Here is a 57671-nt window from a genome sequence, read left to right as displayed (position 1 = left end):
TTTTAGTGTTTTTTGGAATCGAAACATTTGTTCCGGTAGAAATTACCTTTCCATTATGTATTAACAAGGTGCCTTTGTTAATAATTTTTCCGCTAGAAACATGGATTTTTGCATTCGTGAATGCTGTGTAGTTGGTGTTTGTAGTTTTAACACCATCATTTTTTGGAAAATAATCTTGGCTAAATAAGCAACTGCAGCAAAAGAAGCTCAAGATTCCAATACATTTTTTAATCATAGATACAATCTGTTAGTTTTAGCTAAAAATACGGATATCTATCTAGAATCAAAGTTCCTTTACATATAAAGTTGTAATCTTTAAGAATTTCTCATTTTTCTTCAAAATAATTTACCAATAGAGCAACAACGTAACTATAACTTTCCATGCCTTTAGTTTGTTTGTTAGCTTTTAAAAAACCACTATAAAAACTTTTAAATAAAGGCTCAGTTGGGTTTTGGTGAGCCTCCCAAAACACACGAACTTCCTCGTAATTCTTTAAAATACCGATATTTAGGTTTTTAACAACTTCCTCGTAAAGTGCTTCGTCTCTTCGGTAAATTTCATTTAAACAATAGCGTAAACCAAAAGTATAACCGCAATATCTAAAATAAATATTCTCATGATTTATAGCTGCCAAGCAACCAATAAAATTTGCTTCATTTTCTGCTGCAAAGCCTAATTGATGTGCTATTTCGTGCGTTGTTGTGGTCGCAAATTTAAACTTCGGAATCAATCCATCAACCTGCGCTTCATTGGTTAACGGATTCAAATAACCACTAAAACCCATATAAGTTAGCGGATAACTAAACAACGATTTTTTTACACTCTGTGGCGAATATTCCAAATTAGGAAACACCTGCTTCAGCCCTAAATAACCGTCTGGCGCAAGCTTTAAAATTTCATTTTTAGATAACGGAATCTCTACTTTTAATGAATCATTTTTCGCGATTTCCAAATGCAATGCATTCGCTTGTAAAATAAGCTGTTCTGTCACCTTTACAAGTTGCTCTGTAGAATATTCAGGATTCAAATTCAAACTTTTATACAGCGGTAATCGGTAATAGTTAAAACCCCAAAATAAATGAAATGCAAAATAAAGCACCGAAACGGCAGAAAACACATCAGCAAACCACTGCTTTGTATCCGTTTTTAAACGTTTCCAATTTTTAAAAAACCATCTAATTATATAAATTAATCCAACAGCATAGACCAAATCTCCAAATGAAAATGGCAACCACCCTAAACAAAACCGAAACATTTTCGATACATATATATAGAGCCCATTACTGTAATACGCATCTACAAATTCTGGATAATTCCCTAAAAACTTCACGAAAAAATACTGCGGAATCAACAGCAGCGCAATAATCGTTTTTTTATCTTTCAACATAAATCAAAAATAGTAAAAATTTGTACCCAAAGGTCGGGTATATTTATAAAGGTTTCTTCCTGCTTTCCGTTATATCTTTTTTTTGATATACTTGTTTCAGTATAAAGTAAAGTTAAACTTAATTATAATCGTTTAGACTTTTTGCAAACTATTTAACAACAAAAAAAGGATGCCACATCAATCAGGAGTAGCTGCCAATATCTGTGTATTTTTACTAACTTTGCATTAAAATATAAAAAGACATGAGTCAAGAAATAAGAAACCTAGAGCCTAAAGAACTTTGGAATAAATTTGCCGATTTAAACGCCGTACCACGTCCATCTAAAAAGGAGGAACGTGTTATCGCATTTATGAAAGACTTTGGTAAGAACCTTGGTTTTGAAACTATCGAAGATGAGGTTGGTAATGTTATTATCAAAAAACCAGCAACAGCAGGTATGGGAAATAGAACGACTATCGTGATGCAGTCGCATTTAGATATGGTTCATCAAAAAAATAATGATACAGAATTCGATTTCGATACACAAGGTATAGAAATGTATGTAGATGGGGATTGGGTTCGTGCAAGAGGCACTACGTTAGGAGCCGATAATGGGTTAGGAGTTGCCACTATTATGGCTATTCTAGAAAGCACAGATATACCGCATCCAGCGATTGAAGCTTTGTTTACTATAGATGAAGAAACAGGGATGACAGGAGCGGAAGGATTAAAAGGCGGCTTACTTACTGGCGGAATTCTTTTAAACTTAGATACTGAAGAAGATGATGAAATTGGCGTTGGTTGTGCCGGTGGTATCGATGTAACAGCAACGAGAACTTATGAGGAAGAGGAAACTCCAGAATTCAAAATAGGTTATAAAATTACAGTAAAAGGATTACAAGGTGGTCATTCAGGAATGCAAATTCATGAAGGATTAGGTAATGCGAATAAAATAATGAACCGTGTGCTTTTTGATGGTTTTGAGAATTTTGGTTTGCGCATTTCGGAAATCGACGGAGGAAGTTTACGTAACGCTATTCCTCGAGAAAGTAATGCTATTGTTGCAATCGATGCTATTCATGAAGAAGCTTTTCTTTTAGAGATAAAACAGCAAGAAGAAGTTTTAAAGACGGAATTAAAAACGATGGAGCCTAATTTAGAAGTTGTAGTTTCTAAAGTTGAAACTCCAGAAAAAATAATGGATTTAGGAGTTCAAGAAGGATTAACACGAGCTATTTATGCCGCATGGAATGGTGTGTATCGTATGAGTGCAGATATTCCTGAATTAGTAGAAACATCAAATAATATTGCTAGAGTTATTATTAAAGATGGCCATGTAAAAATTGGTTGTTTAACACGTTCTTCTGTAGAGAGTTCTAAATGGGATTTAGCAAACACTTTACGTTCTGTTTTCGAATTAACGGGTTGCGAAGTAGAGTGTACAGGCGATTATCCAGGGTGGACACCAAATATGGATTCTGCTATTTTAAAAATAATGGAGAAACTTTACGAAGAATTAAATAACGAAAAACCACACGTAGCAGCATGTCATGCTGGTTTAGAATGCGGGATTCTTGGAACAAATTATCCAGAAATGGACATGATTAGTTTTGGTCCAACTATAAAAGGAGCGCACTCTCCAGATGAACGTGCTCAAATTTCATCTGCTCAAAAATATTGGAACTTTGTATTAGAAATTTTAAAGCAGATTCCTGAGAAGGCTTAGGTTCTAGTCATAGTAAAGATTGTTGTTTTTAAGCTAGAAAAAATTACAATTAAGAGATAAAAAAAGCCATTAAAAATCATAATTATGATTTTTAATGGCTTTTACTTTTCTTATAATCCGTTATAAATTACCCGCGATACTTTAAAGGTAAGTGTACTATTTTTTTGGTTTCGTAGAAATCTTCATCAAAATAGTCAGATAAATCAAAAATAGTAGTGGTTTTGTAATCTTTTAGCTCTTCGGTTAGATCGCCACCTTTTAAATATAGAATACCATTTTTTAGTTCGTGGTTTTGCTCTTTTGCAATTTTTCCTTTTACCCAATGTACAAAAGTAGGCATAGCAGCAACGGCACGGCTTACAATAAAATCGTAATTCCCATTGGTCTCTTCAACGCGGCTATGTGTTGTTTTTACATTGGTTAAACCTAAGCCTTCAACAACTTCGTTAACTACTTTTAGTTTTTTAGCAATACTATCTACTAAATGAAATGAACATTCGGGAAACATTATAGCTAAAGGGATTCCTGGGAATCCACCACCTGTTCCAACATCTAGAATATGGCTACCATCTTTAAATTGGATTATTTTAGCTATTCCTAAAGAATGTAATACATGTCTTAAATAAAGCTCATCGATATCTTTTCGAGAAACTACATTTATTTTTAAATTCCAATCTTGATATAAGGTTTCTAATTGGGTGAATTTTTCAATTTGGTCTTCCGTTAAGTCGGGGAAATATTTTAAAAGCAGTTTCATTTCTGTTAAATTTTCAACAAAAATATACTTTTTAGGCGCATAATTTTACAAAAAATTGGGATAACTTAAATAGCTTTATTCATATCTTTGCAGTTAGGTATGATCAAAAAAATATTTTAGAAATCATATTAAAATTTATTGCATGACTAAACAAACCGTCTCATTTTCGAGAAAAGACCCTGCTAAGTTCTTTAAAACGTTGAATAAACGTGTTAATGATTACTTTAAGGAGAACGATATTAAACGCACAGGAAACTGGAAATTATATAATAAAGCCATCATAATGTTTGCTTTACTAATTGTTCCAGCAGTATTAATTTTAACAGTACCCATGTCTGGATGGCTACAAGCTTTATGCATGGTAGTTGTTGGTATTGGTATGGCAGGAGTAGGCATGAATGTGATGCACGATGCTAACCATGGTTCATTCTCCAGTAAAAAATGGGTGAACAAATTAATGGGAAGTAGTATTTACATTTTAGCTGGAAATGACTACAATTGGAAAGTACAACATAATGTATTGCACCATACATATACCAATATTCAAGGACATGATGAAGATATTGATGCGGGTAGAATTATCCGTTTTTCAAAACATTCAAAATGGTTTAAAATTCATCAATACCAAAAGTATTATGCATTCTTTTTATACGGACTGTTAACTGCAAACTGGGCTATTACAACAGATTTTATACAAACCTATAAATACCTAAAACGTAAATTAGCTTATGGTAAGTTACCAAGTCCTGCAACACAATGGACTAAACTTATTATTGGTAAAATTGTGTATTATTCTCTTTGGGTGGCCTTACCATTAATTTTAGGTTTTGCTTGGTGGCAAGTATTAATAGGGTTCTTAATTATGCATTACACAGCTGGAATAATCTTAAGTGTTGTTTTTCAATTGGCACACGTGGTTCCTAGCACTGTTATGCCTTTGCCTGATGAGGATGGTAATATGAAAAACACTTGGGCTATTCACCAATTATTTACAACTTGTAATTTTTCACCTAAAAGCTGGTTAGCTGAATTTTATACTGGAGGTTTAAACCGACAAGTAGAGCACCATTTATTTGCTAATATTAGCCACGTGCATTATAGTAAAATAGCAAAAATAGTTAAAGAAACAGCAAACGAGTTCAGTTTACCATATAATGAATACAACACATTTTGGAAAGCAGTTTCAGAACATTATAATCAATTAAAAGTGCTTGGGAAAAATCCTGATTTAGCATAAACTAACTATATATTTACTTATAAACACATTTCATGCAATTACTATCTGATAGAATTTTAAACATGGCTACATCGGCAACGTTAGCTATGGCTGCCAAAGCGCGCGAATTAAGAGGCGAAGGCAAAGACATTATTGGTTTAAGTCTTGGGGAACCAGATTTTAACACACCAGATTTTATTAAAGATGCAGCCATTCAAGCTGTAAATGATAATTACAATTCGTACTCTCCAGTAGATGGTTATGTAGATTTAAAAGAGGCAGTTATTGCGAAATTTAAACGCGATAATAACTTAACGTATACTTTACCTCAAGTTGTTGTTTCTACGGGAGCTAAACAATCTTTGGCAAATATTGCTAGCGTTATGTTGAATAAAGGAGATGAGGTTATTTTACCTTGTCCTTATTGGGTAAGTTATTCTGATATTGTAAAATTAAACGATGGTGTGCCAGTAGAGGTTGCAACATCTATTGATACAGATTTTAAAATGACTCCTGCACAATTGGAAGCGGCTATTACGCCAAAAACCAAAATGATGTGGTTTAGTTCACCTTGTAACCCAAGTGGATCTGTTTACAGTAGAGAAGAATTAAGAGCTTTAGCCGATGTATTGGTTAAATATCCTAATATCTATGTGGTTTCAGATGAAATTTATGAGCATATTAATTACGGTTCTGGTCATTCAAGTATTGCAGAATTTGATGATATGTACAATAATACAATTACGGTAAACGGTGTATCGAAAGCTTTCGCTATGACGGGATGGCGTATTGGTTTTATTGGTGCTCCAGAAAAAATTGCTCGTGCATGTAATAAAATGCAAGGTCAAATTACTAGTGGTGCTAACTGTATTGCACAACGTGCAGTAATTACAGCGTTACAAGCAGAGCCGAGTGCTGTTAAATATATGATCGACGAGTTTAAAGTGCGTCGTGATTTAGTTTTAGATTTATTGAGCGATGTTAAAGGTTTTAACTCAAACACGCCAGAAGGTGCTTTTTACGTATTTCCAGATGTATCTTATTACTTCGGAAAAACATTAAGAGGTACAAAAATAAATAATGCTACCGATTTTTCTTTATATTTATTAGAAGAAGCTTTAGTTGCAACCGTTACAGGTGCTGCTTTTGGTAATCCTAATTGTATTCGTATTTCTTATGCAGCTTCGCAAGAACAAATTATTGAAGCTATTAAGCGTATTAAAGAAGTAGTGAGCTAGATAGATTTACGTTTAAACAGTAAACTTTATATAATATTAGATCCTTCAGGTTTTTTAAATCTGAAGGATCTTTTTTTTTAGAATAAATATTGGATGGCAACAAATAAGCCAATGCATGTTACTATAAATAAGCCGATATTTATTAATAGCGTTTTTCTGTTTTCTCTTATTGTTTTCTCCTTTATTTCTTTTAGTTGTTCTGGTGTGGCTTTAGGAAATTTTTTTAATTTAATTTTTGAGTAGCTACCAGATAAAGCGCTGTTTTCTCTTCGTTTTGACGCTATACTTCTGTTGTTTTTTAACGACAGGTTAGCAGCCATCATTGAACCTTCTCCTCCCATAATTTCTGAATGTTTTTAGTGAAACTCTGTTGAAATAGTCAACAAGAGTGTGAAAGATTACTTGATCTAAATCTTTGTAAATGAAAAGCAGCTACTTTATATATAGGTGTCGTTTTTTGTTGAAATGTTACATTTTGATGGTTTTATATTTAGTTGATAGAATATATTCTGAATTTTAAAGATTAAGTAGTGCTATTTAAGAGTTAATGTAAACATTATCAGTTTTTTATTAACTTTGTTTGGAGCCTTAAGAAAAGGTTGTCGTCTCTGTTATATTGATATTTTTATAAAAAATGAAACTAATGAAATACACGGTTTTAGTTATTGTATCGCTTTTTTATATAACCTGTACATCTCAAACAAAAAAAAGATTTAATTTAGATTTTGAAACTTATGATTCATTACTATTATTTCCGGAGAAATGGTTTGAATGGGGAGATTATAGCTTAAATGTAGATAGTGTTAATGTGTATTCAGGCAAATATGCATCCAAAATAACTTCTAAAGAAAATGCTGCCAATTCTTTTGGTTGTATTGCTTACCGTATTCCTGCTAATTATAAAGGAGAGTCTATTAAACTTGAAGGCTACATGAAAACCAAAAATATTGAAAAAGGGTATGCAGGTCTTATGCTGAGAATAGATGGTGGTAAAAAAATATTAGCGGGCGATAATATGGAAAAACAAAATATCCATGGTACAAAAGATTGGCAAAAATACTCTGTAACGTTAACATATCCCGAAAATGCTGAAAATATTATTGTGGCGGGGATAATGAGTGGCACAGGTGAGGCATGGTTTGACGAATTTGTTTTAACTATAGATGGCCAGGATGTTCAAACTTTAAAAGAAATAGAACAACCCGTTTATAAAGCAACTTTAGATAATGAATTTGACTTGAATTCTAAGATTGAATTCCCTGAGCTTAATGAAGAACTTGTTAGTAATTTAGAATTATTAGGTAAAGTTTGGGGGTTTTTGAAATACAATCATCCGGAGGTAGGTAAAGGAAATTATAATTGGGATTTTGAGCTTTTTAGAATGTTACCAAAATTTTTAAAAGTTAAAGGTAACTTAGAAAGAGATAAGGTGATTCTCGAATGGATTAAAAAATACGGAGAAATTGATGCGTGTGCAAAATGTATAGATACTAAAGCTGTTAGTTTTGTAAAGCCTGATATGTTATGGTTGGAAGGGTTTAGTTTGAGTTCAGAATTAAAAAATAAAATAAATTATATTTATAAAAATAGATTTCAAGGAAAGCATTATTATATTGATAAAGGTCCTACTAGGAATCCGAATTTTGTAAATGAAAAATATTACTATTCCATGTTGTATAATGATGATGGGTTTAAATTATTAGCTCTTTATCGATATTGGAATATCATTCATTATTTTTTTCCTTATAAACATTTAACAGATAAAGACTGGAGTAAAGTTTTAAAAGAATATATTCCAAAGTTTATAAAATCAGAGGGTAAATTAGAATACGAAAAAAAATGTATTTTATTAATAAGTGACATTAATGATACTCATGCAACAACTTCAGTTGGTTTTAATAATGTAACTAAAAAACAAGGTGAGTTTTACCCGCCTTTTAAAGTTGAATTTGTCGAAGATAAATTAGTAGTTACAGATTATTATAATCCTGAGTTAAAAGAAGCTTCGAAGGTTGAAGTTGGGGACGTGATTACACATATTAATAATAAATCTGTTGAGTTTATTGTGGATAGTATTAGTCCTTATTATCCAGCATCAAATGGCGCTGCGAAAATGAGAGATATTTCTAAAGATCTTTTACGTTTCAATAAAAAAAATATTGATATTGATTTTATTTCTAATGAAATCAAAAAGCACGAGTTTATATCGCTTTATCCTTTGGAGCAATTGAATACGAAGTGGTATAATTGGACGGGTGAAAAAAGTTATAAATTATTAGAAAATAATATTGGCTATGTAACTTTAAAATCGATAAAAACTGAGGACATACCGATATTAAAAGAAACTTTTGAAAACACAAAAGGTATTATTATTGATATAAGAAACTATCCTTCGGCTTTTGTGCCTTATAAATTAGGTTCTTATTTTGTTTCGTCAAGAACTCCTTTTGTTAAAATAGCTCAATTTAATAAAGATAACCCTGGGGAATTTAATTTTTCGGGACCTTTGAATCTCGAAAACGATACTATAACATATAAAGGCAAGTTGGTTGTTTTGGTTAATGAATATTCGCAAAGTCAATCGGAATTTACTGCTATGGCATTTAGAGCAGGAGAGAACACTACTATTGTTGGAAGTACTACAGCTGGAGCAGATGGTAGTGTTTCTGATATATATTTACCAGGAGGATTATTAACTAGAATTTCTGGAAATGGTATTTATTATCCAGATGGTGCAGAAACTCAAAGAATTGGTATTGTTCCCGATGTGGTGATTAGGCCAACTGTTGAAGGAATTAAAAAGGGGAGAGATGAAGTATTGGAAAAAGCAATTGAAATAATAAATTATTAATATAATTAAACCACTGTGGAAACCTGCGTTAGGGATTGATGCGGCATCCTTTTTTGTGCTAAGCTTTTGTTTTGTTGAAAGGAATATAATTGGGGTTTTAACGCTTGTTTATTAAAAGCTGTAATTAATATAGCACAAATAAAGATATAGCGGAAAGCCCGACCCTTTTGGGTAACGCCAAAATAAGATAAATTCAGAAATTAATTGATAGCAAAAGTAGCACTCAACTTAAATGTAGGGATGGTTACTTGGAATTTTTTTGTAGTTGTAAAATTGACCATGTTGTAGTGCCCTTGCATAGCGCCAAAAGGCGATTTAAGCAAACAGCCAGATGTGTACGTGTGTGATTCTCCTGGTTTTAAAACAGGTTTTTTACCTATTACACCTTCGCCAATTACGGTTTCTACATTATTTAAGGCATCTAGAATCTCCCAGTGGCGGGCAAAAAGTTGTACGGAATCTTTACTTTGGTTTTCTATGGTTACGGTATAGGCAAAGGCATATTGCATTTTATAGTTTTTATAAAATGAGCCTTCGAAGTTTGTAACTACCGAAATTTTTATGCCGCATGTAACTTGTTGTACCATATGTAATTAAGCAATTTACGTTGCTAAAATAATAAATATTAAAGAGTTAGTGAGCGATTTTAACAGGTTTGATTGATAAATTAGTTGAAATGCATTTCTTACCCTATATTTTGCTGAATTTCTAAAATTAGCGTATTAATTTGTGATGTTCACTGAGCTGGCTTCTCCTAAACCAATGATTTTATCGTATCGAGCACCTAAATCGCGATAATACACTAGAACTTTGTAATTGTTTTCAGTTTGCCAGAAATTACCGCTTACGGCACCTTCATTTATTGTACCGTCATCGTTGACAACAATATATTTGTAGTTATAAAACCCTTGCTTTAGTAGCATGGTGTTTGTAAAACGGTTATTTGCTTCATCGAAAATCATACGGGTGCTATCGTTTATCGCGTAATTATTAAAGTTTCCATATATATGTACGTTCTTATTGGTTAAAAAGTCGTCGCCTAACAGTGAAAAATGCATCCAAACGTAATCTGACTCAATGCTAGCGTCATCTGCATCAACATTGGTTATTAAGTAATTTCCGTTAATATCTGGGTTATATGTGTATGGTTTACTGGCGCGTTCCATGTTGGTGTAAAGGTAATTATGGTAAATATCTTTAAGGTCTATAAACTGAATACCGGTGTTGGCTGCGCGAACATCTTTATTTTCGAAAAAGAGAAATTCATTGCCGGCCCAAAAACTAGTTTCGTTATCGTATTTATATATAAGCTTGCTGCCAATGGTGTATTGTGGTTTAATATTCGCGATTACGTTGTTTAAATTATTATTTTGAATAATGACGGCTTTTACAGTTTGTGTTGGGTTATTTAGCTGGATGTTGTTTGAGGTAATTAGGAGTTCTATTCGTTGTTTTTCTTCAATGAATTCAATGTTTCTTGATCGTTTTACGCTTACACCAACGGCGGTTTTGTCTTCATAAATCATGAATTTTCTAGAGAATACTAATTCGTCGTCGTCATTAAAAATAGAAATCATATAATTCCCAGAAACTTTTAGTCCTTTTGTAAATTGGTTTGGGATGGTGAGTTTGTAATGTGAAAATATTTGATAGGTGTTAAGTGAATTTTCGTAATCACGAATACGCTGATTATCGAAACCATTTAAGAATTCAGATTTTATAAGGTTGGAAGGTGTCCAGTCGAAATTGTAATGTTCAATTTTATAGTAGTAGTCTGCCTCTTCGCCATTTAAGGCGTCGAATTCTAAAACAACATATTCGCCTAGTTTTAAAATAGGTAATTGGGTTTCGGGTGTGTTACTTTTAAAATTGATGGTTTTAATGAAATCAGGAGGACTTACTTCTTCAACTTGAGAAAAAATAAGACAAGGGAGGAGTGCTATAAGAAATGTTTTTATTACCTTAGATTTCATATTTGCTATAATTTTATGTGTAAATATAAACAAAATCTATGCCTAATTAAATCTGTTTATTTAGAATCGATATAAATAAATGATATGCTTTTTTTTGATGAAGATTTTAGGTATTTATTTGTATTTTTGCACCGATTTTTAGACAACTAATTTCAATAAAAATAAATATGTCAAACGACATTCGTATTAAAAAAGGTCTGGACATTAAACTTATAGGTGAAGCTGATAAAACCGTTGAACAAGCGATTATTAGTAACTACTACACTATAAGGCCAGAGGATTTTCACGGCGTAATTCCAAAACTTGTTGCAAAAGAAGGTACTTCAGTAAAAGCTGGGGATACTTTGTTTTTCGATAAATCCCAAGACTCGGTAATGTTTTTATCGCCAGTTTCAGGGAAAGTGATTGAAGTACAGCGTGGACCAAAACGACGCCTAGATGCTATTAAAATTGAAGCTGATAAATCGCAAGTTTTTGCAGATTTAGGAAAATTTGATTTAAGTAGTGCCACAGCGGAATCTGTAAAAGCACATTTGTTAGCATCAGGATGCTGGCCGTTTGTAAAACAACGCCCTTATGATGTTATTGCAAATCCAAATAAATCGTCAAAAGCGATATTTATTTCGGGTTATGCTAGCGCACCATTGGCTGCCGATTTAGACTTTACTTTAAAAGGTAAAGAAGCTGAATTGCAAGCTGCGGTAACTGCTTTAGGTAAACTAACGGAAGGTGCTGTGCATATTTCAGTTGGTACCTCTAGTTCACCTCTTGCTGGTTTAACAGGTGTTACTACTCATAAAGTTTCTGGACCACACCCATCTGGGAATGTTGGTACACTAATTAATAAAGTGGATCCTGTAAATAAAGGCGAAGTAGTTTGGACGGTAAATGCTCAAGACTTGGTTATTATTGGGGAACTTTTATTAACTGGTAAGTTTAATGCAGAACGTATTGTAGCTTTAGCTGGCTCTTCGGTTGAAAAACCAAGATATTTTAAAACTATTATTGGTAGTGAAATTTCTACCATTATTTACGATAAAGGTGTTTCTAAAGAAGGTAACGATCGTGTTATTTCTGGAAATGTGTTATCAGGAAAACAAATTCAACCAGACGGAAATTTAGACTATTACAGTAATGTAATATCTGTTATTCCTGAAGGTGATGATTATGAGTTTTTTGGATGGACTAAACCTGTCTTCAATAAAATTTCTACGTCTAGAGCCTTAACATTTTCTTGGTTAAGTAAAACAAAAAAATACGATTTAAACACCAACACTAATGGTGAGCATCGTGCTTTTGTTACTACAGGTGTTTACGAAGAGGTTTTTCCTTTAGATATTTATCCAATGCAAATTTTAAAAGCTTGTATGTATAAAGATTTAGATGAAATGGAAGTTTTAGGAATGTACGAAGTTGCACCTGAAGATTTCGCCTTAACCGAGTTTGTATGTGTATCTAAACAACCGCATCAAAAAATTATTAGAGAAGGTTTAGACTTAATGCTTAAAGAAATAGGATAATGGGTTTAAAAAATAATTTACATAAATTAAAGCAAAAGTATAAAGGGACAAAAATGGCACCTGCATTTAATGCAATCCATACCTTTTTATACTTACCAAATGAGACCACACATAATGGAACTCATATAAAAGCAGCCGACGATTTAAAGCGTACTATGAATACAGTAATTATGGCTATGGTGCCATGTTTATTGTTTGGTATGTTTAACGCTGGTTATCAACATAACTTACAGGTTGGAGAAGTTCAAGCTGTAACGGCAGGTTTCTTTAGTCCAGAATTTTGGGCTTTTGATAACTTTATTATTGGTTTTTGGAAAATCATTCCTTTAGTAATTGTTTCTTACGGTGTTGGTTTAGGAATTGAATTCTTATTCGCGGTAATAAAAAATCACGAAGTTGAAGAAGGTTATTTAGTAACAGGTATGTTAGTGCCATTAATTGTGCCAATTGATATTCCTTTATGGATGTTGGCCGTTGCTGTTATCTTTGGTGTTGTTATCGGAAAAGAAGTTTTTGGTGGTACTGGGATGAATATCTTAAATCCAGCATTAACAATTAGAGCCTTTTTATTCTTTGCATATCCTACTTGGATGTCTGGAGATAAAGTTTGGGTTGAAGGTGCAGTTGAAAGAACAAAAGAAATTGCTGCTGGAGCTAATTTAGATGCCATTTCTGGAGAAACTATTTTGGGGACTTTAGCACAAGGGAAAGCGGTTACACATTCTGTTGCCGATATGTTCTTTGGTTTTATCCCTGGTTCAGTTGGAGAAACTTCAACACTACTTATTATTTTAGGTGGTTTGTTTTTAGTGTTTTCTAAAATTGGAAGCTGGAAAATTATGTTATCATCATGTGTTGGCGCATTAGTTATGGGCTTAATTTTTAATGGTGTTGTAAGTTCTGGTTGGATTACTGAAACAAGTAAGTTTTATGGATTAATGAGTACTGAATTTTGGCATCACTTACTTATTGGTGGTTTTGCTTTTGGTACCGTGTTTATGGCTACCGACCCAGTTACGGCGTCGCAAACCAATAAAGGAAAATGGATTTATGGTTTCTTAATAGGGTTTCTTTCTATTATGATTCGTGTATTCAATCCAGCATATCCAGAAGGTGTGATGTTAGCTATTCTATTAATGAATGTGTTTGCTCCAACTATAGACCATTATGTGGTTCAAGGAAATGTGAAGAAAAGAATGAAACGTTTAAAAGCTAAAGTTGCATAACGATGGAAAATAGAACAGATAAAAATTCATATACTATAATTTTCGCCGTTGTTATGGTGTTGGTTGTAGGTTCATTATTAGCATTTACAGCATCATCTTTAAAACCTAATATTGATGAAAACAAACGTCTAGAAAAGCAACAAAATATTTTGTATGCTATGGGCGTAAATGAGAATGATGAAACTAGTGCTAATTTTGTGTCAACAGATAAAGCGCCAGACTTGTTTAAAAAATACATTAAAAAACAATTGGTTATTCAAGATGGTAAAGTTACCGAGGATGATGAAGCTTATTTAATTGATGTTAAAAAAGAACAAACCAATGCGAAAGCTGGTATTGCTAGACGGTTACCTTTATTAGAAGGTGTAAAGGATGGTAAAACATTTTACATTGCGCCAATTCGTGGTAAAGGTCTTTGGGATGCTATTTGGGCTTACGTTGCTATGGACGAAAACATGGTAATACAAGGTGCTTATTTTGATCACAAAGGAGAAACGCCTGGTTTAGGAGCTAATATTAAGCAACGTTTTTTTATGGACGATTTTATTGGTGAGCATTTGTTAGATAACTCAGATCGTTTTAAAGGTATTGATGTTTCTAAAAGTAATGCCGATCCAAAAAACGATGATAAAACAGATAACGAAGTCGATGCTATTGCAGGAGCTACTATTACAGGTAATGGGGTTTCAGCAATGATAAAAAGCGATTTAAAGCTATACGTACCGTTCTTCAAAAACTTAAAAAACAATTAATTTATGGGACTTTTATCAAAAAAAGACGCCAAGTTAATCACAGATCCATTAGCGGATAATAACCCAATTACTATTCAAGTTCTTGGTATTTGTTCTGCTTTAGCAATTACTGCTGAGTTAAAAGCATCTATTGTAATGGCTGTTTCAGTAATGGCCGTGTTAGCTATTGGGAACGTTGTTATTTCTTTAATGAGAAATATTATTCCTTCAAAAATTAGAATTATTGTACAATTGGTTGTTGTTGCAGCTTTGGTAATTATAGTAGATCAAGTATTAAAGGCATTTGCTTACGAGTTAAGTAAAACGCTTTCGGTATTTGTTGGATTAATTATTACAAACTGTATTATTATGGGACGTTTTGAGGCTTTTGCTCTGGCAAATAAACCTTGGAGATCTTTCCTTGATGGTATTGGTAATGCAGCTGGTTACGGTTTAATTCTTATTCTAGTAGGATTCTTTAGAGAACTTTTAGGTTCTGGAACACTATTAGGATTTAAAGTTTTAGGAGATCCAATCGAAAAAACAGGATTATATGCTTTAGGTTACGAGAATAACGGTTTTATGTTATTATCTCCAATGGCTTTAATTGTAGTTGGTATTATTATTTGGATTCAACGTAGTAGAAATACAGCATTAGTAGAAGATCATTAAAATTTGGTTACTAGTAGTTGTGACGGGTTTTTTTATAACAAGTAACAATTATTAAATAATCAATAACTAAAGAAATATGGAACATATAGAGTTATTTTTTAAATCAATATTTATCGATAACATGGTATTTGCCACGTTCTTAGGAATGTGTTCTTACCTTGCGGTATCTAAAAAAGTGAGTACAGCTGTAGGTTTAGGAGCAGCCGTAATTTTTGTATTGGCTATTACCGTGCCTTTAAACTGGTTATTAGATCAGTATTTATTGCAACCAGGTGCTTTATCTTGGTTAGGTGAGGAATATGCAAGTTACGATTTAAGTTTCCTATCGTTTATCATGTTTATTGCAACTATTGCAACCATGGTACAATTAGTAGAAATAGTGGTCGAGAAATTCTCTCCATCATTGTACAATTCATTAGGTATATTTTTACCATTAATTGCTGTAAACTGTGCCATTTTAGGAGGTTCATTATTTATGCAATCTCGTGAAATACCAACTTTAGGATTAGCAACTGTTTACGGTGTAGGTTCTGGAATTGGATGGTTTTTAGCGATTTTAGCGATAGCCGCTATTCGTGAAAAAATTAGATATTCTAACGTGCCACCAGCATTAAGAGGTTTAGGAATTACATTCATCATTACTGGTTTAATGGCGATTGGATTCATGAGTTTTGGAGGAATGTTAACTGGAGGTGATGAAGAAGCACCAAAAGAAGAAAAAACTGCAAAAGTAGATTCTACAAAGGATAACAAAGAAGTGTTAGCTAACAACATAAAAGTAAACGAGTAATATGATATTAGCCGCAAGTACAACAGGAACAATAGTAGTAACAGTAATTGCTTTTTTAATTATTACGCTTTTACTAGTTGGTTTATTATTAGTTGTAAAACAAAAACTATCACCATCAGGACCAGTAAAAATAACGATTAATGGTGAAAAGGAAATAGAAGTAGCTTCTGGAGCTAGTTTACTTACCACGTTAGGGAATGCTAAAATATTTTTACCATCTGCCTGTGGTGGTGGTGGAACTTGTATTCAATGTGAATGTCACGTAAATTCTGGTGGAGGTGAAGCTTTACCAACCGAAGTGCCTCACTTTACAAGAAAGGAATTACAACATGGTGTTCGTTTAGCTTGTCAAGTTAAAGTGAAACAAGACATGGATATCACTATTCCAGAAGAAGTATTTGGAATTAAGAAATGGGAAGCTGTTGTAGTGCGTAACTATAACGTGGCATCTTTCATTAAAGAATTTGTAGTTGAGATCCCGGAAGATATGGGTTACAAAGCAGGTGGATATATTCAAATTGAAATTCCTCCATGTGAAGTAAAGTATTCTGATATGGATATTACAGCGCATCCTGAAGAACATGAAACGCCAGATAAGTTTCAAGCAGAATGGGAAAAATTTAAATTATGGCCATTGGTCATGAAGAATACGGAAACAATTGAAAGAGCCTATTCTATGGCTTCTTACCCTGCTGAAGGACGTGAGATTATGTTAAACGTACGTGTGGCTTGCCCGCCGTTTGATCGCGCCAAAGGTGGTTGGATGGATGTAAATCCAGGTATAGCTTCGTCTTACATATTCAACCAAAAACCAGGAGATAAAGTAACAATTTCAGGACCTTACGGTGAATTCTTTATTAATGAATCTGATAGCGAAATGCTATACGTAGGTGGTGGTGCAGGTATGGCTCCAATGCGTTCTCATTTATATCATTTATTCAGAACTTTAAAGACTGGAAGAAAAGTGACTTATTGGTATGGTGGACGTTCTAAACGTGAGTTATTCTATTTAGAGCATTTCCGTGAGTTAGAGAAAGATTTTCCTAATTTTAAATTTTACTTAGCATTATCTGAACCAATGGAAGAAGATAACTGGAAAGTAAAAGAAAATATTGATGCCCCAGGTGATGGTTTTGTAGGTTTCATTCACAACTGTGTTATCGATAATTATTTGTCATTACATGAGTCTCCAGAAGATATAGAATTATACTTCTGTGGACCTCCATTAATGAATAAAGCTGTTCAAAAAATGGGTGAAGATTTTGGTATCCCAGATGAACACATTCGATTTGATGATTTTGGAGGATAGTCTCTAAATTTGAAATATATAAAAAACCCAATACGAAAGTGTTGGGCTTTTTTAGCTTCTAATTTTTATTAAATATTAAAATATAAAGTTTTTATTTTAATATTTTTTTGTTGAATTAGAAATACACAATGTATTATGTCGTAAAAATGTGTTATTATATCGATAAAATAATTAAATTGCAACAATAAGCGTAGATAAAAACTTTCATTATTATAATATAATCGCTCTATAATGGTTGATAAAGAAAAGAATCTAAAAGTTTTATTCATTGATGATGATAAAGCAACTAATTTTTTAAATAAACATATCGCTAAAAATAATGATAATATTAGTTCTATAGTGTTATTAGATAGTGGTTTTGAAGGAATCTCTTATATTAAGAATTGTTTAAAAAACGAAGAAGAAAAACCCAATATAGTCTTTTTAGATATTAATATGCCAGCCATGAATGGTTGGGAGTTTTTAGAAAATTTTTATGCATTGGGTAAGGATTTAGTCGATGATATTAACGTTATTATTCTTTCGTCATCTAATGATCCAAAAGATTTAACAAAATTCAATAATTATGATACACTTTTAGATTTTATAAGGAAGCCTCTAGATAAACAGGTGTTTAATTCTGCATTAATGAAAGTTAAGAATAATACTTCATCATATTAATTATGAAAAAAATACTTTTAGTTGATGATGATGAAGCGACCAATTTTTATAATCATTATATTTTTAAAAAAAGTGCTATCAATTGTGAAATAGTAATGCTGGAGAATGGCTTAAAAGCACTTAATTATTTGAAAAATATTGATGTTCCAGATATTATTTTTTTAGATATAAATATGCCTGTTATGGATGGTATTCAATTTTTAGAAGAAGTCCAAAAATGTTCTAATGATAAATTTGATAAAGTCGTGGTATATGCTATGATAAGTGTAGATTTATCAGAAGAAAAATTTGAAAGGTTAACTGCCGTTCGTAAAGTTGAGATTAAAAAAGGAAAAATGCTAACAGTAGAATATATTAATAATTATGTAAATATCTAGTAAGTATTAGTTAACGATAAGAGCTTAATTTTTTGCTTTAGGTTAATTGTATAATAATCCATTCATTCCCTCTAAATTTAATAATAAACTAAAGATATATAATATCTTTTATGTCTAAACAGATAAATAAACCATTAGAACACTGTTCTTAGGGTTATATGCTGTTTAATAGAGTTGTTTAAAAATGGGAAATATATCATATAGGGATCTAAGTAAATCTGTGCTTAAGAAAATTATACTGACTTATAATTCAAAGTGTTTAAATTTAAAAACCTTAATATTATTAGTTGTATTTTCCTTGTACTCTAATCTGTCTTTTAGCCAGAATTCAGAGAAAAACAGAGAATCTTCTATACTGGAGCAACGCGCAATAATGGTTTTTAATTTGTGTGAACAAGTTAAGTGGCCCAAAATAAAACAAATGACTACCTTGAAAATAGGAGTTATGGGGCCAGATACTATTAAAAAGAGTCTTTTTGATATTTCAAATAATAGACGCATATATGATAAACTTATTGAAGTTAAAAGAATAAACAGTGTTGATGATATTCAATATTGCAATGTGGTTTATGTAAATAGCACCTATGAATATTTAATAAAAGCAATTTTAAATAGTACAAAGGGGAAGGAGATTCTGATAATAACAGAAGGGTATCCAACGCACAGCTCAATGATTAATATGGTGCAGGTTGGTGATACTTATGAATATGATATCAATAGGCAGTTTATTAGAGAAGCTAATCTTAAAATTACTCCAGTATTAGCTAGTTATGCTGTAACTTCAAAAGAAATAAAAGATAAATTATATAAAAAAGTAGAGCAAAACTTATATATAGCCAATAGGGAAAAAGCTGAGCAGAAAAAAATTATAGAAACTCATATAAAAACAATTGGAAGTCAAATAGATGATATTAATAAAAAAGATAAAGTTATTATAGATAAAGAACATTCTATAACTAATTTGTCTCGTGAAAGTGAATTGAAAAACAAGAGGCTAGAAGAAAGTCTTGTATTCGAGCTAGAATTAGAAGAAAAGCTTGAAAAACAGTTATATAAAATAAATGCGCAACAATTAGAAATAGATTCTGTTAATCTTGAAATTCAAAATCAACAAAAGGTTTTAACGGTCCAAAACATTCATATAAAAGAAAAGGAAGATATTCTTGCAGAAAAAAATATAATAATAAGTACACAAAGACAATACAATATATTATTATCCATTTTGTCTTGTTTATTATTCATAGTGAGTATATCATTGCTAGTGGCTTATATTAAGAATAAAAAATTAAATTTTCGCTTAAAGGCACAGCATGTTGAAATTAACCACCAGTCTAAACAATTGGTTTCAAAAAATAAAGAATTAGAACAATTTGTTTATATCGCAAGCCATGATTTACAAGAACCTCTTAATACCATATCTAGTTTTATAGATGTTATAGATTCTGAGTACAACAGTAGTTTTGATGATGATGGAAAACAAATGCTTGGTTTTATAAAAGAAGGTAGTGTGAGAATGAAAAAGTTAATCGATGCACTTTTACAATATTCTAGGTTAGGAAGAACAAAAATAATTGATGATGTTGACTGTATGCCGTTATTAAATGTATTGACAGGAGATTTACAAAGTGTCATAAACCGCAGTGAAGCCGTTGTTAATTATAAAGATTTGCCAAAAATAAAAGGTAATGAGGTAGAATTAAGATTACTTTTCCAAAACCTGATAACTAATGGGATTAAATTTACAAAACCTGGAGTTAAGCCTAAAATAGATATTTATTGTACCGAAATTTCCAAAATAGAAGAAGGCGATGTTGAAGAACAAAAATTCTGGCAGTTCTCTGTTGCAGATAATGGCATTGGTATAGCTCAAGAATATCAAGATCGTGTTTTTGCTATATTTCAAAGGTTGAACTCAAGATTAGACTATGAAGGTTCGGGAATAGGCTTAGCACATTGCAAAAAAATTGTGGAATCTCATTCTGGTAAAATATGGTTTACATCATCAGAAGGCGCCGGAACAACTTTTTCTTTTTCTATTCCAGTGAAAGTTTAAACTTATTTGTTTTTCAACTAAAAAGATGTAATTCTACTTTAGGTTTATCGTTTTCAAATTCAAATAATTTGGTATAATCCATAACATTATCGATTTTGTCTAAATCGCACAAAAGTTTTATCACTTCAGACAATCCTTTAAATAAAATATCTTTATCTGTTGGATTTTTAGGTTTTTCATTTTTATAATGAAGTGGTAATTTGTATCCGCAAGCCTTCAAAAAAGTTGCTTCTATTTGAAGTAATTCTAAAGGGGAATATCCATTAAATTTTCGTCCTAAATTTTGATGTACTTTGCCAACATAATTAAGCGCTGTTGCCCCATGATGGTCAGAAAGATGTTTCCAACTATCCATTTGGTCTAAAATATTTCCAACCGCACATTGTTTGCAACATTCGGGATTCAATTTGTTATTATGAAAAGCAATATATAGTTTATTTATAGCGGCTTCTAATCGTGGAGTAGTTTGCATATCGGTTAATTTTGATATTAAATTACGAAAAAAAAAGCAGTTTCTTTAAAATGAACTTTCTTTACCAATTCTATTTATACCAAACTATATGTTTCTTCGTTATAAAAACATGAAAAAAACTATCGTTTTAACCATTTTCACCACTGTTGTTGCTGTTTTGTTCTTTCAGATAACATCTTCTCATAAGAATTTAAAAAACAGTGTTAGAGCTACCGATAAAGTAAACCTAATTGATAAAGATAGTTTTACTATTGTTTCAAGAGTAAATGTTCCTGATGGCTATAAACGTTTAAATTATTCTGAAAGAACTTTTCAAAATTATCTTCGGAATTATAAATTGAAAGCTTTTGGAAGTAAAATTATTAATTATGATAATTCTGAATATTTTTGGCAAGGTGGCCACATAGGGATTTTAGAAATTCCTGTTCCTAAAAACGGATTACAACAATGTGCCGATGCATTAATTAGAATACGTAGCGAATACTTATGGGAAACCGGTAGAAAATCAGAAATAGGGTTTAATTTCACAAGTGGACATTACTGTTCTTGGCTTAAATATGCTGAAGGATATCGGCCTAAAATTAAAGGCAATAAAGTCTCTTTTTATAAAACCGCGGGGAAGAATTATTCAAAAGAAAATTTTTATAAATATTTGAATCTTATTTACATGTATTCAGGCACATTGTCATTATACAATGAATTACCAAAAATAACATCTTCAAAAGATTTGAAAATTGGAGATATGCTTATAAGAGGTGGTTCGCCAGGGCATATTGTTATGCTTTGTGATGAAGTGATAAATGAAAATGGTGAAAAACTATTTTTACTGTTTCAAGGAAATACGCCTGCGCAAAGTGTGCATTTGGTTAAAAATCTTGAGAATAGCGTAATTTCTCCGTGGTATAAACTGGAGCAAGATGTTGTTATACCTGTTTCAAATTATACCTTTAATAATTCCAAATTTGTTCGTTTTAAATAACTTTTTGTCAAGTACTTTGTTATAATCTAGTTTTTAAAATACGAGTAATATTGTATTTTTGCAATATGAGTAAAGCATTATCAAAACAAGAACTTCACAATTTGGCCATGAACCACGTTGGGAAAGATTTAGAAAATCGTGGTTTCGATTTTATAGCCATAAATAGTAAACTTAAAAAACATCCCCAATTTGTTTGTATGGATAAAACAAAGCAGTACTTTTTTGTAATTGTTCGTGCCGTAATTTTACCAGAAAACCCTAATAATTACGATGTAGTTTGGATGGAAAGCTTTAAAAAGCACGCTAGAGAAAATGATGCTAAAGTATTGTATGCAGGTGTTGGAGTAGGTAGTGTTAATGGTGAAAAAGAACCTCTTTATTTAAACGAAGAATACTTATTAGAATATAACGGAATTCAGGTTTTAGAAACAAATTTGAACTAAATGAATAAGCTTAAATTTGTGATATTATGCTTGATGTTTGCTGCATGCAAGCAATCAGCTTCAAGTAAAGAAATAATTAATCCTGAAAATACACGAATCGAAGGTTCTGTTTTTGGAACCTTTTATCAAGTTACTTGCGGTACAGATGTGAATTATGAAAAACAGCTCGATAGTTTGTTTTTTGTAATTAATAAGTCGATGTCAACGTATATTCCTGATTCTGATATTTCGAAATTAAACAGAAATGAATCTATTGATATTGATAACCATTTTAAAACCGTTTTCGAAAATTCTGAAGCTATTTACAAAGCTACCAATGGTGCTTTCGATCCTACAATAGGAGCCGTAGTTAACGCATGGGATTTTGGCCCGGAAGGAAAAATAATTGACTTAGATAGCCTTAAGATTAACAATTTAATGCAATCCGTAGGTTTAAATAAAGTTAAATTGGTTAATTCTAAAATTATAAAACCAAAAGGAACGTTTTTGGATTTTAACGCTATCGCAAAAGGTTATGGGGTTGATGTTGTAGGTAGATTTTTGGAAAGTAAAAACGTTAAAAACTATTTAATAAATATAGGAGGAGAACTACGTGCAAGAGGTTCTAATAAAGCCAGTGGAAAGGTTTGGACAGTAGGTGTAGAGAACCCAAATTTTAATGGAACGCAATCTATAAATAAAGTGCTTTTTCTTAAGGATAAGTCCATGGCAACATCAGGAACATATCGAAAATTTAAGGTTGACGAAAATGGAAATCGCTATGCACATATTATCGATACTAAAACAGGTTATCCTAGTAAAACTAACTTATTAAGCATTTCTGTAATTGCTGATAATTGTATGACGGCAGATGCTTACGCGACTGCTTTTAAGGCTATGGGAATAGAAAAAGTAAAAGTCTTTTTAGAAGGTCATTCAGAATTAAAAGTCTTCTTGATTTTTGAAAATGATGAAAAGGAGTTTGAAACTTTAACTTTTAATGGTTTTGGTGAGTAATTTATAGGTTTGGTATCTGTTGTTTTTATTCTTTAAATATTTCTGTAAAAATAATATTTTTAGATGGTTCATTTTCAAATATAGGCGTGGTTTCAATATTTACAGTTATTTCCCACTCGGTCTTTGATATTTTCTCTCCTTTTATTATACCATTTTTTACTTCATATTTGTTATGAGCTACCCAAGCCCCATACTGTTGGTAAAAGCAGTTTGTTGAAAGGATTTCATTATCTATAAATTCAAAGTCAGTATTATTGTTTTCGATTTGAAAAATTAAGTTTTCTCCCCATTCATCATCTATTATATTATCACATTGCGCTCCGTTAAGATTGTATTTAAACAATATTTTATTTCCATTAATTATATTATAATTATTTCTTTTAAACTGAGTATCGAATTCAACTATTATTTCCTTTTCAGAAACCCAATTTGATATTATCATTTCGGGATAACAATCGTTTTCATTTTCGTCGCTTTTACAAGAAGAAAAGAAGGTTAGAATCATTATAGATGTAAAAATAAAATGCCTCATGTTTTCTAGTTTATTGTTAGATGATAAATATCTAATTAGGTTGCGTCAAATTAGATACAATAGAAAATAGATAAGCGTAAATTCTTTCTATAAAACATTAATTAACAAAAGTAACCAGCCAATAACAAAAAGCAAGCCACCTAGCGGAGTTATAGGGCCTAAAAATTTCAACTTACTTCCTTTTGCATCAGATAAAATTAAACCATAAATACTGAAAGAAAACAAGATAATACCCAAGGTAAAGCACCAGTAAATAGGTATCGTTATATATTTAAAATTTAAACCGAGTGCTACCAAAACAATGGCATGATACATTTGATATTTTACACCAACTTCAAAACTATGCAATTGGTCGTTAGATAAGATTTTCTTCAAAGCATGTGCTCCAAAAGCACCAAAAATAACGGATAACATCCCAAAAATAGCACCAGTAGCAATTATAACTTGTTGTGTCATGATTCAATAAATATTTAGTTTGAAATTTTTATTTATAAACTACCGGAATAATTTCACCTTTGGCTAAACAGTATTTTTCTATCGCTTCCGCGGAAAGATTTGCGGTATAATCAACCTCCTTTACTTTAAAACCTATACCTCGAAGCTTGTCAAAATAATCTTGGCCATAAACACGAACATGATCGTATTGTCCGAATATTTTAGCGCGTTCAACTTTATCGGTAATCGAATCATCTTCAAAAGTGGTTGCTCTAGATAAATCTTGGGGAATTTGAAAAACACCCATACCACCAGGTTTTAAAACACGATATAATTCCTGCATCGCTTTGGTATCATCAGGAATATGTTCTAAAACATGATTACAAAAAATAATATCGTAACTATTATCTTCAAAAGGTAAATCGCAAATATCTGCTTTTACGTCTGCAATAGGAGAAAGTAAATCGGTTGTAGTGTAATCTAAGTTTTTAAGATTTCTAAAACGTTTTAAAAAACATTGTTCGGGAGCAAAATGAAGTACTTTTTTTGGTGCTGTAAAAAAATCGGTTTCATTTTTAAGATACAACCAAAGTAATCGGTGGCGCTCTAAACTTAAAGTAGAAGGTGATAATACGTTGTTACGCTGATTGCCATAACCATAAGGGAGAAAACTTTTAAAGCTTTTTCCATCTATAGGGTCGGTAAAAGTGTCGCCTTTTAAAAAGAAAGCTAAAACCGGACGAATAACATAGCTTAACCTTATTAACAAAGGTCTTGGAATGGTGTTTAATATGAGTTTAAAGAGCTTTTTCAAATTTTGCTAGGCTAATACCGTATTCGATAAAATTAAAGTTGAAATACCATCCCAAAGCGCAATCCTATATTTTAATGCATCTTTGGCTGTTTCTAATACGTCATTCCATTTAGTTTGGTCGTTTCCACATAATTCTTCAACCATTTTTAGTGACAGTGGGCCATGTTCATCTCCATCCAATTCAATATGGCGTTCTAAATAATAAGTTAACTTACTATAAGATGCTTTATTGTTTTGTTCCGATTGTTTAATAATTTGAAAAAACATATCAGGAATTACATCTTCTCTGCCAAAAGTAAATGCAGATGCTATTTTATGCGATGCATTGGTTGCTATTATTTTAAATGAAAAGTCTACAAAATCTCTAGTTGCTTTAGGTAAGTTTAAAGCCGTCATCGCTTCGGAAACTGAAATACCTTTTTCTATTTGTATTATAAATTTTTCTATATCAGTTGTACTTGCTCCAATTTGGTGCATAGCATCTAAGTACATTTCAAAGTGACTATTAGGTTCTCCCAATTCATTAATATCACTTTCTTCTCCTAAAACAATTTCATTAATAAAACGAGCTGTAGAAGGATGTTTAACAGGAATCCAGGGCACAGAAGTATTAGTTAAATGATTTTGAAGCGCTTTTAGCAAACTCATAAAATCCCAAACGGCAAACACATGTTGCTCCATAAAGGTTTTTATGTCTTTAACCGATGCTAAGTTGCTATATAGTTTATGAGAATTAAGTTCTGCGCGTAATGGTTTTAACGCGAGTTCTATAGATTCAATAGATGTATTCATGCGTTGTTTTAGAGAACTAATGCTTGTTGACGAAATTCATCTTCTTCATTACTTTTAATTCCTAAAGCATCATATACATACGCAAAGGTTGAAAGCAACTCAGGTTTTCCATCAACTAAAGCCACATCGTGCTCAAAATGTGCAGATGGTTTATTGTCTAAAGTTGTAATTGTCCAACCGTCTCTGTGTTGTTTTATACGGTGTGTCCCTAAGTTAATCATTGGCTCAATGGCAACCACCATACCGTCAATAAATTTCTTGCCTCTACCACGTTTTCCGTAGTTTGGCATTTCTGGATCTTCATGCATTTTGCTGCCTAATCCATGACCAACTAGCTCACGAACCACGCCATAACCATGATCTTCACAATATTTTTGAATGGCATAACCAACATCGCCAACACGGTTGTTCGCTTTAAACTCACGGATACCAACGTATAAAGATTCTTTGGTAACTTGAAGTAATTTTTCAGTTTCTGGATCAATCTCACCTACTGCAAATGTATAAGCGTGATCTCCATAAAATCCGTTTTTTAATGCACCACAATCTATAGAAATGATATCGCCTTCAACTAAAGGTGTATTATTAGGAATACCGTGTACTACTTGTGTATTCGGACTCATGCAAAGGGTGTTTGGGAAATCGTAAAGGCCTAAAAAACCAGGAATAGCACCATGGTCTCTAATATGTTCTTCTGCAATTTTATCAAGTTGAAGCGTCGTAACGCCTGGCTTAATTGCTTTGGCAACTTCGCCTAATGTTTTAGATACTATTAATGCACTTTCACGCATCAATTCTATTTCTTCTTTTGTTTTTATTACTATCATAATTATAAAAAAAATAATGGCAAAGATGCTTTAATTAGAAGTCTTTGCTTTTGCTTAAAATAAAGCTACTCAAGATTTAACCTATTTTAAGAAACTAAAAAAACCTTTTTTTTGTTTGGGTATTACTGGTGTTTCATTTGTAAGTATTTGATAAACTTTACCCCAACCAATAAAACCGCCAATATTTCTATCGTCTATAAATAAATCTGCATTTATTTTACGACTAATATCTGTTGTGTATTCTTCACCTGCAAAACTGTTATTCACAGCGTAAAAGCTAATACCATTTTCTTCACAAAAAGTAACGGCTTCGTCTAATCTACTACCACATCTGTAGGTCCATAAAATTAAACGATGCCCTTCTTCTTGAAGTTTTTTTAATGTTTCGAAAGCAAATATCATAGGCTTCCCTATTTTTGGGTAAGCATCTTCTACGATTGTGCCATCAAAATCGACAGCAATTATTTTTGTGTTGTTAAAATTCATCTTATTAACGGTAGCTTATAAAACCTAAGCTAGAGTATTAGATTTTAAACCAAAGGGTGTTGCGTCATTGCTTTTGGTTGTTCTACACCTATAAGTTTTAAAATGGTTGGAGCCATATCTCCTAAAACACCATCTTTAATACTTTTTAATTCGTTGTCTATTAAAATAACAGGCACAGGGTTTGTTGTGTGTGCTGTATTTGGCGAACCATCTGGATTAATCATAGTTTCACAATTACCATGATCGGCAATTAATAGGGTAGTGTACCCATTTGCTAAACCTGTAGTAACAACTTCTTTCACGCAAGTATCAACAGCTTCACAAGCTTTAATTGCTGCTTCCATAACGCCTGTATGTCCAACCATATCGCCATTGGCAAAGTTTAAGCAAACAAAATCTGCTTCTCCTTTTTGTAATTCAGGAACTAACGCTTCTGTTAATTCAAAAGCACTCATTTCAGGTTTCAAATCGTAAGTCGCTACTTTAGGCGAGTTTTTCAAAATTCGAGATTCACCTTCAAATGGGGTTTCTTGCCCTCCTGAAAAGAAAAATGTTACGTGTGGGTATTTTTCTGTCTCGGCAATTCTAATTTGTTTTTTACCGTTTTTAGATAAAACTTCACCTAAGGTTTCGGTTATATTATCTTTATTGAAAATAACTTTTATACCTTTAAAAGCATCGCTGTAGTTTGTGATGGTTACATAGTATAAGTCTAATTTTTTAGTATTGTATTCTGGAAAATCTTTTTGGTTTAACATTTCTGTTAACTCACGACCTCTATCTGTTCTAAAATTAAAAAAGATAAGAACATCATCTTTTTCTACTTTAGCTATGGCTTCATTATTTTCAGTAATAATTAAAGGTTTGATAAACTCATCGGTAACATCATTATCATAATTAGCCTGAATTTCGGCAACTGGGTTATCTGTTTTAGTTCCCACATTGTTTACAATAGCATCGTAAGCTAGTTTTACCCGTTCCCAGCGCTTATCTCTATCCATGGCGTAATAACGACCAGTAATAGTTGCTATTTTTGCTTTTGTGCCTTCAATATATTTTTGTAAATCTTCAACATAACCTTTACCAGATTTTGGATCAACATCACGACCATCTGTAAATGCATGGACATAAGAGTTTACACCAGCTTTGTTGGCTGCATCAATAAACCCTTTTAAATGGCTAGTATGTGCATGAACACCACCATTACTTAATAAACCTAAAAAGTGTACTTTTTTATTATTATCCGATGCATATTTTAAAGCATCAATTAATACTTTTTCGTCTTTTAAAGTATCTTTTTCAATCGCTAAGTTAATTTTAGCTAAATCTTGATATACAATTCTACCGGCACCTAAATTCATGTGGCCAACTTCACTATTTCCCATTTGCCCTTCTGGTAAACCAACATGTAAACCGTCGGTCCTTAATGTCGCGAATGGATATTTTTTATATAGTGAATCTATGAAAGGTGTGTTTGCATGATCGATAGCAGAAACTTTTGGGTCTGGAGAGTTTCCCCAACCGTCTAGAATCATTAAGATGACTTTTTTATTCATTTTTTTGAAAATTTTAATAATCATTACAAAGATACATAACTTGGTCTAAGTGACCATTAAAATTAGCTTGAAAATAGGGTTTTATAAGGGGGTTGATAATTTGTTTGAAAATGTAGGTTTTCTTTAATTATATCAAAATTAAATACTAAAATCTTGATAATTTTTATTTTCTCTGTAACATTTTTAAGATTCCATCGTCTTTTAAGTATATCAAAAAACATAATCAATTTAATCAAATCAAAAATCTTTCATCATGAAAAAATCAATCATTATTTCCGCAATCGCATTATGCTTTTCATTAGGAACTGTAAATGCTACACCTGTAACTTCAACCGATTACACTTTAGTAAATGTTCGGTATTTTAAAGTAAACTCCTTTTGTGTATCTATCGCTTTAGGTGATATTGATACCGTAATGAAGTTGTTATCTTTGGGTGAAGATGTTAATCAGGTTTCTAATGGGATGACGCCGGCTATGTATGCCGCTAAGTTTAACAGAACTGAAATTTTGGAACTTTTAATTATACATGGAGCAGATTTAAAAGCGAAAAATTCAAAAAAAATGACAGCTGCTAAATATGCTAAAATTCATGGCGCTACCGATGCGGGTTTAATAATAAAAGAAACTCTAGCTGAGAAAAAGAAAAAATAATTATTAACATATATAATTATTTTGAGTTAGTCACTCTGTAAAAAGCTGCCGTTAATGGTGGCTTTTTTGTTTTTAAACAAGAAGTGAAATTCTTATAGACGTAAAAAAAGCAGTTATAAATTTATAACTGCTTTTTTTTAATTAAAAAAAAACTAACTCAAACTATAATATATTTGTAACTAATATGAAAATTGGTTGCCATAACATTTATTTTCTCCAAAACAAATCTCTAAGACTTCCTTGTACAATATTATAGTATTTTGAAGAAATTGGATATAATTTATGGTTCTATTACTATAAATTATAAATCATTTTAAACCTTTTTGCCTAGTAAATACAGATGTTTTTCATTTATAGATGAAAACAGTATTTTATTAAGATTTTTTTTGAAGCAATGTATTAGATCATAGATATTGTTGGCAAGTACTAGATGTTCAGTTTATTCATATTCATTAGAGGTATGGTAACACCTTGTATTTGAGCATAAAAAAAACTGCAGACTGATAAAATCAATCTGCAGTTTCTAAAACAACTAATTTAAAAAAATGTTTTTATTATTACCAACCTGGGTTTTGTAATAAGTTTGGATTTTGATCTATTTGACCGGAAGGAATAGGGTCTACATAATTATCTATAGAGAAATTTCTATTCCCAGCAATATCTAAAATTAAAGCTCCTGGTTTCGTTGTTGCAATACCAGAATAAGAAGATACAGATTCTTCTGAGGTTGTTGTTCCATAAGAAAATGCACTTGGACGATAAATTGTAGAAGTTGGATTCTTTGGATTGGTAGCTGTTTCAAACTCTGTACCATCTACATAAGTGGTTGCTACAGTATGACCAAGTTCTTCTTCTGCTATACCCCAACGTTTTAAATCGTTGAAACGTTGATTTTCACCAAATAACTCGATAGCACGTTCTCTTCGTATTTCACCTAACATAGTTAAGTCTGAAAATGGTGCAATTAATGCATTAGTTAAAGGTGCTACATTAGAACGTTCTCTAATTTTGTTGATAGAGATATTTAAATCACCATCTGAAATTGTTCCTCCTCCTAATTCTACAGTTGCTTCCGCATATGTTAATAGTACTTCAGCATAACGTAAATGTGGGTAATTAAAAGATTCATCTTTGGTTTCTCTTAATTTATATTCAGTGGTAAGCTTAATACCTCTATAACCAATATTACGTCTGGCTCCTGGGCTTGTTAATTCCGGCACATATCTATAATCATAATTAGTACCTGCGTCTGCGAAGTCTACACCATATTGTGCTCCTCCACCTTCTACGCTATTTCCCCAACCCCAGTATTCTTTTAGAGGTTCGCTAACAAAGCTAGTTAAGCGATAATCACGATTTTGAAATTCTGAATTCATTAAATCATAGCCTTCAAATACTGAAGAATGTTGAACAGGTAAACCATCTGTACATAAGTACATATCCATTAATTTACGAGATGGAGTATGCGCTTTAGAGTGTGTTAGGTTTTTATTTATACTTCTTAATGTATAATCGTAAACGGTTTGAATTATAAATTCTTTATTATTTGCTTTAGATAAGCCAGCAGGATTAGATCCTTCATCTTCTAAATTAAATAGATAAAATAAGTTTCTATCGCCAAATTCATTACGGTGATCCCATAATTCATAAGCTCCACTATTAATAACTGCCAAAGATTGTTCTTTTGCTTCTGTAAACATCTCGTCTACACTAGGGTAATTTACTGGTTTATTAGACCCGGCTCCTGTGCTAATGCCGTCTCCATCTGTAGTTGTACCTACGTATTTTTCCCAAGTTGCTTCGTATAATAAAACACGTGCTTTAAATGCTCTAGCCGCTTCTGTTGAAAGTTTACCTTTTCCTGAATCTGGAATACTGTTTTCTGAAGGTAAATCTGCTATAGCTACGTCTAAATCGCTAAGAATTTGGTCTACCACTTCGTAACGACTGTTTCTTGTTTCATATAATTCTTCTGAATCTACATCTAAAGAACGTGTAACTATTGGTACACCTCCAAAACGTTGTAATAAATTGTAATGACACCAAGCTCTAAAGAAGTAAGCTGTAGCAACAGATCCAGCAATTTCTGATTGATTTCCATTGTATTCTGCAGCTTTTTCAATTAATTGATTTGGTTCTCTTAATTGACCATAATTACCTGACCAAACAGCATCTGTAACAGGAATAGATGATTGCCCTTGTCCATAAGACGGAGAAGTGGCAAGATTTCCTGATAAATCTGAAGATTCATCTCCGGCATCATATCCTAAAGATGCGCGGTAAAAATAATTTGCAGCATTTTCAAACTGTTCTGCAGTGCTAAAATATACTGCTTCGGTAACAGAATCCAGTGGTTCCTGGTCTAAATAATCTGAGCATCCAGTAAACATGAATACTGAAACTACGGCTGTTAGCCCTATTCGTTTTATATTATAATGTATATTTTTCATATTCTTTAAATTAAAAGTTCTTAATTAAAATGCTAGTTCAACTCCAAAGGTCAATGCAGATGAAAAAGGCACCATATTCCCTTGTCTAGTTCCTTCACCAAATTCAGGATCTAACCCATCTTTTATGTTCGAAATTGTAAACAAATCGCTACCTGTTAGAGAGAAACGTACTTTGTCCATTCCCATTCTATCTAAAACAGTTTCTGGTAACCTGTATCCTACAGATATTGTTTTAGCTCTTAGATAAGAGGCTTTAATAACATTTCTATCGTTTAAATCTCCATAATTCCATTTTTTTCTAGCTCCATTAAAGAAAGCTGCAGGATATTCAGCATCTTGATTATCTTCTGTCCAGGTCTTGTTTGTGAAAATTGGGTTTTGGTTTGTCCACCATTGCATAAATGGATAAGAAAGAGATCCTGTTCTAACGATATTTACTTCTGCAACTCCTTGGAAGAACGCACTAAAATCGAAGTTTTTATAAGAGAACCCTAAATTAATACCAAAACTTTTATGTGGATTTGCATCGCCTATATACACTAAATCATCTTCATCAATAATACCATCTCCACTGACATCTACACGATTAACGGTTCCTGGAACTAAACGATCTTCACTTCTATAATTTGGTAATTTTGTACCATTTTTCATGTTTGTTTGGTCTGAAGGATCTGCAAATCCATATTGATTATAGTATTCTAACACTTCGCTTTCTGAAGATAATATACCATCCGTTTTATACGCATATATTGCATTTAATGGTTTCCCTTCAAGAATATCGTTTGTACCCAAAGCAATAAGGCTTTTACCTTCCATTTTGGTAACTTCACTATCGTTATCCCAAAATGCAAGTCCTACACGATATGTAAAATCGTCTCCTATACGATCTCTCCAGTTTAAAGACAATTCGTAACCTTTAGTTTCAAAATTACCACTATTCGTTTTTGGAGCCGTAGCAGCTAATATTTGGGGATATGTTATATTAATTAACATATCGTCATTTTTACGAATAAAATATTCTGCAGTACCTGTTAATCTGTTATTTAATAAACCAAAATCTACTGCAATGTTACTTGTTGATACACGTTCCCAAGAACGTTGAAAAGAAGTCATTCCACTAATATTCGATGTTACAGCTAATTGTGGAGTACTACCAAATAATACAGTGCCATTACCAATGCTAGAGTAATAATCGTAAGCACCGATACCTGTTACCGATCCTGTTTCTCCATAAGAAGCACGTAATTTTAATAGATTAATCGTACTATCATCCATAAATGACATTTCTGAAAATACAATACCTCCAGATGCACCAAGGAAGTTTTTCCATCTGTAATCTGGGTGTAAACGAGAAGATCCATCTCGACGACCTAATACTTCTAATAAATAAATACCATTATAATCGTAATTTATTTTTCCTAGGTAAGATACTAAACCAACAACATTACTACCACCACTATTTGTTTGCGTAGTAGCGTCGAAAGCATTTAAATCGTTTAAAGAGGCATCAACTAAATTAGAACGAGACATGAAATACTTGTCTGTTTCTGATTGTTCTGCGGTATATCCAACCATAATTCCTAAATTATGTTTTCCGAAAGAACGATTATAATTTGCTTGGAAAATATGGTTTTGGAATACGTAATCGGCTTCAGTTACTTCTAGTTTAGCATTTCCTAAAGTTGTTGGAGTACTTGTTTCAATACCTTGCCAATCGTACATGGTTACAGGTTTCCATGTTTTATTTTTTCTACTTTGTGTCATTGCTATGTTTCCAAAGTAAGAGAAAGATAAACCTTCAACATACTTATCTAAGTCTAATGTAACTTTACCTCCTAAGCGAAACACATTAGTTCTATTTTTTACACGACCACCTTCTTTTAAATATGCTAGTGGATTGTTTCCTCCGAAATTATCGTAAAACTGTCCATCTGGATTATACAATGGGAATATATTCATATCTTGAATCCCATATCCAATACCTTGAGTTGGAGTATCAATTATATTACTATTGTATGATATATTAAAATCTGTTTTTACTAAATCACTAACCTTATACCCCACATTTGTACGGAAGTTGTAACGTTTTTGCCCATCGTATACTACTGATATAGGAGAACGCTCGTTGGCATATCCAAAAGATGTTCTATAGGTTGCATTTTCATTACCTCCAGAAAGTGAAAAATCGTGTCTTTCTGTAATAGTTGTGCCGTAAACGGCATCAAATTGGCTTGTGTCAGAAAAATAATTATCTTTTCCTGCCCAATAATAAGAATCTGGAGCTGTAGGCAATGTGCCATTAGCCATATTCATAAATTCATCTTCAGTAAAAAATCTAAAACTTGTTGCTGCTGTTTGTTGATTTCCGGTCCCATCTACAAAGTCAATAGCATCATTTCTTCCAGCGACCAACCAAGCCTCTGCAAACTCTTTCATATTAGCTACGGGAAAGTCTTTTACAAAGTTTAATTGTGTTTCACCTTTATAAGAGATTTTCATTTTACCAGATTTACCTTTTTTAGTAGTGACTAAAATAACACCTCCTGCAGCTTTAGTACCAAAAATTGCAGCAGACGCATCCTTTAAAACAGAATACGTTTCAATATCGTTTGCATTAATAGCAGCCAAATCACTTTGTGAAATTTCAACACCATCTAATAAAATAAGCGGACTTATACTATTTACAGAAATATCTCCACGAATATTAATAGATGTTCCTTCTACACCAGGACGGGTAGATGTACGTGTAACAACTAAACCAGGAACCTCACCTTGTAAAGCTAAAACGGCACTAGAAGTACCCTTACCTTTTACAACATCGTCCCCTTTTACTTGTGCTACAGATCCCGTAAGCGTAGCTTTTTTTTGTGTACCGAAACCAACAACAATAATTTCGTCTAAAGCGGCAACATCGGCTTTTAGTGATACATTTATAGTAGAACTGTTTCCTACAATTAATTCTTGTGTCATAAAACCTACGTAAGAAAATACAAGAGTTGAATTGTTGTTAGGTACTTTAACACTATAATTTCCATCAAAATCTGTTACAGCTCCTGTAGAAGTACCTTTCACGATAACATTTACTCCGGGAATCCCCATGTTATCTTCGGCACTTATAACCGTTCCTGTAATCGTTTTGTTTTGTTCAATAATAGGATTTGCACTTGCATACCCCATTGTAGTCATGAAGCAAACTAAAAGGCTTATACGCCAAAATAGATTTGCTGTTTTTTTCAGACCTGTCTGAGTTTTTGTTTTTTTCATCATAAAATTTTGTTTGTTCTATAATATTTCCCTCTAAAAAACTTCTTAATTGAACTTTTAAAACGTTTTCAATTAAGAAATTTTTAAAGTGATTTTTAGTCTTACAATGTTATTTATATTTTAGATAATTTAGTGTAATTTATCACTTCAAAATGATAAATTATGATTCATTTTTTGTCATAAATTGCCTTCAATAATAATTAAGGAAAAGAGGTGTTTTGAGCTCAAAATATATTAAGGTCTATTAATCAGTATTTAAGATCTTTTTTAAGGTAAAAAATGAAATTTTAAGTATATAGACGTTGTTTTTTGCAAGACTAAAATTTTGGAATTTTTGATTAAACATGGAGCAGCTTTTAAAACGAAAAATTCTAAAAAAATGACAGCTGCTAATTATACTAAAATTCATGACACTACTACTTATATATTAAAATGGAATTTCAGTTACAAAAACGGAAAAATAATTATTAGCATATATAATTGTTTTTAGTCCGTCTCTATGTGAAAGTCCGTCGTTAATGGTGATATTTTGTGTTTTAATATGAAGTGAAATTATTTATAGACATAAAAAAAGCAGTTATAAAATTATAACTGCTTTTTTTTAATTTAAAAAAAACTAACTTAAACTATAAATATATTTGTAACTAATATGAAAATAGGTTGCCATAAAATACATTTTCTCTAAAACAAATGTTCCAGGCTTCCTCTTACAATATTATAGTATTTTAAATAAATTGGATATAATTTATGATTCAATATGTATAAATTATCATTTATTTTAGTCGTTTTGATGGGTAAGCAATAAATTTTTATATTAAAGGAGGTAACAATGTATTCGGGAAAGTTACTTTTAAAACTTTAATTTGGGCGGATTGAAAATGAAACCGGCAAATCGAATTTTCGATTTGCCGGTTTTTAAAGTATCAAATATAAATTCCTTTTTTTACTTTCACTAGTAACCTGGGTTTTGTTGTAGATTAGCGTTTAACCCTGTTTGAGAAGTAGGTAAAGGGAATAAATAATTATCCCTAGAAAAATTCCGGATTGATGCTGGCTGAACAATCACTGCTCTTCTTTCTCCGACACCTGTTTCTGCTACACCTTCTCCATATCCATAAACTTCAGGGTTATAAATAGCAGTATTATTCTCATATACAGTACCTTCAATAACCGCGCCGAAAATAGTTTCACCTAATTCAGCTTCGGCTAATCCCCAACGTTTAAGGTCGTTAAATCGAGTTGCACCTTCGGCAAATAATTCAATCGTACGCTCTCTTCTTATTTCGTTTAGCATATCTAAGTTGTTAGCAGCTACAAATGCATTAGTTAAAGCCGGTAATCCTGCTCTATCCCTTACTAGATTAATAGACTCAGTAAGTTCTCCATCAGTAATTGCGCCGTTTAGCTCATATAATGCTTCAGCATACATTAAGTATACTTCTGCAAGGCGTATATGTGGCATATCATAACTCTCAGTAGCTGTAGCTCTATAAGCCTCATCTGTACCCCATTTCCAACTCATAAATTTGGAATTAAAATATCCAAATTTGTTGGTACCATCTAATCTTAATTCAGGATCGTTATCAATAGTTGGAATTACACCTAAGAATTTATGATTGGTAAAATACGCTCTCATTCTTAAATCTCTATTTTGGAACTCATCTTCTGGGTTGGTGTACCCTGCGAAACCACTTAGTGGCTTATCAATTGGTAAACCTGATGTAGTTAAAAACATGTCCATCATTTTTCTACTAGGCTTTGTTCTACCTTGGTAAACGTGACTCACTAAAGTTCCGGCTTGTCTAAATGTAAAATCGAATTTACTATAAAAGATAAATTCTTTATTAGTTGCCTTGTCTAAACCTGCAGGGTTAGAACCAGAACCTTCTAAATTGAATAAGAAATTGTGGCTTAAATTATCAAGGACGTTATTGTAATTCCAAAGTTCAAAACCACCTTGATCCATTACTGTTTTAGTTAATGTAACAACTTCTTGTAAGTAAGGTTCTATTTTAGATGGATCGTAGCCTTCGCTACCTGCACCTGCAGATACACCATCACCGTCTGTAGTAGTACCAACGTTTTTCATCCATGTGGCTTCGTGTAATAAGACATCAGCTTTAAATGCCATAGCAGCCCATTTACTGATTTTTCCTTTGTCGTCAGAAGCAACATCTTGTTCTCTAGGTAATCCAGCTATTGCATCGTCCAAATCTGTAATGATTTGTGCTACTACTTCGTACCTACTGTTTCTGGCTCCATAAAGTTCTTCAGAATTTTCAGTTAATGGTTGAGTAATTAGTGGTACGCCACCATATCGCTGTATTAAAAAGAAATACTGCCATGCTCTATGAAATTTAGTGGCAGCTACATATTCTACGATACTTTCTTCACCATCGTAATTTTCTGCTCTTGAAATTAAAAGATTAATATCTCTAATGGCTTCATAAGTGTCTGAATAGTAGTCGTCATTCGCTTGAGCTTGAATTAATCCTCTACTGTATACTTGCATTTCACTATCCTCATCATAGCCTATTAAGTCTGATCCATGATCAGAATAAATACCTTGGTCTTTCCAATCTAACAAATAAGTATAAAATCTATTTGCAGCGGCATTAAAATGTTCGGCTTCGTTGAAATAAACTTCGTCAGTAATTTCAGCTGGGGGTGTTAAATCTATAAATTCATCTGCGCAGGATGCTAAAACCATCATCAAGCACGGTAATATTATATATCTTAATTTTTTCATTTGTTTCGAATTTAATTATTTCGTGTTCTTCTTAAATAGATAATTTTAAGCCTAATGCCCAAGTACGCATAAACGGATAAGCACTTGCATTTGTGTCTGCTTGAAATTCAGGGTCGTAACCGTCTTTTACTGTGGTTAACTCAAATAAATCATTTCCTGAGAAATAAACACGAAAGGTGTTTATTGGCGTGTTTCCAAGTTTTAGACCTTTAATATTATAACCAATAATTAAAGATTTAAGTCTTAGGTAACGATTATTTTGAAGGATATGATCCTTAAATTGGTAGTTCCATTTAGATAATCCACGTTGCGTAGTTAATCTAGGAAATTCTGCGTTACGATTGTTTTCGGTCCAGGTTCTACCTAACCATGTGTTAGATTGATTTTGCCATTCTGCTTGGAAAGGTTGTGCAAAAAATCCTGTTCTGTAAACTTTCTGCTCTAAAGTACCTTGAAAAAAAGCGCTTAAATCCCAATTTTTATACTTAATATCAAAATTTATTCCATATACATAGTGCGCTGCGTTATCGCCTTGGTAAGTTAAATCGCCTTCATCTAATTTACCATCGCCATTTGAATCAATAACTCTCATATCTCCTGGTCGTAAGGCGTCGTTAGATGTTTGTGATGGTAAAATGCCACCTGCCTCTAAGCTATTGTAGTACTCAATTACTTCGGCTGTAGAATCAAAATATCCGTTTGTTTCGTATAAATATAACGAGTTAATAGGCCTTCCTAAAATATTTTCAGATTCTGAAGCTTCATTTAATCCGGCAACTACAGATTGGGCTCCGTCATATTTAGTGATTTCATTACGAGTATCACTAATGTTAGCACTTACAGTATACTCGAAATCTTCAATTTGATCTCTCCAACCTAACATAACTTCCCACCCTTTAGTTTGTAAAGTACCAATATTAGTATAAGGTGCCGTAGTACCTAATACATCTGGTGTTATACCTCTAACAAGCATACCTTTATTATCTTTTTGAAAAAAGTCTAAAGAACCAAATAGTTTAGAGGTAAACATCCTAAAATCTAAACCAACTTCTTTGGTTGCAATACGTTCCCACGTTGTAGTACCACTAAATAAACTACTTGCACGAGAAGTTACTTGTTGACCAGCATCTGTTTGGCCAAATACAGTGTTACCAAAACCTACTGTAGATAAGTACCCGAATTCACCAATTCCAGATGTACTACCTAATTCACCATAACCACCTCTTAGTTTTAGGAAGGAAATAATCTTGCTATCTTGTAGAAACTCCTCTGAGCTTAATACCCAACCGGCAGAAATACTTCCATAATTAGACCATTTTGCTCCTTCAGCAAATCTTGACGACCCATCACGTCTGCCTTGCAATTCTAATAAGTATTTACTCTTATAATCGTAATTTACACGACCAATATATCCGTAGAAACCCCAAGTATTACCACCTCCTTCAGTAGTAATTTGTTGGTCTGATGCACCTAAATCTAAATCATATACACCATAGTCAACAAATCCGTTTCTTCTTGCTCTTAAACCATTGCTTGTGTTTTTCTCAGCTTCAATTGCTAAAAGCCCAGATACATTATGGTCTCCAAAGCTATTGCTATAGTTTAAAGCAGCTTTATAGTTTTTATAAGTAATAGTCCCCGTTTCTTCTTCAATAAATGAAGTAGGATTAACTTGACCTGGTGCTACATCTCCATACCAGTTGTAAGTTGGAACGGTTATCTCATAGGTTTGATCTTCTGAATGTTGCTTGCTAAGGGAATAAGATCCAGAAACATTTAACTCGTCAGTTATTTTGTATGTAGCTATTGCTGCTATTTTGAATTGTTGGTTCTTGTCATTTGTACGACCACCATCAATGGCATTAGCAACAGAGTTTTTTCCACCGCCAATATTACCACCAAAATTACCATAGTATTGTCCTAGAGGATTATACGTTGGGAACAATGGCGCATCATAAGTAATAGCTTCACTGTCTACGCCTCCTGAAGGTCCAGAATAAATATTATCAAAATAGGTAACGTTAGTATTAATGTTCAATCTGTCACTAATATCAACGTTATAATTCAATGAGAAATTATATCTGTCTACACCATCATCAGCTACTAGTAAACCTCCAATATTTTGATCGTAACCTGCAGAGATGCGGAAATTAGAGTTTTCAGTACCACCAGAAACACTAATATTATGTTGGCTCGAGTATGAGTTACCAAACATCTCGTCAAATCTAGGAGCGTTTCCTAAATAAACACTTCCGTTAATTGGTAAATCATAAATACCTTCTTCTCCGTTAGCAATTCGTTGTACAGTTGCACGGTCGCTCCAAAAGAAATAACGAGGAGGTTTGCTTGAAGCAATATCCTCATCTACTGCTGCTAAATAAAGTTGTCCATATTCCGACATAGATGGTGATGGCGGGCGAATACCAATGGTTCCCATACGGAGCACAGAACTTATATTAACCTTAACGTCACCACGACCTTTTTTAGTGGTTACTAAAATAACACCACCAGCGGCACGAGAGCCATATACAGATGCCGAACCACCTTTAAGTACACTTATACTTTCAATATCATTCGGATTCATATTATTAAAAGAGTCTGAGTTTATTGAGGGTACACCATCAATAACAATAAGTGGTTCTATACCATTAATAGAAGAAGCTCCTCTAATTAAGAAATTAACACCTTCATCGCCTGGTCTAGATGACGAACGCGTAACTGTTAAACCTGGAGTTCTACCTTGAAGCGCCAATGCTGGACTACCTTGAGCTAAATCCGCAAAAGCTTCAGATTTAATTTGTTCAACAGAACCGGTAAGAGTCTCTTTTTTCTGAGTACCATACCCTACTACAATAACTTCGTCTAAGGCAGCAACATCAGGTTCTAAAGACACATTAATTGTCGATTTACTTCCTGTATTCAATTCTTGAGAAACATAACCGATGTAAGAAAACACAAGAGTTGAATTGTTGTTAGGTACTGTAATACTGTAATTTCCATCAAAATCTGTTACAGCTCCTGTAGAAGTACCTTTAACGATAACATTTACGCCGGGAATACCCATGTTATCTTCGGCACTAACAACAGTTCCTGAAATAGTTTTGTTTTGTTCAATAATAGGGTTTGCACTTGCATACCCTAATGTAGTCATGCAGCACACTAGAAGGCCTATAAGCCAAAATAGATTTGCTGGTTTTTTCAGACTTGTCTGAGGTTTGGTTTTTTTCATCATAAAAGTTTAGTTTGTTGATTTTAAATACCCGTTTTAAAATGTTTTGAAGTTGATGTTTTAAAACATATTTAATAAAAAGGTACTTAAAGTGGTTTTAGTCTTAACAATGTTATTTATATTTTAGACCAATGTGTATAATTTATCGCTTCAACATTATAAATTATGACTTATTTTCCGAAATAAATTGCCTTATAAAAGAATTAAGGTATAGTAGGTGTTTTCAATTTGAAGTTAATTAAAGTGTTCTTAATCAGTTTTTAATATTTTATTATATTTAAATTGAAGGTTAGGAACATTTTTGTTCAGATGAATATAGGAAGCACAAGTATAAAAACGTTGTTTTTTAGTAAGATTGAAATTATCTCTTTAATTAAGCAATAATTTATAGCTTTTGATTGATAATTTAACGATCATAAATTCAATAAATAATAACTTGCAATGGAATAAGTTTTGCCAGATTATTAAAAACGTTATGTTGAATATTTTAAAACCGAAAAAGAATGCGTGTAGTTAAGTTAGTGTCATTTTTAGTGTTGAGTTTAATTTTTGCTTGTAATTCTGCAAAAAAAGAAAGGTCGTTAAATGAAGCCTCTAAGTTTAATATAGAGAATATACTAAAAAATAATGTTGAAAAAATAAAAACAGTAGCACAAACTTATACACGTTTTGATAGTTTTCCGAGACACGTTAATAAAAACAATACCCAATGGAGTTTTGTTAAAACTACAGATTGGTGTAGCGGCTTTTATCCAGGTATGTTGTGGTATGCTTACGAATATTCAGGAGATGAGGGGTTAAAGAAACAGGCTGTAAATTTCACAGAACCACTTAAGGTTATTGCATACAGTTCTGCGAGAAATCACGATATCGGTTTTCAGTTATATTGTAGTTATGGTAATGGGTATAGATTAACAGGAAACCAAAATTACAAAGAGGTTTTGTTGGCCGCTGCCGATACATTGGCAACATTATACAACCCGAAAGTTGGTAGTATTTTATCTTGGCCTTCTCAAATTAAGCGATACAAGCACAACACCATTATAGATAATATGATGAATTTAGAGTTGCTTTTTTGGGCAGCTAAAAATGGTGGAGATAAAAGTTTGTACAATATAGCTAAAAGTCATGCAGAACAAACTATGAAGCATTTGGTTAGGGAAGACGGTTCTGCATTTCATGTTGGGTCTTTCGATATGGAAACAGGAGCGTTTTTACAAGGCTATACACATCAAGGTTATGCTAACGAATCCATGTGGGCGCGAGGGCAAGGTTGGGGAATTTATGGTTTTGCAATGGCATATCGTGAAACTGGTGATTCTAATTTTTTGAATACTGCCATAAAACTTTCAGATAAATTTTTAGAGCGTTTACCGGAAGATGGTATTCCGTTTTGGGATTTCGACGATCCTAAAATTCCTAATGTACCAAAAGATGCTTCTGCGGCAGCAGTTGCAGCATGTGGCTTAATGGAATTATCGGGTTTGGTTCAAGATGAAAAGTTAAAATCTAAATATTTCAACGCAGGTAAAACATTGGTTGAAAATCTATCATCTAGTGCTTATTTGAGTCATGCTAAAAATGATGCCTTGCTATTGCATTCCACAGGAAATCACCCTAAGAATAAAGAAATGGACGTACCAATTATTTATGCCGATTACTATTATATGGAAGCCTTATTGCGATTAAAGAAACTAGAAAATATTTAACAAACACCACATTTAAAATGAAAAAACTTCGTTTTGTTCTTATTTGTATAACATTAACTTTGAGTTCTCATCTTTTCGCGCAGACCATACCGTATTCTATTGGACGTGTTGTGGTGAGTTCTGATGGTAATGAGCATGATCACGACGATTGGGCGGCAACACCTTTTTCGTTAGCGCTGTTGGCTGCAAGCGGACTTCAAGATAAACTTACGGTTTATACTTTTAGCGATCATATTTGGGGCAGTGATCACCAAATGAAAAAGGGAAAAGCCGAAATGTTAATCAGTGCTTTAGAAGGGCAAAAAATATATAATTTTAAAAAAAGTAATTTCTTAGAAGCGGTTGCCGATTCTACAAAAGCTATTAATGCCATTGTAAAAGAAATTAATAAATCTAAAGCGAGCAACCCGTTAACTATTGTTGCTGCTGGGCCAATGCATGTTGTGGGATCTGCAATTTCACAATCTAAAAAAGAAAAGTTGAAATATGTTAGAATTATTTCTCATTCTAATTGGAACGATAAACATTCTGATAAACCTTACGATTGGGAAGATCATTCTGGTTGGACTTGGAACGAAATTAAAGCAAATTTTGAGTCCTTCGGACTTATTTGCGATAGAATAACCGATCAAAATGGAGGGAAAGATTACGAAGGTATGAAAGCTCCAAAAGCCATGTTCGATTGGATAAAAACCTCGCCAATAAGAAATACTTCCGAAGAAGCTAAAAACCAATTAGATTGTTTGTATCAAAGGCAATTAACTTGTGTTAAAAAAGGTGATTTCGATCCATCGGATGCTGGTATGGTTATTTATTTGCTAACCGGAAAACAAAAAACAAGCCCTGAAGATGCAAGAGAAATTATCGAAAACCCAATACATTAAACTATATTAAAAAATGAAAAGAAATTTAAGTTTACTTATTATCCTATTTTACAGTTTTTACTGTTTTCCTTCTGAAATAATTTCTGCGGAAGCAAACGTTAATATTGAAACTTCAATTAGATATATTTCCAAAGAAAACGAAGCCGTAAAAAAGGAATGGAATGGTTTTAAAATAAAGGAAGCGACCTTAAATGGCGTGGCTTATAAAGTGGTGTTTCCTAAAAAAGCGAATGCAAGTAAAAACTGGATTTGGCGCGCCCGATTTTGGGGTCACGAGCCACAAACCGATATTGCACTTTTAAACGCAGGTTTTCATGTGGTGTATATTGAAGTCGCTAATTTATTCGGAAGTCCAAAGGCTATGAAAATCTGGGATGGTTTTTACAAATTCATTATAAAAAAATATAAATTGAATCCTAAAGTTGTATTAGAAGGTATGAGTAGAGGTGGTTTAATTATCTTTAATTGGGCCAACCAAAATGCCGAAAAAGTAGCTTGTATTTATGCAGATGCTCCGGTTTGCGATTTTAAAAGTTGGCCTGCTGGGCAAGGTACTGGAGATGGCTCTAAAAAAGCATGGCAAGCCTGCTTAGTGAGTTATGGTTTTTCTGAAGAAATTGCAACTCAATTTTCAGGAAATCCAATAAATCATATGGAATATATCGCTGTTCAAAAAGTGCCTATTTTAATTATTGTTGGTGATGCCGATAAGGTGGTTCCTGTTGTAGAAAATAGCACGTTATTAGAGCAACGACTAAATAGTTTGGGTTGGGAATTAAACATGATTCGCAAGCCAGAAGTAGGGCATCATCCTCATTCTTTAAAAGATCCAAAACCAATTGTGGATTTTATTTTAAAGGAAACTCGCCATTAATTTAATCTCGTTTTTCACTATAAATATGTCTTAAAATAGTTTACAGATTCTCATGTAAATTGAGGGGTTTTATTCGTGTTTGTAATCGTCCAATTATTTGTTAATAGCCTATTTTATTAATATAGCGCATAAATAAGCTATAGTTTATATGGAAAGGCTCATGATTTATACAGTAAAAACTCTATAATTTTTATTATTGTATATGTTATACTTTTTTAGAATAAATAATAAAAAAACAAGGATGAAAAAATTAGGTGTTTGGGCAATGTTGTTTGTTTTTATTTTAGGAACAGCATGTGGAACTAAAGCAGAAAAGTCTATAGTTACTAACGAGAATATCGATTCGAAAAATATATCAGATGAAGAACGCATGCAATGGTGGGAAGAAGCCCGTTTTGGTATGTTTATTCACTGGGGGATTTACACTGTTCCTGCAGGGTTTTATAAAGGCAAAGAAATTTCTAATAGTGCCGAATGGATTATGAATAAAGGGCAGATTCCAATTGTCGAATACGAAAAATTTGCAGACGAGTTTAATCCAACAAAATTCAACGCCAAAGAGTTTGTGTCTTTAGCGAAAGAAGCTGGCATGAAATATATGGTGATAACAGCCAAACATCATGATGGGTTTTCAATGTTCGATTCTAAAGCAACCGATTATAATATTGTAGATGCCACGCCATTTAAACGCGATGTTTTAAAAGAATTAGCTAAAGAATGTCAGGCTCAAGGCATAAAATTTGGGTTTTATTACTCACAAGCTCAAGATTGGCATCATCCAGGTGGTTTAGGAAATACTTGGGATAAAGATTTAAAACGTGTTAGTAGCGACGCGTATGTTTACGAAAAAGCATTGCCTGAAGTAAAACAATTGCTAACAGAATACGGCCCAATCGCTATTTTTTGGTGGGATACGCCTAGAGAAATGACAAAATCGGTAGTAGATAGTTTACACCACATTACAACAGCATTACAACCACGAATAATTACAAACGACCGTTTGGGCGATGATTATCCTGGAGATCATAAAACTTTTGAAAGAAACGGACCTAGACATCAACCTGAAGCAAAATATTGGGAATTATGCCAACCCGTTAGTGGAAGTTGGGGCTACCGTAGCGACGATAATAAATTCAAATCGATTCCTACTTTAATCCATAATTTGATAGACCAAAGTAGTAAAGGCGGGAATTATTTATTAAATGTAAGTCCAACTAGTGAAGGGATTTTAAAACCTGAGGCGGTAGAACGTATGAAAGCTATTGGCGCTTGGATGTCAAAAAATTCCGAAGCTATATACGGAACACAAGCTAGCCCAACGAGTACCGAGCCAGATTGGGGACGTATTACTATGAAAACGGTTAACGATAAAAGCTTGCTTTATTTACACGTTTACAACTGGGAAGATGGCGCATCATTACCTATCCGATTAAAAAACAGTGTAGAATCTTGTTATTTATTAACTGATAAAAATAGAACATTTAAAACGGAAACGGTAGACGATGGTATTCAAGTAAAATTAACAGGAGAAGCACCGGATAGTATTGCTTCTGTAATTGTTTTAAAGCTGAAAGAAAAGCCAAATGCTTTACCTGTAAAACCATTAGGACAGGATGAAGCTGGAGTTGCGGTCTTATCTGCATTTAGAGCGCAATATGAAAACTTACAAGGTCCAGGCGCGTTATATAAAGAGGAATGGGATTGTATTTCTAATTGGGATAGTGAAACGGCTAGAGTATATTGGTCTTTTCAAATAGATAAACCAGGCAGTTTCAATGGGGTTTTAGGGTATTCTGCAGTAGAAGATTCCGAAATTTCAATAACATTTAACGGAGAAACTAAAACCGTTAAAATCCCAAAAACAGGGTCTAATCCTAAACGATTTAAAACAACAGATTTAAGTAATTTCAAAGTTGAAAAAGCTGGGAAGTATCAGTTTTCTATAATGCCTGTAGTAGGAAAATGGAATGCTATTAACTTGAAAGATGTAACCTTAAAACCAAACAAAAACTAAATACTTTTTTAGATGAAATATTTTATTCTTTTATTTATTGGGGTTATCGCGTGTACTAATGCACAGAATGCCATTTTCGATAATTTAGAAGAAGCACCAATTAATGGCGGACTACAAATGGACGATTATTGGGTTTGGGGAAGTTCTGTAATTAAAGGCGAAGATGGTTTATATCACATGTATGCATCACGTTGGCCAAAATATTTACCGTTTCATCCAGGTTGGATGATTCAGTCGGAAATTGTACATGCTATTTCTAAAACGGCAGATGGTCCGTATCAATTTAAAGATGTTGCTTTAGGTAATCGTGGAACGCAGTATTGGGATGGGAAATCTTGTCACAATCCAAAAATTGTAAAATATAAAGATACCTATATTCTTTATTATATGGGGTCTACCCATCCATTTGAGGATGTTACAGAAGGTAATGTAGATCAATTCAATTTATCTAGTAAATGGTGTATTGCAGCCCGTTGGGGAAAACGTGTTGGGATAGCAACTTCAAAGAGTCCGAATGGACCATGGAAACGACGAGATGCTCCTGTTTTAGAAGTGAAACCAAATTCGTATTACAGTTTTTTAACATCTAATCCTTCTCCATTAATAAAAGAAGATGGCTCGGTAGTTTTATTATTTAAAGGCCGGTCGTATAAAGAAGACGGAATTACACATAGTGATATGAGTATTGGCGTAGCTACGGCGCCTACTTTCGATGGAGAATATACTGTAATTGGTGATAAACCTTTATTTTCAGTAGAACACTTTGGTGAAGTTGAAGATCCGCATTTATGGGGAGACGCTAAAGGCTATCACATGATTGCTAAAGACCAACGTGGAGCTATTACTGGCGGACATGGAGATGGGCTTTTAGCACATTCTACAGATGGGATACATTGGGTGGTAGATGATAACCCGAGAGCATATACTAAAATGGTAAAATGGAATAACGGAAAAACTATTAAACAAGGACAGTTAGAACGTCCTTTTGTTTTAGTTGAAGACGGAAAACCAACTCATATATTTTTCGCCACCATGGATGGTCCTGGTGGTTTTGGCAATGGAACAAAAACATGGAATATGGTTATTCCTCTAAAAAAATAATACAATTAAATATTTTAATAAAACTAATACAAACATAACATGAACAAAAAAATATTATTATGGTCTATTACCGCAGCACTTGCAGGTTTTTTATTTGGATTTGATGTTGTCGTAATTTCTGGTGCCGATAAAAAATTACAAGCATTATGGGGGTCTTCAGAAGCTTTTCATGGCGCAGTAGTTATGGGAATGGCACTTTGGGGAACTGTTGTAGGTGCTATTTTTGGAGGTATTCCAACTAATAAATACGGACGTAAAAATACCCTAATAGTTATTGGGGTTTTATTTGCTGTCTCAGCCATAGGTTCGGCTTTGTCGAATGATCCGTATGTATTTGCCTTTGCTCGCTTTATTGGAGGATTAGGAGTAGGTGCATCTACTATTGCAGCTCCAGCTTATATTTCTGAAATTGCACCAGCAAAAGATAGAGGCCGTTTGGTTGCTATGTACCAATTTAATATAGTTTTTGGTATCATGATAGCTTATCTATCTAATTACTTATTAAGTGATATTGGTGACAATGCATGGCGTTGGATGCTTGGTGTAGAAGCTATTCCTGCAGTGTTATATATTTTATTCGCTTTAAAATTACCTAAAAGCCCACGTTGGTTATTATCTCAATCTAGAGAGGATGAAGCGAGAGAGGTCTTAAAAATAATAGAGCCTGAGGCTGATGTTGAAGAGCAAATAAGAGAGTTTAATTCGCATGCAGAAAAAAGTGATAAATCTGAAACTATCTTCATTAAAAAATATAGATTTCCGTTAATGTTAGCCTTTTTTATAGCCTTTTTTAACCAGTTCTCAGGAATTAATGCAGTATTATATTATGCGCCACGTATTTTTGAAGAGGCAGGATTAGGAGAAAATTCAGCATTATTAAATAGTATAGGCTTAGGTGTTACTAATCTTGTTTTTACATTATTAGGGGTGTTCTTAATTGATAAATTAGGAAGAAAAACGTTAATGTATATTGGTTCTGTAGGGTATATTGTTTCATTAGGACTTTTAGCTGCTGCTTTCTTATTAGAATGGACAGGTATGGCGGTACCAATTTTCTTGTTTTTATTTATTGGAGCTCATGCAGTAGGCCAAGGTGCAGTAATTTGGGTGTTTATTTCAGAAATTTTCCCGAATCATTTACGTGCCTCCGGTCAAGCTTTCGGTAGTTCAACCCACTGGGTTTTAGCAGCACTTATTCCTTCATTATTTCCTTTCTTATTAAAACTAGTTGGAGGAGGAGTTGTTTTTCTTGTGTTTGCCGTAATGATGGTTTTTCAATTATTATTTGTTGCGTTTATGATGCCAGAAACTAAAGGGAAAACATTAGAAGAATTAGAAGATATCATGTTAAAGAAAAAATAATAAATCAGTTTATATGAAAAAGTTAGTTGGGTTTTTACTCGTTTTTTGTTTGTCATTATCGCTTTATGCGTCAAAAATTGATACGCTAGTTGTGCATAGTAATAGTATGAATAAAGACATAAAAAATGTAATAATTACTCCCGATTCTTATAAAAAAAATGGAGAAGCTTTGTCTGTCGTTTATTTGCTGCATGGAGCAGGAGGCGACCACAAAGCATGGTTAGGAAAAGCTCCTAAGATTAAAGCTTATGCCGACCAATATAATGTAATTATTGTGTGTCCTGATGGTACTAAAACAAGTTGGTATTTTGATAGTCCAATTGATGAAACCATGAAGTATGAAACTTATATTTCGAAAGAATTAGTTTCTAAAATTGATAAAACGTACAATACAAAAGCTAATAATAAAAACCGTGCCATTTCTGGTTACAGTATGGGCGGCCATGGAGCATTGTATTTGGCTTTTAAACATAATGATATTTGGGGAGTAGCAGCAAGTATGAGTGGAGGTGTCGATATTAGGCCATTTCCATTGCGTTGGGATATTTCTAAAAGATTAGGTGTTTATGCCGAAAATCCTGAAATCTGGAAAAAAAACAGTGTAATTAATTTAGTGTATTTACTAGATGGTGAAAATCTAAATTTCTTATTTGATTGTGGTGTAGACGATTTTTTTCACGACGCTAATGTTCGTCTTCATAATAAATTAGTGGAACGCAATATTCCACACGATTATATTGAACGTCCAGGTGGGCATACCAATAAATACTGGAGTAATTCTATAAAATACCACATGCTTTATTTTAGCGACTTTTTTAATAAATCAAAATAGATTAAAATGATCCAAGTAATAAAATATATGGTATGCGTGGTTGTCTTATTAGTCATTTCATGTAAATCCAAAGAAAATTCTTTATTAAAAGAAGATACTGTTCAAACTGAAAAATCGTCACAGCCTAACATTGTTGTTATGTTATGTGATGATTTAGGTTATGGAGATCTAGCAGCATTTGGGCATCCTATTATTAAAACAGATAATTTGGATAAACTGGCAAAAACCGGAATTAAACTCACCAATTTTTATTCCACAGCTCCAGTTTGTTCACCTTCAAGAGTTGGGTTGTTAACAGGGAGAAGTCCAAACCGAGCGGGTGTTTACGATTTTATTCCGGGGTATAAAAAAAGTGAAGATAATCGAGATTTAGTGCATCTTCAAGCCGATGAGGTTACCATTCCTGCTATTTTAAAATCTGCTGGATATGCCACATGTTTATCTGGTAAATGGCATTGTAATTCTCGTTTTAATAATGCAGCACAACCTCAACCAAATGATTTTGGTTTCGACCATTGGTTTGCTACACATAACAATGCAGCGCCTAGCCATCATAACCCGAATAATTTTATTCGTAATGGTGAAAAGGTTGGTGAGATAGAAGGTTTTAGTAGTCAAATTGTAGTTGATGAAGCTATTAATTGGTTGAAAATCCAAAAAGATGATAAACCATTTTTTCTTGAAGTGGCTTTTCATGAACCACACGAACCTATTGCTTCACCAGAAGATTTAGTTCAAAAATATTTACCATTGGCAGAAAATCGTCAGCAAGCAGAATATTTTGCTAATGTTGAAAATGTAGATATTGCAGTAGGCCGTTTAGTAACTTATTTAGAAAAACATAATAGTGAGAATACATTAATCATTTTCACTTCCGATAATGGGCCAGAAACCTTTATGCGTTATAGTAGAGCCAAGCATTCTTATGGTACACCAGGTGCCTTAAAAGGGATGAAGTTATGGACTAACGAAGCTGGTTTTAGAGTACCGTGTATTGTAAATTGGATGGGGAAAGAAACCTTTTCAGGAACCTCGGATCAAGTGGTTTCAGCATTAGATTTTCTACCAACATTTGCTGAATTGGCGGGAGCCGAATTGCCAAAACGCACTTTGGACGGTCAATCCATTAAAAGCTTTTTAGATTCGGGTAAATTAACACGTGAAAAACCGTTGATTTGGGCTTTTTATGATGCTATTAACGAACGCCGAGTGGCTATGAGAAGTGGCGATTGGAAAATTATGGGGCGCTTAGATGTTAACAATGAAGAATTACCACATATTCATAATCTATACGATGGAAATGAAGAGTTTGTAAAAAGTGCAAAATTGACCGACTTTGTATTGTTTAATTTGAAAAACGACATCAGTGAATCTGAAAATTTAGCTTTAAAAGAACCAGAAGTTTTTAAGAAGATAAAAGCGGAATTCGAAATTCAATATAAAAAACTTTTAGACGGAAGCCATATTTGGGTGCGTAATGAATAGGAGATATGAAAAGGATGAAGAAAATAGTTTTTTTAATTACTTTTAGTTTGTTTTTTGGAAAGTTGACTTATGCTCAATTTGTATTTCCTAAGAATATTGAACGAGTACATTCGCGTTTAATATCGTCTAAAGTTTCTAAAGAAGATATTCTTCAAAAAATAGAAACTTCAAATGATGTTCAGCAATCTTATAAAGCTATAAAAAGTAAAATTTCAAAATACGTCGAGCAGTATAAAACTGAACCCGAATGGTTATCATCAAGATATCAAATGTATTGGAAATCTCATGCTACAGATATTTTTGTGAAAGGGGAGTTTTACGATCATGCCAAAGGTTATGCGCCTGTGCCAACGGTACGTTTTACAGGGCAACGAGATTATGTTACAAATTATAAAATACCAAGTTTAAAAGATGCAAAGCCATATTTAGAAGATTCGCGTGGTTTATTTCTTCAGAATAAAAAAACAGATAAATGGGAGTGGGTAAATCCAGCTAAAACAGGAAGAATAATAGAAAATACTAACGAAAATATTATGAGAATTGCTCGTGATGCAGCGTTGGTTTATTATGTTGAAGGTGATGCCGATTACGCAAAATTAGCAGCACATTTGTTCGATGTGTATATGCAGGGTTTGTATTATAGAAACGAACCTATAGACATGAAAAAAGGAAATGTTCAAAATATAATTGGACTAACTTCTTTTCAAGTTATTAAAGAAAATATTGTAGATGAATTGGCTGAGTGTTACGATTTTCTTTATGATTATATTCAAAAAAAACATAAAAAGGAAAATCAAATTTATGCCACATCTTTAAAGAAATTAGCAGAAATAATTATAAAAAATGGTGTAGCAGATAATAACTGGAATCTACATCAAGCCAATTTTGTAATTCAAATTGCGTTGGTTTTAGATGAAGATAAAATGTACGACGACGGCAAAGGCTGTCAGTATTATTTAAACCGTGTATTTAACGAATCGGAAGTTCGACAATGGTCTGTTAAAGATGTTTTAGATTATGGTTACGATCAAAAAAATGGTGTTTGGAATGAGAGTTCAAGTTATGCTTTAAGCGTGGCCGAAGGGTACACGCATTTGGCAAGAGTTGTTCAAAACTCATTGGGTGTAGATATTATGCAATTTATGCCAGTAATTCCAGAAGCTGTGGCGGTTATGCCTCAGTATTTATATCCTAATAATAACATTGTTGCTTTTGGTGATTCGCATTATGGACCGTTGAAATCTAACCCGTATTACGATTTAATTAGTAATGCACAGCAGTTTAATAATAGAGAACAAGAAGAAAAATTTACTGGATTACTATATTTAATAGAAGGTGAAAAAGTGCAGAATACGAAAGGAAATAAGAAAAATGCATTTTCCAACTTTTTACATGATTCTACAGTTCTTTTAGATGAAACTATTGCACCTGCAATTAAGAGTGATTACATGACGAGTTCTTTTTACGCGCCAACAGTGAGTTGGGTAGCTATGAGAAATGGGTTGGATGCAAAACATGGTTTAATGATTTCTCAAGTTGGGTCTTTAGGGAATCATGCCCATTCCAATGGTATTGCTATGGAATTGTATGGTAAAAATTATGTTTTAGCTCCTGAAGGGGGGCGTGGATCGAGTTATTTTCAGCCAGATTATCGTGAGTATTATTCGCAATTCCCTGCACATAATACGGTTTCTGTAAATGGAAAATCACAGTACAATAAAATGCGTAGTTACTATCCTTTTCAAGTGAATGCATTGTATCCAACTTCGGAAAGAAAATCAGGCTATTATCCAAATATCAATTTTTCTGATGTTTATTTTAATGAACCGAGTACAAATTCCGATCAAAATAGAGTGATGAGTATTGTACGTACCGGTGAAACTTCTGGATATTATGTAGATATTTTTCGTTCTAAACAAAAAGACGGAAAGGATGGATATCATGATTATTTCTATCATAATTTAGGTCAAGAGTTAAATATTTCAACCAAAAACAATCAAACTCTAAAATTAGACACGAGTTCTAAATTAACTTCAAAAGCAGGTAATATTAAGGCTTACGATTACATCACAGATGAAACTTCAGTAAAAACAGATTCAGATTTTAACGCCATTTTTAATTTATCTATTAAAGGAGAAGAAAAAGTTAGCATGAATATGTGGATGAGCGGGAATAAAAATCGTGAAATATTCAAAGTAAAATCACCACGTTCTGAGGCTATGAGAGAAGCTATGGTTCCCGAAGAAATAGCTAAGGTATTACAGCCTACTATTGTAGTACGCCAAAATGGTGAAGCATGGAATCGTCCGTTTGTGGCGGTTTATGAACCTTCAACAACTAGTGAACCTTCAAGAATAAAACATATTGAGACTTTTGATGCGACTTCAAATAAAAGCTTTGTAGGATTGAAAATAGAAAGCCTTTCGGATAGAAAGGATTATGTGTTTTCTTCGGATACATTCGGAACTTACACTTTTCAGAATATAGAATTTGACGGAACTTTCGGGATAGTAACCACCGAAAAAGATAAAACAACACTTTTTCTGGGTTCTGGAAAAAGGCTTGAAGAAAACGGATATAATATCGAAGTTTTAGGTAAAAAATATGGAACAGCGACTTTAGTTTATGGCGAACAAATGCAATTGACTTGCGATGATCCAATTTTACTAACGGTTCCGGATGTTTATGGTAAAGGAAACGTCGTTATGAGCTTTGGGTTTAAACAATTAAATGGGGACCGCCATATAATAAACGGGGAAAAAATAATAACCTTTAAAGTGCCACCAATGCCTTTTCAAGACATTGTTATAGGTTTAAAATAGTAAGATAAACCAAAACTAAATAACCATGAAACAACCAAAATTATTACCTAAATACCTTTTCGGTTTAATTATTTTATTTTCCTTATGTTTTATTACAGCTTGTGATAGTGGAGAGGAAAAAGATGATAAAGTTATTGAAAATGAGGAAGAAGTTATAGAGGAGGAAGTTGTACTTAATTATGACGATGATATACTTGCCATTTCTACAATTGACGAATTAAGAAAAGCGGTTCAATTATCTGGTAAAACCATTAATATGAAAGCCGGGGAATATGTTGTATCTGGGACCATGCCTGAAGACCCGAAAACTATTTTTCATTTTAGTGGATCTAATAACGTATTTAATTTTGAAGGAGTAACTATTATAATCCCAACCAGTGTTTTACGAAATATGGGGCCTGGAAATACGCATGAGTTTGCTACGTATCGAATAGACGGTAGCAATCTTGTTTTTAATGGAGGGGATTTTGAAAATACAGGAGAGGAACGTCCTTATAAAAGCCTTGCAGAATTTGAGGTACACGGTAATGATATTTCATTTCTTGGTTGTAATTTTATTATAAAAGGGTCGGCGCCTTATGGCTATGGTGATTTGTATGGTAAAGGTTCAGATCATTATGTAGGGCTGTATAAACATTCCGCAATGTCTATTTTAGGTGATGATGTTTTGGTAGATGGATGCGATTTTAAAGTGTTTTCTTTTGGACACGGAATTCATATTCATGGATCGCAAAACACCATAATACGTAACGTTACTATGGAAGGAGCTAGACGACTTACAGACGAAATTTATGAAGAAACTTCTGGTCCTGCTTATGATTATGGTTTTAAAATATATTTCCCAGAATTGGAAAGAGGTTTGCCTATTCGAAAAGGAGAGATGATTAGTTTAACAGAAGATGGAATAAGAGCTTATTTAGATGGTGATGATGTTAATGGTGTTAATCGTAGAACAGGAGATATTACAGTCGAAAATTGTTTTGTAGATAAAATGCGTGGTGGAATTACCTTATCTATTGGTTCTGGAGCTTCTAATGTATCAAACAATACAGTAGTAAATTGCGAACATGCTTATAGCTTTCCTTCCAATGCTGTTGTTAAAAACTGTAAAGGTAATACAGCCTTTGGTCCGTTATTGATGTTACCTTATGATCATAAGAAAAATTCTGATATTGAATTGGAATTGATAGATTCTGAAGTTACTATGGGCAATCATCCTTTTGCACAAATTACGGGAAGTGGACATCAGGTTAAATTCACTTATAATGGAACAAAACCAAATGAAAACTTACGCCCTATTTGGATTGGAGTTGCAGAAGATTGGGGAGATAATGACGAACGTACTGAGGAAGATTTGAAAAACACTTATAGTGCTACCAGTATTGAATTGAATAACGAGACTAATAATCCAGTACTATTAGGGGAATATTCAAAAACAAGTATTATTACAAGTGTGGGTGAGGTTGTAGATGAAGGGGAATCTAATATTATAAATTAATCATTTCAAACAGGTTAATTCAAATAAATATAAAGAGTAATAGTAACAATGGTTTTGCTATTCAAATAACAAAAACTAAATAAATATGAAAAAGTTAACGCCGCTACTTTTCTGTCTTTTATCTATGATAACTGTATGGTCTCAAAATAATGTAGAAGTGCATGCTATTAAATTATCAGGAGAAATACCGAATGGAGAAATTATTGTAAATAAATCCGTAGGAAAAGATGTGGAAACGCCTATTAACCGAAAGAATAAAATAAAATTATATCCAAACGTTGAGTTTCAAACGCTTGAAGGTTTTGGTGGTGCTTTTAATGAAATTGGAGGAGAAGCCTTAATGTCATTACCATCGGAATTACAAGATCAAGTTATAGCGAACCTTTTTAGCTTAGATCAAGGGGCGGAACTTGTGTTTAATAGAACTGCTGTTGGTGCTAGCGATTTTGGAATTGATGCGTATAGTTATGCTGAAAAAGCAGACGATTATAAGATGAAGCATTTTTCAATAGAAAGAGAGGAAACTACGGTTATTCCTTATCTTCAAAAAGCATTTAAAGCAAATCCAGACTTAAAATTATTTGCTTCACCCTGGAGTCCACCAGCATGGATGAAATATTCTGGTTTAATGGATAGAGGTGAAGAGTTTCCTGAGAAGAACCAACTAAAAGATGAACCTAAAATCTATAAAGCTTATGCGTTGTACTTTTCTAAATACATTCAAGCTTACGTGAAAAAAGGCATTACTGTGGATAGGTTAATTATTCAAAATGAAAATGATGCCAATACTAAATATCCGTCTAATGATATGTCGGTGGCTCAAATGAATAAATTAGTAAAATCTTATTTACGTCCACAGTTTGAAAAAGATAATATCGACACTGAAATTTGGGCAGGAACTTTTAGAACCTACGGGCGTTTAGATGCCATTGAAATTGCAGCTAACGAGGACTATAGGAACTTGTATGATGGTATAGGAATTCAATATACTGGCGGAATTTATATTCAACAAACCAAAGATGTTTATCCAGAAGTAAACTTAATGCACACAGAAGGAAACTGCGATGATGGAAAAAATAATTGGGGACAAGCATCAAACAGATTAAGAGAGATTGCTAACTATATTAATAGAGGTGTACCAAATTATTGTTATTGGAACATGATTTTAAATGAAACTACCGAAAGTGGTTGGGATTGGAAACAAAATTCACTTATTAATATAGACCGAAATACAAAACAAGTAACATATAATCCAGATTATGCGGTTATTGGGTTTATGAGTCAGTATTTGGTTCCAGGAGCTAAACGAATTGCTAACTTTTCTAGAGCCGATTTAATTTCAATAAAGTACGAAGGAAAAATTTATGTACTTATTCAAAACACTAAAGATGAAGCACAGGCTTACGAGTGTCAAATAGAAAATGGAGAAGGTATAAAAGTTGAAATTCCAAGTAATTCATTAGCCGTTGTTATTTTAAATGTCTAATTAAAAATTATCATTATAATATAACTATGAAAAATCTAACTATTTTAAAATTGTTAACTGTTTTCTTTTTAATAAGCATGGTGTCTTGTAAATCGAAAGAAAACAAGGAGGTTGCTGTTGTTAAAAAAGAATTGCCTGCAAAGCGACCAAACATTATTTTTATGATGTCCGATGATCATGCGTATCAAGCTATTAGTGCGTATAGTAATCATTTAATTGAAACTCCAAATATAGATCGCATTGCGGATGAAGGTATTAAGTTTACAAACGCCTGTGTATCTAATTCCATTTGTGCACCGTCAAGAGCAACTATTTTAACTGGTAAACACTGCCATATTCATGGTAAAGTAGATAACGTATTTCCTTTCGATGAATCGCAAGTTACCTTTCCGCAGTTAATGCAACAAGCTGGGTATAAAACAGCCATGTTTGGGAAATTACACTTCGGTAACAATCCAAAA

Annotated in this window: 47 protein-coding genes (2 of these 47 cut by a window edge); 29 read left to right on the top strand and 18 right to left on the bottom strand. The window is 32.9% G+C overall.

All coding sequences use genetic code 11. The annotated features are described in order from the left end of the window. Together GQR97_RS00425 and GQR97_RS00420 are read right to left on the bottom strand one after the other, a co-directional pair. Positions 1–235 carry the start of an amidohydrolase family protein gene (locus tag GQR97_RS00425; protein ID WP_158843980.1) on the bottom strand. Its footprint begins 2747 nt before the window's first position, so only the first 235 of its 2982 coding nucleotides appear in the window; the start codon lies at positions 233–235; its stop codon lies off the left edge, out of view. A gap of 91 nt (positions 236–326) precedes the next feature. Beyond that, positions 327–1388: a DUF3810 domain-containing protein gene (locus GQR97_RS00420; protein ID WP_158843978.1), complete on the bottom strand. Its 1062-nt coding sequence runs from the start codon at positions 1386–1388 to the stop codon at positions 327–329. Positions 1389–1630: 242 nt separating this feature from the next. On the opposite strand from GQR97_RS00420, the gene GQR97_RS00415 reads away from it, so the two are divergent. Further along, a complete protein-coding gene (locus GQR97_RS00415) occupies positions 1631–3094 on the top strand; it encodes an aminoacyl-histidine dipeptidase (protein WP_158843976.1) in 1464 nt (487 codons plus the stop codon). A gap of 127 nt (positions 3095–3221) precedes the next feature. Here the strand turns inward: GQR97_RS00415 and rsmG are convergent, their stop codons facing one another. Continuing rightward, positions 3222–3851 (bottom strand): 16S rRNA (guanine(527)-N(7))-methyltransferase RsmG, encoded by a 630-nt coding sequence (gene rsmG, locus GQR97_RS00410; protein ID WP_158843974.1) that lies wholly within the window; start codon positions 3849–3851, stop codon positions 3222–3224. Positions 3852–3993: 142 nt separating this feature from the next. On the opposite strand from rsmG, the gene GQR97_RS00405 reads away from it, so the two are divergent. Both GQR97_RS00405 and GQR97_RS00400 read left to right on the top strand, forming a co-directional pair. After that, positions 3994–5088: a fatty acid desaturase family protein gene (locus GQR97_RS00405; protein ID WP_158843972.1), complete on the top strand. Its 1095-nt coding sequence runs from the start codon at positions 3994–3996 to the stop codon at positions 5086–5088. A gap of 32 nt (positions 5089–5120) precedes the next feature. After that, a complete protein-coding gene (locus GQR97_RS00400; protein ID WP_158843970.1) occupies positions 5121–6305 on the top strand; it encodes a pyridoxal phosphate-dependent aminotransferase in 1185 nt (394 codons plus the stop codon). A 77-nt stretch (positions 6306–6382) separates the two neighbouring features. Here the strand turns inward: GQR97_RS00400 and GQR97_RS00395 are convergent, their stop codons facing one another. Further along, positions 6383–6646 (bottom strand): hypothetical protein, encoded by a 264-nt coding sequence (locus GQR97_RS00395; protein ID WP_158843968.1) that lies wholly within the window; start codon positions 6644–6646, stop codon positions 6383–6385. A 302-nt stretch (positions 6647–6948) separates the two neighbouring features. Here GQR97_RS00395 and GQR97_RS00390 point away from each other — a divergent pair, with 302 nt between their 5' ends. Further along, a complete protein-coding gene (locus tag GQR97_RS00390) occupies positions 6949–9156 on the top strand; it encodes a S41 family peptidase (protein WP_158843966.1) in 2208 nt (735 codons plus the stop codon). A gap of 200 nt (positions 9157–9356) precedes the next feature. Here GQR97_RS00390 and apaG read toward each other — a convergent pair whose 3' ends face one another. Beyond that, positions 9357–9743 carry a Co2+/Mg2+ efflux protein ApaG gene (gene apaG, locus GQR97_RS00385; RefSeq protein WP_158843965.1) on the bottom strand — a complete coding sequence of 129 codons (387 nt, stop codon included), beginning with the start codon at positions 9741–9743 and terminating at the stop codon, positions 9357–9359. A gap of 135 nt (positions 9744–9878) precedes the next feature. After that, the gene (locus GQR97_RS00380; RefSeq protein ID WP_158843963.1) at positions 9879–11129 is read right to left on the bottom strand and encodes a type IX secretion system plug protein domain-containing protein; all 1251 of its coding nucleotides are present in this window, start codon (positions 11127–11129) and stop codon (positions 9879–9881) included. A gap of 167 nt (positions 11130–11296) precedes the next feature. Between GQR97_RS00380 and GQR97_RS00375 the strand changes: the two genes are divergently transcribed. From GQR97_RS00375 to GQR97_RS00335, 9 genes are all read left to right on the top strand, one after another. Continuing rightward, positions 11297–12649, top strand: a complete 1353-nt coding sequence (locus GQR97_RS00375; RefSeq protein WP_158843961.1) for a Na(+)-translocating NADH-quinone reductase subunit A — start codon at positions 11297–11299, stop codon at positions 12647–12649. Next, the gene (locus GQR97_RS00370) at positions 12649–13875 is read left to right on the top strand and encodes an NADH:ubiquinone reductase (Na(+)-transporting) subunit B (RefSeq protein WP_158843959.1); all 1227 of its coding nucleotides are present in this window, start codon (positions 12649–12651) and stop codon (positions 13873–13875) included. Before GQR97_RS00375 ends, GQR97_RS00370 begins: the two co-directional genes overlap by 1 nt. Before the next feature lie 2 nt (positions 13876–13877). Beyond that, on the top strand, positions 13878–14627 hold the full coding sequence (locus GQR97_RS00365; protein WP_158843957.1) for a Na(+)-translocating NADH-quinone reductase subunit C: 750 nt from the start codon (positions 13878–13880) through the stop codon (positions 14625–14627). Positions 14628–14630: 3 nt separating this feature from the next. Beyond that, positions 14631–15278, top strand: a complete 648-nt coding sequence (locus GQR97_RS00360; RefSeq protein WP_158843955.1) for an NADH:ubiquinone reductase (Na(+)-transporting) subunit D — start codon at positions 14631–14633, stop codon at positions 15276–15278. A 76-nt stretch (positions 15279–15354) separates the two neighbouring features. After that, entirely contained in the window at positions 15355–16068 is a 714-nt protein-coding gene (gene nqrE, locus GQR97_RS00355; RefSeq protein ID WP_158843953.1) for an NADH:ubiquinone reductase (Na(+)-transporting) subunit E, read from the top strand. A 1-nt stretch (position 16069) separates the two neighbouring features. Continuing rightward, positions 16070–17377, top strand: a complete 1308-nt coding sequence (gene nqrF / locus GQR97_RS00350) for an NADH:ubiquinone reductase (Na(+)-transporting) subunit F (RefSeq protein ID WP_158843951.1) — start codon at positions 16070–16072, stop codon at positions 17375–17377. A 231-nt stretch (positions 17378–17608) separates the two neighbouring features. Beyond that, positions 17609–18037 carry a response regulator gene (locus tag GQR97_RS00345; protein ID WP_158843949.1) on the top strand — a complete coding sequence of 143 codons (429 nt, stop codon included), beginning with the start codon at positions 17609–17611 and terminating at the stop codon, positions 18035–18037. Between the two features lie 2 nt (positions 18038–18039). Next, on the top strand, positions 18040–18414 hold the full coding sequence (locus GQR97_RS00340; protein WP_158843947.1) for a response regulator: 375 nt from the start codon (positions 18040–18042) through the stop codon (positions 18412–18414). Between the two features lie 184 nt (positions 18415–18598). Beyond that, positions 18599–20467, top strand: coding sequence for a YfiR/HmsC family protein (locus GQR97_RS00335; RefSeq protein ID WP_158843945.1), 1869 nt, complete (start codon positions 18599–18601; stop codon positions 20465–20467). A gap of 13 nt (positions 20468–20480) precedes the next feature. Here the strand turns inward: GQR97_RS00335 and GQR97_RS00330 are convergent, their stop codons facing one another. Further along, on the bottom strand, positions 20481–20939 hold the full coding sequence (locus GQR97_RS00330; RefSeq protein WP_158843937.1) for a Na(+)-translocating NADH-quinone reductase subunit F: 459 nt from the start codon (positions 20937–20939) through the stop codon (positions 20481–20483). 109 nt (positions 20940–21048) lie between these two features. On the opposite strand from GQR97_RS00330, the gene GQR97_RS00325 reads away from it, so the two are divergent. The 3 genes from GQR97_RS00325 to GQR97_RS00315 all read left to right on the top strand — a co-directional run bounded on the left by GQR97_RS00325 (position 21049) and on the right by GQR97_RS00315 (position 23357). After that, positions 21049–21918 (top strand): DUF4846 domain-containing protein, encoded by an 870-nt coding sequence (locus tag GQR97_RS00325; protein WP_158843935.1) that lies wholly within the window; start codon positions 21049–21051, stop codon positions 21916–21918. Between the two features lie 65 nt (positions 21919–21983). Continuing rightward, positions 21984–22361: a Na(+)-translocating NADH-quinone reductase subunit F gene (locus GQR97_RS00320; RefSeq protein WP_158843933.1), complete on the top strand. Its 378-nt coding sequence runs from the start codon at positions 21984–21986 to the stop codon at positions 22359–22361. Then, a complete protein-coding gene (locus tag GQR97_RS00315; RefSeq protein ID WP_158843931.1) occupies positions 22362–23357 on the top strand; it encodes an FAD:protein FMN transferase in 996 nt (331 codons plus the stop codon). Between the two features lie 25 nt (positions 23358–23382). Here the strand turns inward: GQR97_RS00315 and GQR97_RS00310 are convergent, their stop codons facing one another. From GQR97_RS00310 to gpmI, 7 genes are all read right to left on the bottom strand, one after another. Beyond that, entirely contained in the window at positions 23383–23889 is a 507-nt protein-coding gene (locus tag GQR97_RS00310; protein WP_158843929.1) for a hypothetical protein, read from the bottom strand. An 87-nt stretch (positions 23890–23976) separates the two neighbouring features. Further along, on the bottom strand, positions 23977–24345 hold the full coding sequence (locus GQR97_RS00305; protein WP_158843927.1) for a DUF423 domain-containing protein: 369 nt from the start codon (positions 24343–24345) through the stop codon (positions 23977–23979). 28 nt (positions 24346–24373) lie between these two features. After that, positions 24374–25138, bottom strand: coding sequence for a class I SAM-dependent methyltransferase (locus GQR97_RS00300; RefSeq protein ID WP_158843925.1), 765 nt, complete (start codon positions 25136–25138; stop codon positions 24374–24376). 6 nt (positions 25139–25144) lie between these two features. Continuing rightward, a complete protein-coding gene (locus tag GQR97_RS00295) occupies positions 25145–25930 on the bottom strand; it encodes a DUF3050 domain-containing protein (protein ID WP_158843923.1) in 786 nt (261 codons plus the stop codon). An 8-nt stretch (positions 25931–25938) separates the two neighbouring features. Then, positions 25939–26757: a type I methionyl aminopeptidase gene (gene map / locus GQR97_RS00290; RefSeq protein ID WP_158843921.1), complete on the bottom strand. Its 819-nt coding sequence runs from the start codon at positions 26755–26757 to the stop codon at positions 25939–25941. Positions 26758–26838: 81 nt separating this feature from the next. Then, positions 26839–27243: a BT0820 family HAD-type phosphatase gene (locus GQR97_RS00285; protein ID WP_158843919.1), complete on the bottom strand. Its 405-nt coding sequence runs from the start codon at positions 27241–27243 to the stop codon at positions 26839–26841. Between the two features lie 44 nt (positions 27244–27287). After that, the gene (gpmI, locus tag GQR97_RS00280) at positions 27288–28799 is read right to left on the bottom strand and encodes a 2,3-bisphosphoglycerate-independent phosphoglycerate mutase (protein WP_158843917.1); all 1512 of its coding nucleotides are present in this window, start codon (positions 28797–28799) and stop codon (positions 27288–27290) included. A 253-nt stretch (positions 28800–29052) separates the two neighbouring features. Here gpmI and GQR97_RS00275 point away from each other — a divergent pair, with 253 nt between their 5' ends. Beyond that, complete coding sequence (locus GQR97_RS00275; protein ID WP_158843915.1) at positions 29053–29451, top strand: ankyrin repeat domain-containing protein; 399 nt, start codon at positions 29053–29055, stop codon at positions 29449–29451. Positions 29452–30008: 557 nt separating this feature from the next. On the opposite strand, the gene GQR97_RS00270 is transcribed toward GQR97_RS00275, so the two are convergent. From GQR97_RS00270 to GQR97_RS00255, 4 genes are all read right to left on the bottom strand, one after another. Next, a complete protein-coding gene (locus GQR97_RS00270; protein ID WP_199269894.1) occupies positions 30009–31901 on the bottom strand; it encodes a RagB/SusD family nutrient uptake outer membrane protein in 1893 nt (630 codons plus the stop codon). Between the two features lie 24 nt (positions 31902–31925). Further along, positions 31926–35168, bottom strand: coding sequence for a SusC/RagA family TonB-linked outer membrane protein (locus GQR97_RS00265; RefSeq protein WP_158843913.1), 3243 nt, complete (start codon positions 35166–35168; stop codon positions 31926–31928). 949 nt (positions 35169–36117) lie between these two features. After that, complete coding sequence (locus GQR97_RS00260; RefSeq protein ID WP_158843911.1) at positions 36118–37914, bottom strand: RagB/SusD family nutrient uptake outer membrane protein; 1797 nt, start codon at positions 37912–37914, stop codon at positions 36118–36120. A gap of 31 nt (positions 37915–37945) precedes the next feature. Then, a complete protein-coding gene (locus tag GQR97_RS00255; RefSeq protein WP_158843909.1) occupies positions 37946–41146 on the bottom strand; it encodes a SusC/RagA family TonB-linked outer membrane protein in 3201 nt (1066 codons plus the stop codon). 500 nt (positions 41147–41646) lie between these two features. Between GQR97_RS00255 and GQR97_RS00250 the strand changes: the two genes are divergently transcribed. The 12 genes from GQR97_RS00250 to GQR97_RS00195 form a co-directional block, all read left to right on the top strand. Beyond that, positions 41647–42852, top strand: a complete 1206-nt coding sequence (locus tag GQR97_RS00250; RefSeq protein WP_158843907.1) for a glycoside hydrolase family 88 protein — start codon at positions 41647–41649, stop codon at positions 42850–42852. Positions 42853–42911: 59 nt separating this feature from the next. Next, positions 42912–43736, top strand: coding sequence for a hypothetical protein (locus GQR97_RS00245; protein ID WP_158843905.1), 825 nt, complete (start codon positions 42912–42914; stop codon positions 43734–43736). A 13-nt stretch (positions 43737–43749) separates the two neighbouring features. Then, a complete protein-coding gene (locus tag GQR97_RS00240; RefSeq protein ID WP_158843903.1) occupies positions 43750–44610 on the top strand; it encodes an alpha/beta hydrolase family protein in 861 nt (286 codons plus the stop codon). Between the two features lie 241 nt (positions 44611–44851). Continuing rightward, positions 44852–46624, top strand: coding sequence for an alpha-L-fucosidase (locus GQR97_RS00235; protein ID WP_158843901.1), 1773 nt, complete (start codon positions 44852–44854; stop codon positions 46622–46624). Positions 46625–46636: 12 nt separating this feature from the next. Beyond that, entirely contained in the window at positions 46637–47725 is a 1089-nt protein-coding gene (locus GQR97_RS00230) for a glycoside hydrolase family protein (protein WP_158843899.1), read from the top strand. Positions 47726–47764: 39 nt separating this feature from the next. Next, positions 47765–49087, top strand: coding sequence for a sugar porter family MFS transporter (locus GQR97_RS00225; RefSeq protein WP_158843897.1), 1323 nt, complete (start codon positions 47765–47767; stop codon positions 49085–49087). Positions 49088–49100: 13 nt separating this feature from the next. Next, entirely contained in the window at positions 49101–49919 is an 819-nt protein-coding gene (locus GQR97_RS00220) for an alpha/beta hydrolase (protein ID WP_158843895.1), read from the top strand. Positions 49920–49925: 6 nt separating this feature from the next. Then, positions 49926–51404, top strand: coding sequence for a sulfatase-like hydrolase/transferase (locus tag GQR97_RS00215; protein WP_199269893.1), 1479 nt, complete (start codon positions 49926–49928; stop codon positions 51402–51404). A gap of 14 nt (positions 51405–51418) precedes the next feature. Continuing rightward, positions 51419–54226: a heparinase II/III family protein gene (locus GQR97_RS00210; protein WP_158843893.1), complete on the top strand. Its 2808-nt coding sequence runs from the start codon at positions 51419–51421 to the stop codon at positions 54224–54226. 25 nt (positions 54227–54251) lie between these two features. After that, positions 54252–55724 carry a right-handed parallel beta-helix repeat-containing protein gene (locus GQR97_RS00205; protein ID WP_158843891.1) on the top strand — a complete coding sequence of 491 codons (1473 nt, stop codon included), beginning with the start codon at positions 54252–54254 and terminating at the stop codon, positions 55722–55724. 85 nt (positions 55725–55809) lie between these two features. Continuing rightward, positions 55810–57210: a glycoside hydrolase family 30 protein gene (locus tag GQR97_RS00200; protein ID WP_158843889.1), complete on the top strand. Its 1401-nt coding sequence runs from the start codon at positions 55810–55812 to the stop codon at positions 57208–57210. Positions 57211–57236: 26 nt separating this feature from the next. Beyond that, a protein-coding gene (locus tag GQR97_RS00195) for a sulfatase (protein ID WP_158843887.1) crosses the window boundary here: on the top strand, positions 57237–57671 show its 5' end (the start). Its footprint extends 1239 nt past the window's final position; the window shows 435 of its 1674 coding nt (coding positions 1–435); its start codon is at positions 57237–57239; the stop codon falls past the right edge of the window.

Source organism: Algibacter sp. L1A34, from assembly GCF_009796805.1.
Taxonomy (GTDB): domain Bacteria; phylum Bacteroidota; class Bacteroidia; order Flavobacteriales; family Flavobacteriaceae; genus Algibacter.
Note: the sequence above shows the minus strand (reverse complement) of the source record. Positions and strands in the feature narration are given on the sequence as shown.

Bases quoted from the DNA above. Each gene is read 5' to 3' on its own strand.
- GQR97_RS00420 (WP_158843978.1), bottom strand. From the start codon at position 1,388: ATGTTGAAAGATAAAAAAACGATTATTGCGCTGCTGTTGATTCCGCAG.
- GQR97_RS00415 (WP_158843976.1), top strand. From the start codon at position 1,631: ATGAGTCAAGAAATAAGAAACCTAGAGCCTAAAGAACTTTGGAATAAA.
- rsmG (WP_158843974.1), bottom strand. From the start codon at position 3,851: ATGAAACTGCTTTTAAAATATTTCCCCGACTTAACGGAAGACCAAATT.
- GQR97_RS00405 (WP_158843972.1), top strand. From the start codon at position 3,994: ATGACTAAACAAACCGTCTCATTTTCGAGAAAAGACCCTGCTAAGTTC.
- GQR97_RS00400 (WP_158843970.1), top strand. From the start codon at position 5,121: ATGCAATTACTATCTGATAGAATTTTAAACATGGCTACATCGGCAACG.
- GQR97_RS00395 (WP_158843968.1), bottom strand. From the start codon at position 6,646: ATGGGAGGAGAAGGTTCAATGATGGCTGCTAACCTGTCGTTAAAAAAC.
- GQR97_RS00390 (WP_158843966.1), top strand. From the start codon at position 6,949: ATGAAATACACGGTTTTAGTTATTGTATCGCTTTTTTATATAACCTGT.
- apaG (WP_158843965.1), bottom strand. From the start codon at position 9,743: ATGGTACAACAAGTTACATGCGGCATAAAAATTTCGGTAGTTACAAAC.
- GQR97_RS00380 (WP_158843963.1), bottom strand. From the start codon at position 11,129: ATGAAATCTAAGGTAATAAAAACATTTCTTATAGCACTCCTCCCTTGT.
- GQR97_RS00375 (WP_158843961.1), top strand. From the start codon at position 11,297: ATGTCAAACGACATTCGTATTAAAAAAGGTCTGGACATTAAACTTATA.
- GQR97_RS00370 (WP_158843959.1), top strand. From the start codon at position 12,649: ATGGGTTTAAAAAATAATTTACATAAATTAAAGCAAAAGTATAAAGGG.
- GQR97_RS00365 (WP_158843957.1), top strand. From the start codon at position 13,878: ATGGAAAATAGAACAGATAAAAATTCATATACTATAATTTTCGCCGTT.
- GQR97_RS00360 (WP_158843955.1), top strand. From the start codon at position 14,631: ATGGGACTTTTATCAAAAAAAGACGCCAAGTTAATCACAGATCCATTA.
- nqrE (WP_158843953.1), top strand. From the start codon at position 15,355: ATGGAACATATAGAGTTATTTTTTAAATCAATATTTATCGATAACATG.
- nqrF (WP_158843951.1), top strand. From the start codon at position 16,070: ATGATATTAGCCGCAAGTACAACAGGAACAATAGTAGTAACAGTAATT.
- GQR97_RS00345 (WP_158843949.1), top strand. From the start codon at position 17,609: ATGGTTGATAAAGAAAAGAATCTAAAAGTTTTATTCATTGATGATGAT.
- GQR97_RS00340 (WP_158843947.1), top strand. From the start codon at position 18,040: ATGAAAAAAATACTTTTAGTTGATGATGATGAAGCGACCAATTTTTAT.
- GQR97_RS00335 (WP_158843945.1), top strand. From the start codon at position 18,599: ATGGGAAATATATCATATAGGGATCTAAGTAAATCTGTGCTTAAGAAA.
- GQR97_RS00330 (WP_158843937.1), bottom strand. From the start codon at position 20,939: ATGCAAACTACTCCACGATTAGAAGCCGCTATAAATAAACTATATATT.
- GQR97_RS00325 (WP_158843935.1), top strand. From the start codon at position 21,049: ATGAAAAAAACTATCGTTTTAACCATTTTCACCACTGTTGTTGCTGTT.
- GQR97_RS00320 (WP_158843933.1), top strand. From the start codon at position 21,984: ATGAGTAAAGCATTATCAAAACAAGAACTTCACAATTTGGCCATGAAC.
- GQR97_RS00315 (WP_158843931.1), top strand. From the start codon at position 22,362: ATGAATAAGCTTAAATTTGTGATATTATGCTTGATGTTTGCTGCATGC.
- GQR97_RS00310 (WP_158843929.1), bottom strand. From the start codon at position 23,889: ATGAGGCATTTTATTTTTACATCTATAATGATTCTAACCTTCTTTTCT.
- GQR97_RS00305 (WP_158843927.1), bottom strand. From the start codon at position 24,345: ATGACACAACAAGTTATAATTGCTACTGGTGCTATTTTTGGGATGTTA.
- GQR97_RS00295 (WP_158843923.1), bottom strand. From the start codon at position 25,930: ATGAATACATCTATTGAATCTATAGAACTCGCGTTAAAACCATTACGC.
- map (WP_158843921.1), bottom strand. From the start codon at position 26,757: ATGATAGTAATAAAAACAAAAGAAGAAATAGAATTGATGCGTGAAAGT.
- GQR97_RS00285 (WP_158843919.1), bottom strand. From the start codon at position 27,243: ATGAATTTTAACAACACAAAAATAATTGCTGTCGATTTTGATGGCACA.
- gpmI (WP_158843917.1), bottom strand. From the start codon at position 28,799: ATGAATAAAAAAGTCATCTTAATGATTCTAGACGGTTGGGGAAACTCT.
- GQR97_RS00275 (WP_158843915.1), top strand. From the start codon at position 29,053: ATGAAAAAATCAATCATTATTTCCGCAATCGCATTATGCTTTTCATTA.
- GQR97_RS00270 (WP_199269894.1), bottom strand. From the start codon at position 31,901: ATGAAAAATATACATTATAATATAAAACGAATAGGGCTAACAGCCGTA.
- GQR97_RS00265 (WP_158843913.1), bottom strand. From the start codon at position 35,168: ATGATGAAAAAAACAAAAACTCAGACAGGTCTGAAAAAAACAGCAAAT.
- GQR97_RS00260 (WP_158843911.1), bottom strand. From the start codon at position 37,914: ATGAAAAAATTAAGATATATAATATTACCGTGCTTGATGATGGTTTTA.
- GQR97_RS00255 (WP_158843909.1), bottom strand. From the start codon at position 41,146: ATGATGAAAAAAACCAAACCTCAGACAAGTCTGAAAAAACCAGCAAAT.
- GQR97_RS00250 (WP_158843907.1), top strand. From the start codon at position 41,647: ATGCGTGTAGTTAAGTTAGTGTCATTTTTAGTGTTGAGTTTAATTTTT.
- GQR97_RS00240 (WP_158843903.1), top strand. From the start codon at position 43,750: ATGAAAAGAAATTTAAGTTTACTTATTATCCTATTTTACAGTTTTTAC.
- GQR97_RS00235 (WP_158843901.1), top strand. From the start codon at position 44,852: ATGAAAAAATTAGGTGTTTGGGCAATGTTGTTTGTTTTTATTTTAGGA.
- GQR97_RS00230 (WP_158843899.1), top strand. From the start codon at position 46,637: ATGAAATATTTTATTCTTTTATTTATTGGGGTTATCGCGTGTACTAAT.
- GQR97_RS00225 (WP_158843897.1), top strand. From the start codon at position 47,765: ATGAACAAAAAAATATTATTATGGTCTATTACCGCAGCACTTGCAGGT.
- GQR97_RS00220 (WP_158843895.1), top strand. From the start codon at position 49,101: ATGAAAAAGTTAGTTGGGTTTTTACTCGTTTTTTGTTTGTCATTATCG.
- GQR97_RS00215 (WP_199269893.1), top strand. From the start codon at position 49,926: ATGATCCAAGTAATAAAATATATGGTATGCGTGGTTGTCTTATTAGTC.
- GQR97_RS00210 (WP_158843893.1), top strand. From the start codon at position 51,419: ATGAAGAAAATAGTTTTTTTAATTACTTTTAGTTTGTTTTTTGGAAAG.
- GQR97_RS00205 (WP_158843891.1), top strand. From the start codon at position 54,252: ATGAAACAACCAAAATTATTACCTAAATACCTTTTCGGTTTAATTATT.
- GQR97_RS00200 (WP_158843889.1), top strand. From the start codon at position 55,810: ATGAAAAAGTTAACGCCGCTACTTTTCTGTCTTTTATCTATGATAACT.